50 protein-coding genes and 1 pseudogene (1 of these 51 running past the window's edge) are annotated in these 56,618 nt (G+C 62.9%); 26 read left to right on the top strand and 25 right to left on the bottom strand.

The annotated features are described in order from the left end of the window. From nusA to P3C50_RS15175, 8 genes are all read left to right on the top strand, one after another. Positions 1–482, top strand: the 3' end of a protein-coding gene (gene nusA / locus P3C50_RS15210) for a transcription termination factor NusA (protein WP_197855340.1). Its footprint begins 1,000 nt before the window's first position; only the last 482 of its 1,482 coding nucleotides appear in the window; its start codon lies off the left edge, out of view; the stop codon is at positions 480–482. Positions 483–509: 27 nt separating this feature from the next. Beyond that, positions 510–2,999: a translation initiation factor IF-2 gene (infB, locus tag P3C50_RS15205; RefSeq protein ID WP_275546657.1), complete on the top strand. Its 2,490-nt coding sequence runs from the start codon at positions 510–512 to the stop codon at positions 2,997–2,999. A gap of 124 nt (positions 3,000–3,123) precedes the next feature. Continuing rightward, positions 3,124–3,513 carry a 30S ribosome-binding factor RbfA gene (gene rbfA / locus P3C50_RS15200; RefSeq protein ID WP_024309414.1) on the top strand — a complete coding sequence of 130 codons (390 nt, stop codon included), beginning with the start codon at positions 3,124–3,126 and terminating at the stop codon, positions 3,511–3,513. A 2-nt stretch (positions 3,514–3,515) separates the two neighbouring features. Beyond that, positions 3,516–4,436 carry a tRNA pseudouridine(55) synthase TruB gene (gene truB / locus P3C50_RS15195; protein ID WP_197855338.1) on the top strand — a complete coding sequence of 307 codons (921 nt, stop codon included), beginning with the start codon at positions 3,516–3,518 and terminating at the stop codon, positions 4,434–4,436. A gap of 170 nt (positions 4,437–4,606) precedes the next feature. Beyond that, positions 4,607–4,876 carry a 30S ribosomal protein S15 gene (rpsO, locus tag P3C50_RS15190; protein ID WP_004424394.1) on the top strand — a complete coding sequence of 90 codons (270 nt, stop codon included), beginning with the start codon at positions 4,607–4,609 and terminating at the stop codon, positions 4,874–4,876. Between the two features lie 171 nt (positions 4,877–5,047). Further along, positions 5,048–7,153 carry a polyribonucleotide nucleotidyltransferase gene (gene pnp / locus P3C50_RS15185; RefSeq protein ID WP_275546656.1) on the top strand — a complete coding sequence of 702 codons (2,106 nt, stop codon included), beginning with the start codon at positions 5,048–5,050 and terminating at the stop codon, positions 7,151–7,153. Positions 7,154–7,583: 430 nt separating this feature from the next. Beyond that, complete coding sequence (locus P3C50_RS15180) at positions 7,584–7,937, top strand: BON domain-containing protein (RefSeq protein ID WP_197855336.1); 354 nt, start codon at positions 7,584–7,586, stop codon at positions 7,935–7,937. A 57-nt stretch (positions 7,938–7,994) separates the two neighbouring features. Next, the gene (locus P3C50_RS15175) at positions 7,995–8,192 is read left to right on the top strand and encodes a CsbD family protein (protein WP_090433494.1); all 198 of its coding nucleotides are present in this window, start codon (positions 7,995–7,997) and stop codon (positions 8,190–8,192) included. Between the two features lie 201 nt (positions 8,193–8,393). Here P3C50_RS15175 and P3C50_RS15170 read toward each other — a convergent pair whose 3' ends face one another. The 7 genes and pseudogenes from P3C50_RS15170 to P3C50_RS15140 all read right to left on the bottom strand — a co-directional run bounded on the left by P3C50_RS15170 (position 8,394) and on the right by P3C50_RS15140 (position 17,219). Further along, the gene (locus P3C50_RS15170; RefSeq protein ID WP_275546655.1) at positions 8,394–8,696 is read right to left on the bottom strand and encodes a DUF2845 domain-containing protein; all 303 of its coding nucleotides are present in this window, start codon (positions 8,694–8,696) and stop codon (positions 8,394–8,396) included. 13 nt (positions 8,697–8,709) lie between these two features. Next, on the bottom strand, positions 8,710–9,018 hold the full coding sequence (locus P3C50_RS15165) for a DUF2845 domain-containing protein (protein WP_197855333.1): 309 nt from the start codon (positions 9,016–9,018) through the stop codon (positions 8,710–8,712). Then, a pseudogene (locus P3C50_RS15160) lies at positions 9,015–11,898 on the bottom strand (DUF748 domain-containing protein). Before P3C50_RS15160 ends, P3C50_RS15165 begins: the two are co-directional and overlap by 4 nt. Positions 11,899–12,000: 102 nt before the next feature. After that, positions 12,001–13,017 carry a class I SAM-dependent rRNA methyltransferase gene (locus tag P3C50_RS15155; RefSeq protein ID WP_275546654.1) on the bottom strand — a complete coding sequence of 339 codons (1,017 nt, stop codon included), beginning with the start codon at positions 13,015–13,017 and terminating at the stop codon, positions 12,001–12,003. A gap of 166 nt (positions 13,018–13,183) precedes the next feature. After that, complete coding sequence (locus P3C50_RS15150; RefSeq protein WP_275546653.1) at positions 13,184–14,050, bottom strand: oxygenase MpaB family protein; 867 nt, start codon at positions 14,048–14,050, stop codon at positions 13,184–13,186. A 69-nt stretch (positions 14,051–14,119) separates the two neighbouring features. Further along, positions 14,120–16,057, bottom strand: coding sequence for an acetate--CoA ligase (gene acs / locus P3C50_RS15145; RefSeq protein ID WP_275546652.1), 1,938 nt, complete (start codon positions 16,055–16,057; stop codon positions 14,120–14,122). 64 nt (positions 16,058–16,121) lie between these two features. Then, complete coding sequence (locus P3C50_RS15140; RefSeq protein ID WP_275546651.1) at positions 16,122–17,219, bottom strand: DJ-1/PfpI family protein; 1,098 nt, start codon at positions 17,217–17,219, stop codon at positions 16,122–16,124. Between the two features lie 105 nt (positions 17,220–17,324). On the opposite strand from P3C50_RS15140, the gene P3C50_RS15135 reads away from it, so the two are divergent. Next, complete coding sequence (locus tag P3C50_RS15135) at positions 17,325–18,293, top strand: GlxA family transcriptional regulator (RefSeq protein ID WP_275546650.1); 969 nt, start codon at positions 17,325–17,327, stop codon at positions 18,291–18,293. Positions 18,294–18,321: 28 nt separating this feature from the next. On the opposite strand, the gene pgi is transcribed toward P3C50_RS15135, so the two are convergent. The 10 genes from pgi to dksA all read right to left on the bottom strand — a co-directional run bounded on the left by pgi (position 18,322) and on the right by dksA (position 30,799). Beyond that, positions 18,322–19,986, bottom strand: a complete 1,665-nt coding sequence (gene pgi, locus P3C50_RS15130; protein WP_275546649.1) for a glucose-6-phosphate isomerase — start codon at positions 19,984–19,986, stop codon at positions 18,322–18,324. Between the two features lie 79 nt (positions 19,987–20,065). Then, complete coding sequence (gene panC, locus P3C50_RS15125; protein WP_275546648.1) at positions 20,066–20,923, bottom strand: pantoate--beta-alanine ligase; 858 nt, start codon at positions 20,921–20,923, stop codon at positions 20,066–20,068. Beyond that, positions 20,920–21,720: a 3-methyl-2-oxobutanoate hydroxymethyltransferase gene (gene panB / locus P3C50_RS15120; RefSeq protein ID WP_275546647.1), complete on the bottom strand. Its 801-nt coding sequence runs from the start codon at positions 21,718–21,720 to the stop codon at positions 20,920–20,922. The genes panC and panB overlap by 4 nt, the downstream gene beginning before the upstream one ends. A 271-nt stretch (positions 21,721–21,991) precedes the next feature. Then, positions 21,992–22,480: a 2-amino-4-hydroxy-6-hydroxymethyldihydropteridine diphosphokinase gene (gene folK / locus P3C50_RS15115; RefSeq protein WP_275546646.1), complete on the bottom strand. Its 489-nt coding sequence runs from the start codon at positions 22,478–22,480 to the stop codon at positions 21,992–21,994. After that, the gene (locus tag P3C50_RS15110; protein ID WP_275546645.1) at positions 22,477–23,865 is read right to left on the bottom strand and encodes a polynucleotide adenylyltransferase PcnB; all 1,389 of its coding nucleotides are present in this window, start codon (positions 23,863–23,865) and stop codon (positions 22,477–22,479) included. Before P3C50_RS15110 ends, folK begins: the two co-directional genes overlap by 4 nt. Positions 23,866–24,673: 808 nt before the next feature. Next, positions 24,674–26,104, bottom strand: coding sequence for a sigma-54-dependent transcriptional regulator (locus P3C50_RS15105; protein ID WP_275546644.1), 1,431 nt, complete (start codon positions 26,102–26,104; stop codon positions 24,674–24,676). Positions 26,105–26,157: 53 nt separating this feature from the next. Continuing rightward, positions 26,158–29,112 carry a sensor histidine kinase gene (locus P3C50_RS15100; protein WP_275546643.1) on the bottom strand — a complete coding sequence of 985 codons (2,955 nt, stop codon included), beginning with the start codon at positions 29,110–29,112 and terminating at the stop codon, positions 26,158–26,160. After that, entirely contained in the window at positions 29,096–29,272 is a 177-nt protein-coding gene (locus P3C50_RS15095) for a hypothetical protein (RefSeq protein WP_003244646.1), read from the bottom strand. The genes P3C50_RS15100 and P3C50_RS15095 overlap by 17 nt, the downstream gene beginning before the upstream one ends. Before the next feature lie 145 nt (positions 29,273–29,417). Further along, positions 29,418–30,302, bottom strand: coding sequence for a tRNA glutamyl-Q(34) synthetase GluQRS (gene gluQRS, locus P3C50_RS15090; protein WP_275546642.1), 885 nt, complete (start codon positions 30,300–30,302; stop codon positions 29,418–29,420). 50 nt (positions 30,303–30,352) lie between these two features. Continuing rightward, positions 30,353–30,799, bottom strand: coding sequence for an RNA polymerase-binding protein DksA (gene dksA, locus P3C50_RS15085; RefSeq protein ID WP_197859306.1), 447 nt, complete (start codon positions 30,797–30,799; stop codon positions 30,353–30,355). A gap of 258 nt (positions 30,800–31,057) precedes the next feature. Between dksA and P3C50_RS15080 the strand changes: the two genes are divergently transcribed. Together P3C50_RS15080 and sfsA are read left to right on the top strand one after the other, a co-directional pair. Beyond that, positions 31,058–32,239 carry a pyridoxal phosphate-dependent aminotransferase gene (locus P3C50_RS15080; RefSeq protein ID WP_275546640.1) on the top strand — a complete coding sequence of 394 codons (1,182 nt, stop codon included), beginning with the start codon at positions 31,058–31,060 and terminating at the stop codon, positions 32,237–32,239. Beyond that, positions 32,229–32,936: a DNA/RNA nuclease SfsA gene (gene sfsA, locus P3C50_RS15075; protein ID WP_275546639.1), complete on the top strand. Its 708-nt coding sequence runs from the start codon at positions 32,229–32,231 to the stop codon at positions 32,934–32,936. Before P3C50_RS15080 ends, sfsA begins: the two co-directional genes overlap by 11 nt. A gap of 96 nt (positions 32,937–33,032) precedes the next feature. Here sfsA and P3C50_RS15070 read toward each other — a convergent pair whose 3' ends face one another. Then, positions 33,033–33,362, bottom strand: coding sequence for a Rieske (2Fe-2S) protein (locus tag P3C50_RS15070; protein WP_275546638.1), 330 nt, complete (start codon positions 33,360–33,362; stop codon positions 33,033–33,035). A gap of 165 nt (positions 33,363–33,527) precedes the next feature. Further along, entirely contained in the window at positions 33,528–35,738 is a 2,211-nt protein-coding gene (locus P3C50_RS15065; RefSeq protein WP_275546637.1) for a TonB-dependent hemoglobin/transferrin/lactoferrin family receptor, read from the bottom strand. Positions 35,739–35,928: 190 nt separating this feature from the next. Between P3C50_RS15065 and P3C50_RS15060 the strand changes: the two genes are divergently transcribed. The 6 genes from P3C50_RS15060 (at position 35,929) to P3C50_RS15035 (ending at position 41,121) form a co-directional block, all read left to right on the top strand. Beyond that, positions 35,929–36,993: a hemin-degrading factor gene (locus tag P3C50_RS15060; RefSeq protein WP_275546636.1), complete on the top strand. Its 1,065-nt coding sequence runs from the start codon at positions 35,929–35,931 to the stop codon at positions 36,991–36,993. 55 nt (positions 36,994–37,048) lie between these two features. Then, on the top strand, positions 37,049–37,948 hold the full coding sequence (locus tag P3C50_RS15055; RefSeq protein ID WP_275546635.1) for a heme/hemin ABC transporter substrate-binding protein: 900 nt from the start codon (positions 37,049–37,051) through the stop codon (positions 37,946–37,948). Positions 37,949–37,998: 50 nt separating this feature from the next. Next, a complete protein-coding gene (locus P3C50_RS15050) occupies positions 37,999–38,985 on the top strand; it encodes a FecCD family ABC transporter permease (RefSeq protein ID WP_275546783.1) in 987 nt (328 codons plus the stop codon). Continuing rightward, a complete protein-coding gene (locus P3C50_RS15045) occupies positions 38,985–39,752 on the top strand; it encodes a heme ABC transporter ATP-binding protein (protein ID WP_197859299.1) in 768 nt (255 codons plus the stop codon). Before P3C50_RS15050 ends, P3C50_RS15045 begins: the two co-directional genes overlap by 1 nt. A gap of 15 nt (positions 39,753–39,767) precedes the next feature. Beyond that, positions 39,768–40,652, top strand: a complete 885-nt coding sequence (locus tag P3C50_RS15040) for a ChaN family lipoprotein (protein ID WP_275546634.1) — start codon at positions 39,768–39,770, stop codon at positions 40,650–40,652. A gap of 61 nt (positions 40,653–40,713) precedes the next feature. Beyond that, positions 40,714–41,121 carry a nuclear transport factor 2 family protein gene (locus P3C50_RS15035; protein WP_275546633.1) on the top strand — a complete coding sequence of 136 codons (408 nt, stop codon included), beginning with the start codon at positions 40,714–40,716 and terminating at the stop codon, positions 41,119–41,121. Between the two features lie 465 nt (positions 41,122–41,586). Here P3C50_RS15035 and P3C50_RS15030 read toward each other — a convergent pair whose 3' ends face one another. From P3C50_RS15030 to P3C50_RS15015, 4 genes are all read right to left on the bottom strand, one after another. Continuing rightward, positions 41,587–42,384 (bottom strand): cyclic nucleotide-binding domain-containing protein, encoded by a 798-nt coding sequence (locus P3C50_RS15030; protein ID WP_197859296.1) that lies wholly within the window; start codon positions 42,382–42,384, stop codon positions 41,587–41,589. 105 nt (positions 42,385–42,489) lie between these two features. Then, on the bottom strand, positions 42,490–42,762 hold the full coding sequence (locus tag P3C50_RS15025; protein WP_197859292.1) for a TfoX/Sxy family protein: 273 nt from the start codon (positions 42,760–42,762) through the stop codon (positions 42,490–42,492). A 92-nt stretch (positions 42,763–42,854) separates the two neighbouring features. After that, complete coding sequence (locus tag P3C50_RS15020) at positions 42,855–43,199, bottom strand: pentapeptide repeat-containing protein (protein ID WP_275546632.1); 345 nt, start codon at positions 43,197–43,199, stop codon at positions 42,855–42,857. An 85-nt stretch (positions 43,200–43,284) separates the two neighbouring features. Beyond that, positions 43,285–44,847: a bifunctional aminoglycoside phosphotransferase/ATP-binding protein gene (locus tag P3C50_RS15015; RefSeq protein WP_275546631.1), complete on the bottom strand. Its 1,563-nt coding sequence runs from the start codon at positions 44,845–44,847 to the stop codon at positions 43,285–43,287. A gap of 115 nt (positions 44,848–44,962) precedes the next feature. On the opposite strand from P3C50_RS15015, the gene mrcB reads away from it, so the two are divergent. Genes mrcB through P3C50_RS15000 form a run of 3 tightly spaced genes read left to right on the top strand, consistent with a single transcriptional unit; the run spans position 44,963 to position 48,358 of the window. Further along, complete coding sequence (gene mrcB, locus P3C50_RS15010; RefSeq protein WP_275546630.1) at positions 44,963–47,281, top strand: penicillin-binding protein 1B; 2,319 nt, start codon at positions 44,963–44,965, stop codon at positions 47,279–47,281. Positions 47,282–47,324: 43 nt separating this feature from the next. Then, the gene (locus P3C50_RS15005) at positions 47,325–48,029 is read left to right on the top strand and encodes a tetratricopeptide repeat protein (RefSeq protein ID WP_275546629.1); all 705 of its coding nucleotides are present in this window, start codon (positions 47,325–47,327) and stop codon (positions 48,027–48,029) included. Continuing rightward, complete coding sequence (locus P3C50_RS15000; protein ID WP_275546628.1) at positions 48,029–48,358, top strand: YqcC family protein; 330 nt, start codon at positions 48,029–48,031, stop codon at positions 48,356–48,358. Before P3C50_RS15005 ends, P3C50_RS15000 begins: the two co-directional genes overlap by 1 nt. A gap of 18 nt (positions 48,359–48,376) precedes the next feature. On the opposite strand, the gene P3C50_RS14995 is transcribed toward P3C50_RS15000, so the two are convergent. Next, positions 48,377–48,811 (bottom strand): DUF4124 domain-containing protein, encoded by a 435-nt coding sequence (locus tag P3C50_RS14995; RefSeq protein WP_275546627.1) that lies wholly within the window; start codon positions 48,809–48,811, stop codon positions 48,377–48,379. 401 nt (positions 48,812–49,212) lie between these two features. Between P3C50_RS14995 and P3C50_RS14990 the strand changes: the two genes are divergently transcribed. Beyond that, a complete protein-coding gene (locus tag P3C50_RS14990; protein ID WP_197859281.1) occupies positions 49,213–50,937 on the top strand; it encodes an acetolactate synthase 3 large subunit in 1,725 nt (574 codons plus the stop codon). Between the two features lies 1 nt (position 50,938). After that, positions 50,939–51,430, top strand: a complete 492-nt coding sequence (ilvN, locus tag P3C50_RS14985; protein ID WP_197859279.1) for an acetolactate synthase small subunit — start codon at positions 50,939–50,941, stop codon at positions 51,428–51,430. Positions 51,431–51,487: 57 nt separating this feature from the next. Here ilvN and ilvY read toward each other — a convergent pair whose 3' ends face one another. After that, a complete protein-coding gene (gene ilvY, locus P3C50_RS14980) occupies positions 51,488–52,369 on the bottom strand; it encodes an HTH-type transcriptional activator IlvY (RefSeq protein WP_275546626.1) in 882 nt (293 codons plus the stop codon). 126 nt (positions 52,370–52,495) lie between these two features. Between ilvY and ilvC the strand changes: the two genes are divergently transcribed. From ilvC to msrQ, 4 genes are all read left to right on the top strand, one after another. Continuing rightward, on the top strand, positions 52,496–53,512 hold the full coding sequence (gene ilvC / locus P3C50_RS14975) for a ketol-acid reductoisomerase (RefSeq protein WP_197859273.1): 1,017 nt from the start codon (positions 52,496–52,498) through the stop codon (positions 53,510–53,512). A gap of 147 nt (positions 53,513–53,659) precedes the next feature. Beyond that, positions 53,660–54,475, top strand: coding sequence for a CDP-diacylglycerol--serine O-phosphatidyltransferase (gene pssA, locus P3C50_RS14970; protein WP_275546625.1), 816 nt, complete (start codon positions 53,660–53,662; stop codon positions 54,473–54,475). A gap of 66 nt (positions 54,476–54,541) precedes the next feature. Then, positions 54,542–55,552, top strand: coding sequence for a protein-methionine-sulfoxide reductase catalytic subunit MsrP (gene msrP, locus P3C50_RS14965; protein WP_275546624.1), 1,011 nt, complete (start codon positions 54,542–54,544; stop codon positions 55,550–55,552). After that, positions 55,552–56,178, top strand: a complete 627-nt coding sequence (gene msrQ / locus P3C50_RS14960) for a protein-methionine-sulfoxide reductase heme-binding subunit MsrQ (RefSeq protein ID WP_275546623.1) — start codon at positions 55,552–55,554, stop codon at positions 56,176–56,178. Before msrP ends, msrQ begins: the two co-directional genes overlap by 1 nt. Positions 56,179–56,618: the final 440 nt, after the last annotated feature.

The raw sequence follows: 56,618 nt of genomic DNA, 5'->3' as shown, positions 1-56,618 counted from the left end.
CCGGCTGGACGCTGAACGTGATGACCGAGGCGGACATTCAGGCCAAGCAGCAGGCGGAAACCGGCGACATCATGCAGTCCTTCATCGACGAGCTGGAAGTCGACGAAGAACTGGCTCAAGTCCTGGTCGAAGAGGGTTTCACCAGTCTCGAAGAGATTGCCTACGTACCCATGGAAGAAATGCTCAGCATCGATGGCTTTGACGAGGACATCGTCAATGAGCTGCGTGCACGGGCCAAGGATCGTCTGCTGACCAAGGCGATCGCCAACGAGGAGAAGTTGGCCGATGCCCATCCGGCGGATGATTTGCTGGAACTGGAAGGCATGGACAAGGCGCTGGCTCTTGAGCTCGCGCTGCGCGGCGTGATTACCCGTGAAGACCTGGCCGAGCAGTCGATCGACGACCTGCTCGACATCGACGGCATCGACGAAGAGCGTGCCGGCAAGCTGATCATGGCCGCTCGAGCCCACTGGTTCGAATAAGCGGTTGCGGCCTGAGGAGAAAGATGCATGACGCAAGTCACGGTGAAAGAACTGGCCAAAGTGGTCGACACTCCGGTTGAGCGCCTGCTGCAGCAGATGCGTGAAGCTGGCCTGTCCCACAGCAGTGCCGAACAAGTAGTGACCGATAGTGAGAAACAGGCCCTGCTGGCCCATCTCAAGAGCAGTCACGGCGACAAGGTCGAAGAGCCGCGCAAGATTACCTTGCAGCGCAAGACCACCAGCACCCTCAAGGTTGCTGGCAGCAAGACCATCAGCGTTGAAGTGCGCAAGAAGAAGACCTTCGTCAAGCGCAGCCCGGAAGAGCTCGAGGCCGAGAAGCAGCGTGAGCTGGAAGCTCAGCAGGCAGCTGCCGAGGCCGAGCGTCTGAAGGCCGAGGAAGAAGCCAAGCGCAAGGCCGAGGAAGAGGCCAAGCGTCAGGCTGCGGCCGCCGCTACCGAAGCCCCTGCACCCGCTGCTGCGCCGGTCCCGGCCAGCGAGCCCGTGGTTGCTGCTGCTCCGGTTGTCGACGCCGAGCGCAAGAAAGAGGAAGTGCGCCGTCCCGAGAAGGCGCGCAGCGACGAAGACGAGCGTCGTGATCGCAAGCACGCGCAGCACCGTCCGACCCTCAAGGAAAAGGCACCAGCTCCGCGTGTCGCACCGCGCAGTGTCGACGAAGAGAGCGACGGCTTCCGTCGTGGCGGTCGCGGCAAGGCCAAGATGAAGAAGCGCAACCAGCACGGCTTCCAGGCTCCGGCCGGTCCGGTTGTGCGTGAAGTGTCGATTGGCGAGACCATCACCGTGGGCGAACTGGCCCAGCAGATGTCGGTGAAGGCCGCTGAAGTCATCAAGTTCATGTTCAAGATGGGCTCGCCTGCCACCATCAACCAGGTACTGGATCAGGAAACTGCCCAGCTGGTCGCCGAAGAGCTGGGCCACAAGGTCAAGCTGGTCAGCGACAACGCGCTGGAAGATTCCCTGGCCGAGTCGCTGAAGTTCGAAGGCGAGGCCATGTCCCGTGCGCCGGTGGTGACCGTGATGGGTCACGTCGACCACGGTAAGACCTCGCTGCTCGACTACATCCGTCGGGCCAAGGTGGCTTCCGGTGAAGCGGGTGGCATCACCCAGCACATCGGTGCCTACCACGTGGAAACTGACCGCGGCATGGTCACCTTCCTCGATACCCCCGGTCACGCCGCGTTCACCCAGATGCGTGCCCGTGGTGCCAAGGCCACCGACATCGTCATCCTCGTCGTCGCTGCTGACGACGGCGTGATGCCGCAGACCCAGGAAGCCGTGCAGCACGCGAAAGCCGCTGGCGTGCCGATCGTGGTCGCGGTGAACAAGATGGACAAACCGGAAGCCAACCCGGACAACATCAAGAACGGCCTGGCCGCGCTGGACGTGATTCCGGAAGAGTGGGGCGGTGACGCACCGTTCGTACCGGTTTCTGCCAAAGCCGGTACCGGTATCGACGAGTTGCTCGAAGCCGTGCTGCTGCAGGCCGAGGTTCTCGAACTGAAAGCCACTCCGACCGCGCCTGGTCGTGGTGTCGTGGTCGAGTCGCGTCTGGACAAGGGCCGTGGCCCGGTCGCTACCGTACTGGTTCAGGACGGTACCCTGCGTCAGGGCGACATGGTTCTGGTCGGCGTCAACTACGGCCGCGTGCGTGCCATGCTCGACGAGAACGGCAAGCCGATCAAGGAAGCCGGTCCGTCGATTCCGGTCGAGATCCTCGGCCTGGACGGAACGCCGGATGCCGGTGACGAGATGATGGTGGTGGCCGACGAGAAGAAGGCCCGCGAAGTTGCGCTGTTCCGTCAGGGCAAGTTCCGCGAGGTCAAGCTGGCTCGCGCCCACGCGGGCAAGCTGGAAAACATCTTCGAAAGCATGGGCCAGGAAGAGAAGAAGACCCTCAACATCGTCCTCAAGGCCGACGTTCGTGGTTCTCTGGAAGCCCTGCAGGGCTCGCTCAGCACCCTGGGCAACGACGAAGTGCAGGTGCGTGTGGTCGGTGGCGGCGTCGGTGGTATTACCGAGTCCGATGCCAACCTGGCTCTGGCTTCCAATGCCGTGCTGTTCGGCTTCAACGTCCGTGCTGACGCTGGTGCGCGCAAGATCGTTGAGTCCGAAGGCCTCGACATGCGCTACTACAACGTCATCTACGACATCATCGAAGACGTCAAGAAAGCGCTCACCGGTATGCTCGGCAGCGATGTTCGCGAGAATATCCTGGGCACCGCGGAAGTGCGTGACGTGTTCCGTTCACCGAAGTTCGGCGCCGTCGCTGGCTGCATGGTCATCGAGGGCACCGTCTACCGCAACCGTCCGATCCGCGTACTGCGCGAGGACGTGGTGATCTTCGAAGGCGAGCTGGAATCGCTGCGTCGCTTCAAGGACGACGTCGCCGAAGTGCGTAACGGCATGGAGTGCGGTATCGGCGTGAAGAGCTACAACGACGTCAAGGTCGGCGACAAGATCGAAGTGTTCGAGAAGGTCCAGGTGGCGCGCAGCCTGTAAACACAGCTGCAAGCCTCAAGCGGCAAGCTTCAAGAGGTGGCCTGGCCCACCTGTTGAGCTTGCCGTTTGGCTTTTTGGTATTTTTTAGCTTGAAGCTTAGCGCTTGAAGCTTGAGGCAGCTTTTATGGCCAAAGATTACAGCCGTACTCAGCGTATCGGTGATCAGATGCAGCGCGAGCTGGCAGTGTTGATCCAGCGCGAGATCAAGGACCCGCGCCTGGGTCTGGTAACCATCACCGCCGTCGACGTGAGTCGCGACCTGTCCCATGCCAAGGTGTTCATCACCGTGATGGGCAAGGACGACGACGCCGAGCAGATCAAACTCAACCTGGAGATTCTCGGTGAGGCAGCCGGCTATCTGCGCATGCTGCTGGGCAAGTCGATGAAAGTGCGCACCATCCCGCAACTGCACTTCCAGTACGACGCCAGCATTCGTCGCGGTGCCGAGTTGTCGGCACTGATCGAGCGTGCGGTGGCGGAAGATCGCAAGCACCAGGACGGCAGCGAGGAATAAGCGTGGCGCAGGTCAAACGTATTCGCCGCAAGGTCGACGGCATCATCCTCCTGGACAAGCCGCGTGGCTTCACCTCCAACGCGGCGCTACAGAAGGTACGCTGGCTGCTCAATGCCGAGAAGGCCGGGCATACCGGTAGCCTCGATCCGCTGGCAACCGGCGTGCTGCCGCTGTGCTTCGGTGAGGCGACCAAGTTTTCCCAGTACCTGCTCGATGCCGACAAGGGTTACGAGACGGTGGCCCAGCTCGGCGTGACCACCACCACCGGCGATGCTGAAGGTGATGTGCTCGAACGCCGCGCGGTGACCGTTGGTCGCACTGAAATCGAGGCCCTGTTGCCGCGTTTTCGCGGGGAAATCAAACAGATACCCCCGATGTACTCCGCCCTGAAGAAGGACGGGCAGCCGCTGTACAAGCTGGCCCGTGCAGGTGAAGTAGTGGAGCGCGAGGCGCGTTCTGTTACTATTGCGCGCCTGGAATTGCTGGCTGTGGAAGGTGAGCAGGCGCGTCTGGCGGTGGATTGCAGCAAAGGCACCTACATTCGCACCCTGGTCGAAGACCTCGGCCAATTGCTCGGTTGCGGCGCCCATGTCGCCGAACTGCGTCGGACCAAGGCCGGCCCGTTCGATCTGGCGCGCACCGTGACGCTTGAAGAGCTGGAAGCGGTGCATGCCGAGGGCGGCAGCGCAGCGCTCGATCGCTTCCTACAGCCGGTCGACAGCGGGCTGCTGGACTGGCCGCTGCTGCAGTTCTCCGAGCACAGCGCGTTCTACTGGCTGCAAGGGCAACCAGTGCGGGCACCGGAAGCGCCGAAGTTTGGCATGGTGCGGGTACAGGATCACAATGGTCGCTTCATCGGTATCGGTGAAGTGAGCGACGATGGGCGTATCGCCCCGCGGCGACTGATTTATACCGGCGCGTAGCGCCGACAGTTTCGGCCGAAATGGCTGAAAGCCTGATGCTGACGATGTCGTCATCAGGTGTTGCGAGGGTGGCTGTTAGTAGGCACGGTCATTCCTCTTTTTAAAACACGGGAAGCGATTCCCGGCCTATTGAGACTGCCTCGGCAGTTTCCAGATGAGAGGAAGCCAACATGGCACTCAGCGTTGAAGAAAAAGCCCAGATCGTTAACGACTACAAGCAAGCTGAAGGCGATACCGGTAGCCCGGAAGTGCAGGTTGCCCTGCTGACCGCCAACATCAACAAGCTGCAAGGTCACTTCAAGGCCAACGGTAAGGATCACCACAGCCGTCGTGGTCTGATCCGTATGGTTAACCAGCGTCGTAAGCTGCTGGACTACCTGAAGGGTAAAGACACCAGTCGTTACAGCGCCCTGATCGGTCGCCTGGGCCTGCGTCGTTAATAGACGCGAGCTGCACAAGTTGGAAGCTGGGAGTTCGGCGCCGCGAGTGGGGAGTGATCCTCACCTCGTGGCGTCGGGCTTCCAGCTTTCGGCTTTTCGAGGGATGCACCGGGTCCGACTCCCGCGCTTCTTTCCAATTTCCCCCAAGGCAACAAAGAGAAGGAAAACACCGTGAACCCGGTAATCAAGAAATTCCAGTTCGGTCAGTCGACCGTTACCCTCGAGACTGGCCGTATCGCCCGTCAAGCCTCCGGCGCAGTGCTGGTCACCGTTGACGACGACGTCAGCGTGCTGGTTGCCGTCACCGGCGCCAAGACCGCGGACCCGAGCAAGGGCTTCTTCCCGCTCTCCGTGCACTATCAGGAAAAGACCTACGCAGCCGGCAAGATCCCTGGCGGTTTCTTCAAGCGTGAAGCGCGTCCTTCCGAGAAAGAAACCCTGACCTCGCGTCTGATCGATCGTCCGATCCGCCCGCTGTTCCCGGAAGGCTTTCAGAACGAAGTGCAGGTCATCTGCACTGTAGTTTCCACCAGCAAGAAGACCGATCCGGACATCGCTGCGATGATCGGTACCTCGGCTGCCCTGGCTATCTCCGGTATTCCGTTCAACGGCCCGATCGGTGCCGCGCGCGTCGCCTTCCACCCGGAAACCGGCTACCTGCTGAACCCGAATTACGAGCAGCTGAAAGCCTCTAGCCTGGACATGGTGGTTGCGGGTACCAAAGACGCCGTACTGATGGTCGAATCGGAAGCCAAAGAGCTGACCGAAGACCAGATGCTCGGCGCCGTGCTGTTCGCCCATGAAGAGTTCCAGGCTGTCATTCAGGCTGTCGCCGAGCTGGCTGCCGAAGCTGGCAAACCGACCTGGGACTGGCAGCCGAAGCCGGAAAACACCGCGCTGCTGAACGCCATCCGTGGTGAGTTCGGTGATGCGATTTCCCAGGCCTACACCATCACCATCAAGCAGGATCGCTACGCGCGTCTGGGCGAGCTGCGTGATCAGGTCGTGGCCAAGTTCTCCGGCGAAGAGGATCAGCCTACTGCCGGCGAAGTGAAGGAAGCCTTTGGCGAAATCGAATACCGCACCGTGCGCGAGAACATCGTCAACGGCAAGCCGCGTATCGATGGTCGTGACACCCGTACCGTACGTGGCCTGAACATCGAAGTCGGTGTGCTGGACAAGACCCACGGTTCGGCGCTGTTCACCCGTGGCGAAACTCAGGCGCTGGTCGTGGCCACGCTCGGCACCGCTCGCGACGCACAACTGCTGGATACCCTCGAAGGCGAGAAGAAAGACCCCTTCATGCTGCACTACAACTTCCCGCCGTACTCGGTCGGTGAGTGTGGTCGCATGGGCGCTACCGGTCGCCGCGAAATTGGCCACGGCCGCCTGGCCCGTCGTGGCGTCGCTGCCATGCTGCCGAGCGCTGACGAATTCCCGTACACCATCCGCGTGGTATCGGAAATCACCGAGTCCAACGGTTCGTCCTCCATGGCTTCGGTCTGCGGCGCTTCCCTCGCGCTGATGGACGCCGGTGTGCCGATGAAGGCGCCGGTAGCCGGTATCGCCATGGGTCTGGTGCTGGAAGGCGAGAAGTTCGCCGTTCTGACCGACATCCTCGGTGATGAAGACCACCTGGGCGACATGGACTTCAAGGTAGCCGGTACCGCCAAGGGCGTCACCGCGCTGCAGATGGACATCAAGATCCAGGGCATCACCGAAGAGATCATGGAGCAGGCGCTGGAGCAGGCGCTGGAAGCGCGCCTGAACATCCTCGGCCAGATGAACCAGGTCATCGCGCAGTCGCGCAGCGAGCTGTCGGCCAACGCGCCGACCATGCTGGCGATGAAGATCGACCAGGACAAGATCCGCGACGTCATCGGTAAGGGTGGCGCCACCATCCGCGCCATCTGCGAAGAGACCAAGGCCTCGATCGACATCGAAGACGACGGCTCGATCAAGATCTTCGGCGAAACCAAGGAAGCGGCCGATGCTGCCAAGCAGCGCGTGCTGGCCATCACTGCAGAAGCCGAGATCGGCAAGATCTACGTGGGTAAGGTCGAGCGTATCGTCGACTTCGGTGCCTTCGTCAACATCCTGCCGGGCAAGGACGGTCTGGTGCACATCTCCATGTTGAGCGATCAGCGTGTGGAGAAGGTCACCGACGTGCTGCAGGAAGGCCAGGAAGTGAAGGTACTGGTACTGGACGTGGACAACCGCGGCCGTATCAAGCTGTCGATCAAGGATGTAGCTGCTGCTGAGGCCTCTGGCGTCTAAGCACGGCTCGTCTGTTCGAACGAGAAGGGCTCCTGCGGGAGCCCTTTTTTATGTCCGCCTGTCAGGCTCGGCCATCAACCTTCGCGCTCTGCCTTCATTCAGGTCCATTACGAGCCGGGAGTGTCAGGGCTTCGCCCGCCGCGTTGACTGCAGGCGGCCGCTTCACTCTCGCAAAGCGCGGCATCCGCGAATTTTCCGATTCGATCTGACATCACATACGGCTGTACTGTGTAAACCATGCAAATTGCCCGAGTGTTTTTTTCAGACTCGGCGAAATGCAATCAAACGGCTTTCCTTGCTTGTAAATAAGTTGTTGTTTTTAAAGGATTTATTGGTTTTTAAAAAACTGGCACAGCGCTTGCGATAGTACTGGTGAACCTGCAACCAGGAGTTGGTTTGCAGATTGTCTGCAATGTACAGGAGTCGAATCATGAAACAGCCAATCAACCGTTTTGCCGCTACCACCCTGACCGCTGCCGTGCTGAGCATGTCTCTGGCCTCCGCAGCTTTCGCCGCAGAGCCGACCATGCTGGCGGCCAATGACACCGTGGATAAAGCCGAGCAGGCGGTATCCGACACCTGGATCACCAGCAAAGTGAAGTCCACCTTCATCGCTGATTCTGACCTCAGCGCCCTGGACATCAAGGTCGAGACCAACCAAGGCGTGGTTTCCCTGTCCGGCGTGGTGTCCACCGATGCCGAGCGTGACCTGGCTATCGCCAAGACCAAGGAAATCGAGGGTGTGCGTGACGTGTCCGCCGATGCCCTGAAAACCGCTGACTGATAGCCGAGCCGGCCGGGCTGTAGCCCGGCCTAACCTTCTGTCACTGGGAGAATGACCATGAATAGCGACATCATCAAAGGCAAATGGAAGCAGCTCAACGGTCGTATCAAGGAACGTTGGGGCAACCTGACCGATGACGACCTGGACGTCGCCGAGGGCCACAGCGACTATCTGGCCGGCAAGCTGCAAGAACGTTATGGCTGGACCAAGGAAAAGGCCCAGCAAGAGCTGCGCGACTTCAGCGACAAGCTCTAAGCACGGATAGCCTGGTACGGATGCCGCACGAGTACGGATAGCTTCAGATACGGATGTCACATCAGCACGGATGCTGCCGACATGGACGCCTCAGCACGGATAGCGACAGGCACGGATGCTCGAAGGCCCCGCCGGTATGACCGGCGGGGCCTTGATTTTTTATGCGTGCTGAACCGGTTGGGCCGGCACTGCGGCAATACCTTAGCGACCGCGTTTGCTGCGTATCTCGCTCAGGCGACCGCCCTCGAAACGTAAGAAGTGGTACATGCCATTCTTCGGTCCGTAGATCCACTCTTCGACAGTCACCTCGTTGCGAAAACCATAGCTGTCGAGCACTTCCTTGTAGCCAAGAAAATCTCGGCTGGCAGGTTCGCCACACTTGCTCAGCACCTCGGCGCTGGGCGCTGTCTTGCTGACCAGCGCGCTGCCGCAGCGGTAGGTCGAGGACGCCTCGGCCAGCAGGGGCAGGCAGAGCAGCGTCAACAGATAGGCCAATTTGCACATGACAGCTTCCTGCTCAACGTTCGCGACGACGTTCGATGGCGACCAGGCGATTGCCTTCGAAGCGCAGGATGCTGAGCATGCCGTTGCTTGGGCCGTAGACCCATTCCTCGATCATGTATTCGCGACGGTCATAGGAGCCCAGGGTGTAGCCGACCGGATCGCGATGTACCGGCGCGCCACATTTGCGTTCGACCTCGAACGGGCGGTCGCCCAGGCTGACTAGGGCACTGCCGCAGCGCAGCGTATCGGCCTGCGCAGTGGCGCTGAGCAGGCCAGCGGCCAGGGTGGCGAGCGTAAGGAAGGATAAGCGGCGCATGATCATTGGCTGTCCAGGTGCAGTATGGTGAGCACGCGGCCATCGGCTTCCGGCTCGCCCAGGTTGGCATCGATCAGGTAGACGCGCTCATCGTACAGCCCGCCCTGTTCCACCAGATAATCCTTGATCGTTGCAGCGCGTTGCTGAGCCAGCTGGCGCAGCAGCAGCTTGCTCTGCGCCCAGGAATCCAGCACTGCCTTACGCATGTTCTGCTGGCGCTGCTCGCTGTCCAGTTCGGCCCATTCGGCCGGCGGCTGTTGCTTGAGGCGGGTGCGATAGATGCCTTCCAGCAGCGCGGCCTGCTCATCTTCGTCGACCGTCAGCTCATCGGGGCTGGCGGGCACCTTGTCGCCGCGACGTTGCAGCACCTTGTACCACCCTTCGCGGAATTCGCGCTGCAGCCGCTGTTCGGCCAGCAGCGGGCCATCAGCGCTCTGCGCGGCCTGGCCTTCCACCTCCAGACGCAGATTGGGGCGTTCCTCGAGCGCCTTGGCCAGGGTGTCCAGTGCCTGGCGCGCGTCGCCCTCCAGCTGTGCCGAGCCGGCGTTGAACGGTACGGTGCTGAGGTCGACATCGCTGCCGCCGACCAATCCGGCGATGAACTTGAATGGCGCCTGGGCTGCGCGCAGCACCAGATTGCGCAGGGTTTGCCAGACGATGGGCATGACGCTGAACTCTGGGTTGTTCAGATCGCCCTGCACGGGCAGTTCGATGGCGATGCGGCCCTGGGTGTCCTTGAGCAGGGCCACCGCCAGGCGAACCGGCAGGTCGACGGCATCCGGGCTGTCGACACGCTCGCCCAGTTGCAGGTTTTCCACCAGCACCTTGTTCTCGGCATTGAGCTGGCCCTTCTCGATGCGATAGTGCAGGTCGAGGTTGAGGCGGCCCTTGCGGATGCGATAACCGGCGAACTTGCCGGAGTAAGGGGTGATGGTGGTCAGCTCGACGTTCTTGAAGCGCGTGGCGATATCCAGGCTGTTGAGCGGATCGAACGGCGTCAGCTTGCCCTTGATGCTCATGGGCGCATAGCGGTCGACCTTGCCCTGAATATCGACGCTGGCCGCCTGCGGCTTCTGGTTGTCGAGCACGCCGATACGGCCGTTCATCTGCTGGATGGCAGTGGCGAAGTTGGGCGTCAGGCTGAAGTCGGCGAAGTTGGCCGAGCCGTCATTGATGGTCACGCCGCCGATGCGGATGGCCAGCGGCTTGCCGGCATCCGCCTTGTCCTCGTTCGGGGTCGCCGGCTGCGGCACGACCAGTTCGCTGACGTTGGTGGTCAGATTCTCGTTGATCACGAAGCGCGCGTAAGGTTGATCCAGCTCGACACGCTCGATGGCCAGGCTTTCACCGTGGCGATAATCGATGCCGCCGACCCGGACCTGTTTCCAGCGCAGCAGATCGCGCTCGCGCAAGGTATCCAGGGTGTGCAACTGGTCGACCCTGGCGTCACCGGTGACGCTGAGTGCCAGCGGCTCGGTACTCTCAAGCTGCACCTCGAGGTCGCTGCCGAGCAGGCCACTGCGCAGTTCCAGACGAATGAAGGGGCTCAGGTAGGGCCTGCGCCAGGCGCAGGTCGATATCCTGGGTGGCGACCTTGAGCCGGGCGGTGGTCGGGCTCAATTGCACCTGGCCGGCTGCCTGCAACTTGCCCTGTTTGCCCAGGCCGCTGTCGAGCCTGAGGTCGAAGGGCTTGTCGCCGAGGCTGTCGAAATTCTTCAGGTCGAGGTTCAGTGGGCCGACATCTACCGCCACTTCCTGCTGCGGTACGCGGTCGGCCAGGTGAGCCTTGTAGTCGCGCAGTTGCACGTCCTGCAACAGCACCTGCCAGGGCTCGCTCTCGCCGGATTGCTCGGCGGGTTCGGCAGTTTCGCTCTTGGCGCTTTCTGGTTTGGCAAACAGCTTCTGCCAGTCCAGTTGACCGTCGGCTTCGCGTGCTGCCCAAGCCTCCAGGCCCTGGCTGCGCACCTGGCCGACCACCACTTGCTGCTTGGCCAGGTCGAGGCTGCTGTCATCGATATCCAGGCGCTGCAGGCGCACCAGTGGTTTGCCTTGTGGGTCGTCGATGGCGAAGGGCGCCAGCTGCACCTTGATCTTGCTCAGTTGCAGCTCCGTGCTGCTGGACAGGTCGAGCCGGTAGTCGCTGCTGAGGTCGACCAGGCCCTCCTTGAGCACCAGCGGCAGTGCGTCGCGCACGTACGGCCAGAAGGTGCTCAGGCGACCATCGCTGATGCTCAGACTGCCGCTGGAGGTGATGGGCGTCAGGCTGACCTGACCGCGCCAGTCGATCCGTGCGCCGTGCGGGCCACTGGCGGTCATGGTCATCTGCGCGTTGTCGCCGGCCAGGGTGCTGAGGTTGTGCAGCTCCAGATCAAGTGAGTCGTAAGCGAACTCCACCGGCTCGCTTGGGCGTAGATCCTGGAAGCGCAGGGCTTTCTCCCGCAGGCGAATGCTGTCGATGCGCAGCGGGAAGGGCTCGCTGCTTTCGGCCTTGGGTTCTGCCTGGCTTTCCGGCAGGCGGAACAGCTGGGTGAGATTGAGCGTCCCGTCCTTGGCGAAGAGGATTTCGGTTCGCGCACCATCCAGTTCGATATCGCTCAGGTGCAGGGCACCGCTCCACAGGCTGTCGCTCTGCAGGTTGGCGTACAGGCGCTGGAAGCTCAGTTGCTCCTGGCCGCTTTCACCGATCCGCAGGCCCCAGAGGCTGAGTTCGAGGGTGAAGGGGTTGAGCTGCAGGCGTTGCAGCGAGGCCGGTAGCGTGGCGTACTGCGCCAACTGCTGGTTGGCGATGCGCAGGGCGATGCCCGGCAGAATCAGAAAGCCGATCAGGCTATAGAGGAAAACGGCGATCAACAGTGCGCTCAGCGCGCGCTTCAGTCCTTTGGGCATGGCTTGGCGTCATCTATCCAGACGAGGAGACGCCTTGGAGTATGGCACGGCGTTTCGGTTCCGGTCGTCATCGCCGCAGTCAGATTGCGCCCAAGTCCCGGTTCAGAGGTGCAGGACCAGGGTTTTCAGTGGCGGCCTGGCGTCCGTGGAAGGGAAGTCCGATGCCGGGGCGATGACCTGACAATCCTGTACGGGGCGGCCCAGTTTTTCTGCGCAGCGTAGTACCTGCAAGCGCCAGTCGCTCATCTCCACTTTCGCCAGGTTGTTGCAGCACACCAGCGTGCCGCCTTCGGCAGTGGCCAATAGTGCCGGTTTGAGCAGGCTCTGGTAGTCGCGCAGTAGGTCGACCGTGCCGAAGGCGCTCTTGGCCCAGGCCGGTGGGTCGAGAAAGACCAAATCGAACTGGCGCGGCTGCAGGCGCGGGTAGCTCGGCAGCTTCTGCCCGCGGCGGCTGCTGATCGGCAGATCGGCCAACTGGCGGATGGCCGGGAAATAGTCGGACTGGATGAACTGCATGGCCGGCAGTTCAGGATTCAGCGCACCATTCTCGCGGCCTACAGCCAGGTTGCCCTGGGCGAAGTCCAGGTTGATCACCTCGCTTGCGTCGCCGGCTGCGGCGCACAGGCCGACCCCGCAGGTGTAGGCGAACAGGTTGAGCACGGACTTGCCGGCACTGTTGGCCTTGACCCAGCCGCGGGCGTTGCGCAGGTCGAGAAACAGCAGCGGGTCCTGCCCGGCATGGCGGCCGCGCACGCGGTAGTTCAGCCCCCATTCATGGCCGATCATGTCGGCCAGGGCGGCCTCGCTGGCCTGGAACAGGGTCGGGTCGCGGTCGATACGCGAGTTGCTCCTGGAACGGTCGTTGTAGACCGGCAGCAGGGCCTGGCCAAGATGGGCCTCGACGCTGTCTGCGATGGTTTGCAGTTCGTCGGATTGCAGCGGCTGATGAAAGCTTTGCACCAGCAGTTGCGGGCCATAGCGGTCGACGGTCAGACCCGGCGCACCTTCCTGACTACCATGGAACAGCCGGTAACAGTCGGTGCCTTGTGCGTGCAGTTCGACCAGTAGCTGCTGGCGGGCGTCGAGGGCGGCGCGCAGCGCCTGGTCAAGAGAAGGCATGCGCGGCGTCTCGGAGAAAGGAGACCGGCAGTTTATCAAGAAAACGAGCGGCTACCGCAGGTCTGACGTAGCCGGATGCAATCCGGGTGGGTCGAGGAATAGTTGTCCCGGATTGCATCCGAGGCTACGTTTTTTTCGCCTGCGGCCGCGCGCGTTGGCCTCGCATCTAAGGCGTCAGACGCCGTCTGGCACGCTGGGCGGCGCTGTTGCGCACGGCCCAGCGCAGCAGATTAGCGGTGCGCTGCACGCTGGTGCGGATCAGTGGGCGGCGCCAGGCGGCCTGGTGTTCGCCGAGCAGCTCGCTGGCCCAGTCCGGCAGCAGGTCGACGCCTGCCTGCATCATCAGACCACCGAAGGGCTTGGCGAGAATGCTGGGCATCGGTGCGCTATGCAGCAGCCGCACCACTTCGCGGGTGCGTTCATCGCACAGCAGTTGCGGACGCATGCGCTGCAGATAGTCGGCCACGGCCTGAGCCGACTTAGGCACGCCCTGCGCGCCGAGGCGTTCGGCGATCAGCGCCACTTCGCGGTAGTAGCGATCCTGCTCGGCGACCGGCAACTGCGGGTCGACATAGCGCAGGTAGCCGGCGAGAAACTGGCTGACTTCGGAAACATGCACCCAGGTCAGCAGCTCGGGATCGCTGGCGCTATAAGGTCGGCCATCCGGCGCGTGGCCGACTACCTGCAGGTGGATGCGGCGCACCTTGTCGATCAGCTGTTCGGCATCGTGCAGGCCACCATAGGTGGTGCCGGCGATGAACAGGCTGGTGCGGCGCAGACGGCCGAGCATGTCCTGGCGAAAGGTGGAGTGATCCCACACGCCGGCCAAAGCCAGCGGGTGAAGCATCTGCAGGAGCAGGGCGGAGATGCCGCCGACCATCATCGCGGTGAAGTCGGCGTGTACTTCCCAGACCATCGACTCGGGGCCGAACAGGCCGGCATCTCCTCGTGGCTGGTCGAGGTCGAGCACGCCCAGCGATGCGCCGGTGAGGCTGTGTACCTGTTTTTCGATTTGGCGACGTAGGCTTTCCATGACGCGCAGTTTCGGCGCTCGGCAGGCACAAGACAAGGTGCGCCGGCCCTTTCGGGCCGGGCGCGAGGCTCAGCGGTTCAGGCGCTGCTCGGTCAGGCTGTCGACCACGCTGGGGTCGGCCAGAGTGGAGGTGTCGCCCATGTTTTCCAGCTCGTTGCAGGCGATCTTGCGCAGGATACGCCGCATGATCTTGCCCGAGCGGGTCTTGGGTAGGCCTGGCGCCCACTGGATCAGCTCCGGCTTGGCGAAGCTGCCGATTTCCTTGCCAACCAGGGTCAGCAAGTCCTTCTTCAGCTCGTCGGAAGGCTCCTGGCCGTTCATCAGGGTGACGTAGGCGTAGATGCCCTGGCCCTTCACGTCGTGCGGGTAGCCGACCACGGCGGCTTCAGCCACGGCGTCGTGCAGCACCAGCGCGCTCTCCACCTCGGCGGTGCCGATGCGGTGCCCGGAGACGTTGATCACGTCATCCACGCGGCCGGTGATCCAGTAATAGCCATCCTCGTCACGGCGCGCGCCGTCGCCGGTGAAGTAGTAGCCGGGATAGGGCTTGAAGTAGGTGTCGACCATGCGCTGATGGTCGCCATAGACGCTGCGGATCTGGCTCGGCCAGCTGGCCTTGATCGCCAGCACACCTGCGCCCGCACCAATGATCTCCTTGCCCTGTTCATCCAGTAGCACCGGCTGCACGCCAAAGAACGGGCGGGTGGCCGAACCCGGTTTCAGATCGGTAGCACCGGGCAGCGGGCTGATCAGGATCGAGCCCGTCTCGGTCTGCCACCAGGTGTCGACGATGGGGCAGCGCGCATCGCCGACCACATGGAAATACCATTCCCAGGCCTCGGGGTTGATCGGCTCGCCCACCGTGCCAAGCAGGCGCAGGCTGCTGCGCGAAGTGCCCTTGACCGCCGCCGAGCCCTCACGCATCAGTGCGCGCAGGGCGGTCGGCGCGGTGTAGAAGGTGTTGACCTGGTGCTTGTCGATCACCTGCCAGAAGCGCGAGGCGTCCGGGTAGTTCGGCACGCCCTCGAACATCAGGGTGGTGGCGGCATTGGCCAGCGGACCGTAGACGATGTAGCTGTGCCCGGTAACCCAGCCGACATCGGCGGTGCACCAGTAGATGTCGCCCTCGTGGTAGTCGAACACGTACTTGTGGGTCATCGCCGCGCCGAGCAGGTAACCGCCAGTGGTGTGCAGCACGCCCTTGGGTTTGCCGGTCGAGCCCGAGGTATAGAGGATGAACAGCGGATCTTCGGCGTCCATCGGCTCGGCCGGGCAGTCGGCATCGACTTCCTTGAGCGCCTGGTGGTACCAGATGTCTCGGCCTTCCACCCAGGCCACGTCACCCTGGGTGCGCTCGACCACCACCACGGTAGAAACGTCCGGGCAGCTTTGCAGGGCCTTGTCGACGTTCGCTTTCAGCGGGATGTACTTGCCGCCGCGCACACCCTCATCGGCGGTGATCACGGTGCGGCAGTCGGCATCGAGAATGCGGTCGCGCAAGGCATCGGGGGAGAAGCCGCCGAATACCACCGAATGCACGGCGCCGATGCGTGCGCAGGCGAGCATGGCGTAGGCCGCCTCGGGGACCATCGGCATGTAGATGCATACCCTGTCGCCTTTCTTCACCCCACGGCTTTTCAGTACGTTGGCCAGGCGGCTGACGTTATGGTGCAGCTTGTTATAGGTGATGTGGGCCGACTCGGCCGGGTTGTCGCCTTCCCAGATGATCGCGATCTGTTCGCCGCGTTGTTCCAGATGGCGATCAATGCAGTTGTAGGCGACGTTGAGCTGGCCGCCCTTGAACCATTCGGCGTGGCCCTGCTTCAGGTCACTGGCGTGCACCTGATCCCAGGGCTTGAACCAGTCGAGGAAAGCCTTGGCCTGCTCGGCCCAGAAGGTATCGGGCTGCTCGACAGACTGCTGGTACAGACGCAGGTAGGCGTCGTTATCCAGGTGTGCGCGCTGGCGCACGGCATCTTGCACGGGATGGCGAGTGATCTCGAACATGGCGGGGTCCTTGTAATTTTTTGTCCGCAACGGTCACAAGGTTGCACCCAGGCAGGCGCCTGGTTCAAGGCTTAAACATTTCGACATGCTGCCGGGCCTGTTCGTTCTGCTCATACTCGAGCTGCGCGGCGACCAGACGCTGGGTCGCCGCTCCGTAACGACTGGCGATTGCTGCGAGCGCCTCGTCGAAAGTCTGCGCGGCGCTCACGGCACGTCCCGGCAGCTCTGGCAATTCGCTAGAGTCGCTTCGCTGCGGTATTAACTCCAGCCCGCTGGCGCTGAATACTGGCTGAGGGGCCACGCCCAGCACCTGGGTGCGGAAGGTGCGCGCCCAGGCATCCACACGCAGTGCCAGGCTGACTTCATCTATCCCGGGCAACAGGGTGACGGCGAAGGTTTCGTGCCTCCAGCGCGCGATATAGTTGCCCGCTGCCGTCAGGTAGCCCTGGCTGCCAAGGGTGAACGCCTCGCTGTCATGACGTGTGGACCAGTCGTCGACCCCGAGCTCCCGGCCCAGTGCGCGCGCTTTGGCCGTGCCGGCAATGGCTTCGACCAGCGCGAGTGAGGCTGGCAGGGCTGCGCTGACCCCAGCGGTGGTCATCAGTTGGCCGTCTACCACATAGCGCTGATTTTCCTGCCACAGGGTGTTCGGAAAGTCGCCCAGGCGCTGGTCACGCGAGTACCAATGCCCTGTGGCGCGGCGTCCGTGCAGCAGGCCGGCATGAGCCAGCGGCAGCACGCCGTCGCAGATGCCGATAACGCTCGCGCCCAGCGCCGCTTGCTGTCTGATGAAGTCCAGCAAGCGGGGCTCCTGGCTATCGTGTACGGCAGGCACGATCAGGTAATCGGCGCCCTGGGGGAAGTTGCGCTGAAACTCGGCGATGCTGGCTTCGGCGCGCACACTGAGTGCCGGCATCAATTGCACCGCGCCCGGCTCGGTGGCCACCGCCAGCACCCTGGCCGCGCCGGATCGACGTAGAACCCCGAGGGGCACCACAAAGTCCGTCAGCTCCGTCATCTGGTTCTGTGCGACCACGACCACCACCGGCTGCTCGCGCTCAAAACGCGGCTGGTAGGTGGCCAGTCGTGCTTCAGTGGCGCTCACGTAACCGGCGAAATAGAGCAAGCCCAGCAAGCCTGCCAGTGGCCATTTTCTGTACATGACGTCATTCCTCTGTTTGGGAAATGAGATCAGTCTGGCGTGTGCGTGCCCGGCGCATATGTCATAAACGAGTGAAAACCTGCCATCGGTTACGGGAGGGATGCGATGCCGCACAGGATCTTGCTGTTGGTGTTTCCCGAGTTTCAGTTGCTCGATGCCACCGGGCCGGCGGACGTATTTGCCGCTGTGGATGAACACTTGCCGGTAGAGGGGCGCCCGGCCTATCGGTTAGAGGCGATCTCGCCGCAGGGCGGTCTGGTCGCCTCCAGTAGCGGGCTGTCGATAGAGACCCAGCCGTTGCCCGAGCCGCAGGAAGTGACCGACAGCATGTTGCTGGTTGCCGGCGGATACGGTGTTCAACGCGCCTTGCAGCAGGGGCATGTCGCTCGGTGGCTGATGCGAGCCGGGTCACAGGCGACGCGCTGTGCCTCGGTGTGCACAGGCGCATTTCTGCTGGCGCAGAGCGGTCTGATGACGGGGCGCAAGATGGTCACCCATTGGCGCTATGCCGAGCTGTTGCAGCGGTTATACCCAGACGTGGAGGTCTTGCATGACAGTCTGTTCGTCCATGACGGGGCCTTCTACAGCTCGGCTGGGGTGACTGCGGGTATGGACCTTTGTCTGAGCCTGGTGGAGCAAGACCACGGGCGTGACGTTTCGCTTCAGGTGGCCAAGGGCCTGGTGATGTACCTGAGGCGGCCCGGCGGGCAGCGTCAGTTCAGCGCCGAGTTGCTGGCCCAGCAGGCGCCCGAAGATGGCGTGATGCAACGCTTGCTGACGGAGCTGCGCAAGTCACTGGCTAACCCTTGGGACGTCGAGAGCATGGCGGCCTGCATGAACATGTCGTCGCGTACGCTGCATCGTCATTGCCTGGCCGAACTTGGAGTGACGCCGGCTCGGCTGCTGCTGCACCTGCGTCTGGAGTGTGCATGCCAGTTGCTGGAGGCTGGGCAGGCGTCGCTCAAGCGCGTGGCGCAGAGTAGCGGCTTCGGCAACGAGTACAATCTGAGACAGGCATTTTCCCGGGCGCTGGGGGTGACGCCCGGGGAGTATCGTCAGCGCTTTTGCCGCTAGGCGCACGGATGCGCCCGCCGCTGAACGATCAACCGCGATGCTGGGAGCGGAAGTGCTCGATCAGGCCCTGAGTGGAGGCATCGCTGGCCGTCTCGTCGCTGGTGCCGGTCAGGCGCTGGTAGACCTCCTTGCCCATCTCCTTGCCCAGCTCGACGCCCCACTGGTCGAAGGCGTTGATACCCCAGATGGCGCTCTGCACGAATACCTTGTGCTCGTACAACGCTACCAGCGCGCCGAGGTTGAATGGGGCGATGCGGTTCATTACTAGAATATTGCTCGGTCGGTTGCCGGGAATGACCTTGTGCGGCGCCAGGCGTTGCACATCGTCCTCATTCATGCCCTTGGCACGCAGTTCGGCTTCGGCCTCTTCGCGGGTCTTGCCCTGCATCAGCGCCTGGGCCTGTGACAGGCAGTTGGCGAACAGCCACTGATGATGGTCCGAGAGCGGGTTGTAACTGTTGACCGGGACGATGAAGTCCGCCGGCACCAGCAGGCGGCCCTGGTGCAGCAGCTGGTGGTAGGCGTGCTGACCGTTGCAGCCGACGCCGCCCCAGATGATCGGCCCTGTGGCGATGTCCAGCGGGGTGCCGTCCTGGCGCACGCTCTTGCCGTTGGACTCCATGTCCAGCTGCTGCAGGTGCTTGGTGAAGTTACGCAGATAGTGGTCGTAGGGCAGGATGGCGTGGCTCTGCGCGCCCCAGAAATTGGTGTACCAGATGCCCAGCAGGGCCATCAGCACTGGCATGTTCTCGGCCAGTGGCGCCTGGGTGAAGTGCTGGTCCATGGCATAGGCACCGGCCAGCAGTTCCTTGAAGTTGGACACGCCGATGGCCAGGGCGATAGGCAGACCGATGGCCGACCACAATGAATAGCGCCCACCGACCCAATCCCACATGGGGAAGATATTCTCTTCGCCGATCCCGAACTCGATGGCGGCCTTGCGGTTGCTGGTCACGGCGATGAAGTGGCGGTGCAGTTGCTCTTCCGGGCCGCCCATGGCCAGGTACCAGTCGCGTGCGGCCAGGGTGTTCTTCAGCGTTTCCAGGGTGCCGAAAGACTTGCTGGAGACGATGAACAACGTGGTCTCCGGATCGAGGCGGGCAGTCAGCTCACGGAATTCGCTGCCATCGATATTGGCCAGGTAATGGCAGCGCACGCCGCGCTGGGTGAACGGGCGCAACGCCTCGGAGACCAGCTGCGGGCCGAGGAAGGAGCCGCCGATGCCGATGTTCACCACTTCCTTGATCGGCTTCTCGCTGTAGCCACGCCACAGACCGCTGTGAATGCGGCTGACCAGCTCGGTGACCTGGTTCAGGACGCGGTGTACGTCGGGGATAATGTCATCACCATCAACCACTAGACGCCGGCCAATCGGGCTGCGCAGGGCGGTATGCAGCGCAGCGCGACCCTCCGAAGCATTGACATGCTCGCCGTTGTACAGGGCGGCGATGGACTGCTGCAGGCCAGCCTGTTCGGCCAGCTGGATCAGCAGCTCCAGGCTGCGTTCGTCGATCAGATTCTTCGAGTAATCCAGCAGCAGCCCGCAGCTATCGAGGGAAAAGCGCTGGAAGCGCCGTGCGTCCGCGGCGAAGGCATCGCGCATGCTGAAACCGGCCATTTCCGCGCGGTGCTGCTGCAGGGCCTGCCAGGCCGGCAGGGTGGTAACGTCTTGAGGCTGCTGGTAGTAGGCCATCGGAGCTCCTGATCCGCAAAAGCAACGGCCCGGATCGAACCGGGCCTCCATGAGTGTAACCGTCTGCCTTTGGAGGCAGCTACTGACTCGGCAGTTCAACCACAAGATTGTCGATCAGGCGGGTGCCGCCCAGCTGTGCCGCGGTGAGAATCACCAGATGGAGATCGTCGATCTGTGCCGGACGCAGCGTCACCGCGTTGCGGATCTCCAGGTAATCGGGAACGAAGCCCGCTGCGCGTTGTTGCTCCTGAGCAGCATCGATGAGGCGCGTGTAGTCACGGGCGCCACGGCGCAGTTCATCGGCGATCGCTTGCAGGCCTCGATACAGCGCTGGCGCTGCGCTGCGTTGCCCGGCGCTGAGGTAGCCGTTGCGCGAGGACAGGGCCAGGCCGTCTTCGGCGCGCTGGGTCGGTGCGCCGATGATCTGGATCGGCATGTTCAGGTCCTGCACCAGCGCGCGGATCACCGCCAGTTGCTGGTAATCCTTCTCGCCGAACACGGCCAGATCGGGCTGGACCATATTGAACAGCTTGGTCACCACGGTCGCCACACCCTCGAAATGCCCCGGACGGCTGGCACCACAGAGCCCCTCGGAGACGCCCGGAACGCTGACGCGAGCCTGGTCGCCCATGCCGTGCGGGTAGATCTCGGCGACATCAGGGTGAAACAGCAGGTGGCAGCCGGCGGCCAGCAGTTTTTCCTGGTCGGCGGCAAGCGTGCGCGGGTACTTGTCCAGATCCTCGCCAGCGCCGAACTGCAGAGGGTTGACGAAGATGCTGGCGACCACGAAATCGGCGCGCTGGGCGGCGATCTGCACCAGCGACACGTGGCCGGCGTGCAGGTTGCCCATGGTCGGCACGAAGCCGATCTGCTTGCCCTCGGCCCGAGCCTGGGCCACGGCAGCACGCAGCTCGCGCAGGGTCTTGACCGTGTTCATGCGGAGAAACCGTGTTCGGCCGCGGGGAAGCTGCCGTCTTTCACGGCCTTGACGTAGGCGCTCAGCGCCTCCTGAATGCTGCTCTGACCTTCCATGAAGTTACGCACGAACTTGGCGACGCGGCCGGAGAGCGACAGGCCGAGCATGTCGTGCAGGACCAGTACCTGGCCGTCGGTGCCAGGGCCGGCGCCAATGCCGATAACCGGAATCTTCACCGCCTGAGCGATCTCGGTCGCCAGCTCGCTGGGAACGCATTCGAGCAGCAGCATGGCGGCACCGGCCTGTTCCAGGGCCATGGCGTCGGCGCGCATCTGGCGCGCCTGGGCTTCCTGGCGGCCCTGAACCTTGTAGCCCCCAAGGATGTTCACCGCCTGCGGAGTGAGCCCGAGGTGCGCACACACCGGTACGCCCCGCTCGGCCAGCAGGCGGATCGGTTCGGCCAGCCAGCCGGCGCCTTCGAGCTTGACCACGTGAGCGCCGGCCTGCATCAGCCTGGCGCTGTTGAGCAGGGTCTGTTCGCTGGTGGCGTAGGCCATGAACGGCAGGTCGGCGATGATCAACGCGCCGCTGTTACCGCGTTTGACGCTGGCGGTGTGATAGGCCATCTCGTCGACGGTGACCGGCAGGGTGCTGTCGTGGCCCTGCAACACCATGCCCAGGGAGTCGCCGACCAGCAGCACTTCAGCGCCGGCCTGACAGCAGGCCTGGGCGAAAGTGGCGTCATAAGCGGTCAGCATGGCGATCTTCTCGCCGTTCTGCTTCAGGCTTTGCAGGGTGGTCAGGGTAACGTCAGGCATTTCAAAGGTCCTCGCTCAGGCTCGGTATACCGCTTCTATCTGGCTGCAATCCGGCCTGGATTGGCATCAAAGGTGCGCCCGTCGCTGGGCAACGGGACGCCTATAGTCCTGATGGGGGGGCGCGAAGTCAATTGCGGGTGTTACCGTCATGTTACTGGCGTTACCGCCAATGCCGACGGCAGAAGGCCGCGCTAGAGCTGGCGCGGCCTTGCGGCGGGTAGCAGGCGAGGGTAACCGACGGCTCGGGCGAAGCTGACACAGCCATCGGTGGTTACTGCGGCAGGCGTTCCAGGCCGCTGAAGGGGCAGGCTTGCAGCAGAGCATTGAGGCTGCGGCCGTCCGGCAACTGCAGCTCGGCGGCCAGTTCGGCCAGCGGATAGAGCACGAAGGGGCGGGCGTGCATGTGGTAGTGCGGCACGGTCAGGCGCTCGTCGTCGAGCAGGCGCTCACCGAACAGCAGGATATCCAGATCCAGTGTGCGCGGGCCCCAGCGCTCGGCCTTGCGCACGCGGCCCTGCTCCTGCTCGATGCACTGCAGGGCGTCGAGCAGTTGCCAGGGCTCCAGCTCGGTATCCAGCGCTGCCACGGCGTTGACATAGCGCGGCTGGTCCGCCGGGCCGAGCGGATCGCTGATGTAGAACGAGGATTGTGCCTGCAAGCGGCTGTGCGGCAATTGCGCGATGGCGTTCAGGGCCGCGCGCAGTTGCTGCAGGGGTTCGGCCAAGTTGCTGCCGAGGCCGATGTAGACCCGCTCCATCATTCGCCGCCGCTTTCGCTGCGTTTGCGGCGATTGTTGTTGCGGCGACGTTTGCGCGGCGCATTGCCGGTGCTCTCGCCCTTGCCGGCGAGGTCGCGAATCATCTGCCGGCGCTCGCTGTCGGCGGCATCCTGATAGTCCGTCCACCATTCGCCCAGGCCGCCGGTGTCCTCGCCTGCCAGTTCGCGCAGCAGGAGGAAGTCGTAGCCGGCGCGAAAGCGCGGGTTCTCCAACAACAGGTCGGCACGTTTGCCGCTGCGTCGCGGCAGGCGCTCCTGCATGTCCCAGATCTCGCGAATCGGAATGGTGAAGCGCTTGGGTACGGCGATGCGCTGGCATTGCTCGGCGATCAGCTCGTGGGCGCCTTCCTGCATCGCCGGAATCGGCGGCATGCCCTTGCTCTGCAGCTGCAGTACGCGCGCCGGCAGCGCAGGCCAGAGCAGGGCGGCGAAGAGGAACGCCGGCGTGACCGACTTGCCGTCGTGGATGCGGTCGTCGGTATTGATCAGGGCTTGGCGGATCAGCTTCTCGGTGTACTCGGGGTTGCGCTTGAGCGCCTCGCCGCTGGCCGGGAACAGTTGGGCGAACAGGTCATGTTCGAGCAGCAGGTCGAAGGTGTACTCTGCGTAACCGGCGAGGAACAGCTTGAGCACTTCATCGAACAGGCGCGCCGAGGGAATGTCGCGCAGCATAGGTGCCAGGCGGCGAATCGGTGCGGCGCTGTGTTTCTCGATCTCGAAATCCAGCTTGGCGGCGAAGCGCACCGCACGCAGCATGCGTACCGGATCTTCCAGGTAACGCTGTTCCGGGTCGCCGATCAGGCGTACCAGGTGGTTGCGCACGTCGTGCATGCCTCGGGCGTAGTCGAGGATGTGTTCCTGGGTCGGGTCGTAGTACAGCGCGTTGATGGTGAAGTCGCGGCGCTGGGCGTCGTCTTCCAGGGTGCCGTAGACGTTGTCGCGCAGGATGCGGCCGCTCTCGTGGCGGGCGGCCTGGTTGCTGTTTTCCTCTTCCTCGCCTTGCGGGTGGTTGGCGCGGAAGGTCGCCACTTCGATGATCTCACGGCCGAAGTGCACATGAGCCAGCTTGAAGCGGCGGCCGATCACCCGTGCGTTACGGAACTCGGCCCGTACCTGCTCGGGCGTGGCGCTGGTGGCCACGTCGAAATCCTTGGGGTCGATGTCCAGCAGCAGGTCGCGTACGCAGCCGCCGACCAGATAGGCCTGGTAGCCGGCCTTCTGCAGGCGTTCGACCACGCTGATGGCGTGACGGCTGATCTCGTTGCGATTGAGCGGATGCTGACGACTGCTCAGCACTTCGGGAGTGCTGCGTGGGCGTGGGGCACGGCGCAGAGGTGAGTTGAAAGACTTGAACAGCTTTTTCAGCATGGGATGCACTGTTTGGAGTAGTGGCCGGTCTGCTCCATATGCTGTCGAGGTGCTGCCTGGAGGGCATCGCGGCGTTGAGGGCAGCAGCCATGGGTTCGCTCTCGAGCCCTGAAGGCTACGCTGGCGCCTGCTTCGGCAACCTGTTTCGACGGCATACGGAATGATGACCGCATAATTGCTGCGGATTCTAGCATCGTGTAGGGAGAAGGTGTGTAGAGGGGCGGCAGGCGGGGATTCTGGGACCGGAAGCTACTGGGGGAGCCGAAGCTCCCCCCCAAGTTGGTGCGTGCTCTGTTTTTATTGTTATTGAGGGCCTGTTGTTTTTGTTGTTCGGCCCTTCCCGGCTCGCCGTGGCTTACCGGGTGCTCCCTAGAAGGGGGAGCCAATAGCAAACGGATTTCTTTGGACGCTGATGCTGCCATTATCAACCAGTTCCGGCGCTGCCTTAGGGCAGTTTTATTGTTCTCAGCCTGGTCGCTGGGGCGAACCCCGTGCGGCAACTCCTCTCCAAAAGAATCAGTTAGCTGCGCCTCCGTACCTTGTTGTTCTTGTTGTTCTGGAGTCGTTACGTCTTGTTCTTATTGTGTAGGGCATTGCTTGTTATTGTTGTTGTGCCAGAGATAAAGCAGATGCCGTGCCAGTTTTCAAGATTCCTTGTAAATCAAAGGCTTGCGGCAATCTTGGAGTTCGGTGGGGTAGAAAAAAGCCGGGTTTTCGTTACCGTTATCCCCGGCCTTTGTTACGAGATATTGAAACGGTAACAACCTGTGGAACCCATGTGTGGGCAGGTTGTCACCGTGCCGTGATGTCAAGGGCCGGTGGTCACGCCGGATTTGCGTCGCGGAATGCCCAGGCGCTGACGGCGTTCCCACAGGCATTTGCGGCTGATACCCAGTTTGCGAGCCAGCTCGGTTTCGGTCATGTGGTCCTGGTGCTCGAGGACAAAGTGCTGGAAATAGTCTTCCAGCGACAGGTCTTCGGTAGGCTCGTGACTGTTGCCAGCGTTCTGCCCGGCGGCCGCTGGCAGGCCGAAATCCTCGTCATCCAGATCGTCCAGCTCGATATCGATGCCCAGCAGATCGGCGGAAATTTCCGCGCCCTCGCAGAGAATCACCGCACGCTCGATGGCGTTTTCCAGTTCGCGCACGTTACCTGGCCAGGAGTAATGACGGATCGCCTGCTCGGCATCATGGGCGAAACGCAGCGGTTCGCGGCTCATACGCGTGTATTGGCGTACCAGGAAGGCCTGGGCGATTTCGATGACGTCGCTGCCGCGTTCGCGCAATGCAGGCAGTTTCAGTGCGATGACGTGCAGGCGGTAATAAAGGTCTTCGCGGAACTGACCGGTCTTGGCCAGCGTCTTGAGGTCGCGGTGGGTGGCGGCGATCAGGCGCACATCCACCTTCTGCGATTGCACCGAGCCGACCCGGCGAATTTCGCCTTCCTGCAGTACACGCAGCAGTCGCGCCTGAGCTTCCAGCGGCAGTTCGCCGATTTCGTCGAGGAACAGCGTACCGCCGTCGGCCGCTTCCACCAGGCCGGCGCGCCCGGCGCTGGCGCCGGTGAAGGCGCCTTTCTCGTGGCCGAACAGCTCGGACTCGATCAGCGTTTCCGGAATGGCGGCGCAGTTCACCGAGATCAGCGGCGCCTTGGCGCGCCTGGAGAGGTTGTGCAGGGCGCGCGCGACCAGCTCCTTGCCGGTGCCTGACTCGCCCTGCACCAGTACGTTGGAATCGGTGGGGGCGACCTTGCGAATCTTGCTGTAGAGCTCCTGCATGGCAGCGCAGGAACCGATGATGCCGATCTCGCCGTTGGCGTTGTCCGCTGTCTTCTCGGCATTGCCGCTGCGCGCGCTGTTGGCGGCTGGCGCTGGGGCATTGCTGGCTTGCTGGCGGTCGCGCAGGATGCGGGCGACCGCCTGCAGCATCTCGTCGTGGTCGAAGGGCTTGGCGATGTAATCGACCGCGCCCATTTTCATCGAGTCCACCGCCGAGCGCAGGCTGGCGTAGCTGGTCATGATCAGCACCGGAGTGCCTTCGGCCAGCTTGATCAGTTCGGTGCCCGGCGCGCCAGGCAGGCGCAGGTCGCTGACGATCAGGTCGAAGGTGGGAATGCTGTAGCGCTCCTGGGCTTCCTGTACCGAGCCGGCTTCGCTGACTTGGTACTGATTGCGTTCGAGCAGGCGGCGCAAGGCAGAGCGGATAATGGTTTCGTCTTCGACGATAAGAATATGTGGCATTAATTCGATCTCTCGACGGTCACGGTGGCGCCGTTGGCACCCTATATCGCTGTTTACATCGCTACGGACGTCGCCTCGACATGCCTGGGCAGGGTGACCCGAATGCGAGTGCCCAGTTGGCGCTCGGGGTCGGCCGGGCTGTCGATTGTTATTTGTCCATAATGCTCTTCCACGATCGAATAGACCAGCGCGAGGCCCAGGCCTGTCCCCTCGCCGGGGTCCTTGGTGGTGAAGAAGGGTTCGAACAGCTGGTCGATGATCGCCTTGGGAATGCCGCTGCCTTCGTCCTCGACGATCAGGTCGACGGTATGCTCGCTAGCCTCGCTGCGCACGCGAATGGCGCCGCCGGGTGGCGAGGCGTCACGCGCGTTGGACAGCAGGTTGATCAGCACCTGGGCCAGGCGCTGCGGGTCGCCGCAGGCCCAGTGCTGCGGATCGCACAGGTTATAGAACTGGATCTCGAAGTTGCGCTTGTTCAGCGACAGCAGGCCAATGGCGTCCTGCGCCACGTCGGCCAGGCACACGGGTTCGTCGCTGCGCTGGTGGCTGCCGGAGTGGGCGAAGCTCATCAGCGACTGGACGATGCGTGATACACGCTTGGTCTGTTCGAGAATCTGACCGCTGATTTCGGTCAGTTCGCCATCGTTTTCGCGCTCCTCGCGCAGGTTCTGCGCCAGGCAGGCGATACCGGTGATCGGGTTGCCGATCTCGTGGGCGACCCCGGCGGCGAGACGGCCGATACTGGCCAGGCGCTCGGAGTGCACCAGCTTGTCTTCGAGCATCTGGGTTTCGGTCTGATCCTCGACCAGCAGCACCAGACCGCTGTTACCGGGCGCCAGTGGTTCGTCGATGGCTGCCTTGTGCAGGTTCAGCCAGCGAATCTGCCCGTCGAGCGCCAGATGCTGTTTGTGCAGGTGCTGGTCGGGGCGTTCGATGAAGTCCTGCAGCAGGCTCTGCCAGGGTTCGGCAAGGGTGCTCAGGCGCGAACCGACGATGCGTTGCGCGGGTATGTCGGTGAGTTCTTCCATGGCCCGGTTCCACATCAGGATTTCCTGGTCCTTGGCCAGCGAGCACACGCCCATGGGCAGTTCCTGCAAGGTCTGGCGGTGATAGCGGCGCAGGGCGTCGAGCTCGGCGGCCAGGCCGGTGAGGCGCGACTGGTAATCCTCCAGGCGGCTTTCGATGAAGTGGATGTCCTCGGTGACATAGCCTTCGGCGCCGGACTTGTAGGGCAGGAAGGTTTCGACGATGTCCTGCGCCACGCTCGGCCCCATCAGGCCGGACAGGTTGGCCTCGATACGGTCGCGCAGGCGGCGCAGGGCATAAGGGCGGCTCTCGTCGAAGGGCAGGTGCAGGTCGCGCAGGGCCTGTTCCACTTCGCGCTGCGCGGTCTTGGCGCCGAGCGGCTTGGCCAGTTGTGCGGCAAAGTCCTGCGGGGAAACGGCGACCAGCTCGCGCCGCTGCGGGCGGCGCACGTTGTCCACCGCGCAGGCCTCGGCGGCGCTCTTTTCCTCGGGGCTGGCCTCGGTGAACAGTGAGACCAGGGTGAACATCAGCACGTTGGCCGCCAGTGAGGCGATGGCCGCCAGGTGCCAGCTGGCGTCATCGAGCACATAGATGACGTTGAACAGCGGCAGGTAGAAGCCTTCCAGATTGCCCAGCAGTGGCAGCAGCATGGTCAGTGCCCAGACGCTGATGCCGGCCAGCAGGCCGGCGAGGAAACCGCGGCGATTGGCCGTCTGCCAATACAGCACTGACAGTACGCCGGGCAGGAACTGCAAGGTGGCGACGAAGGCGACGATACCCAGGTTGGCCAGATCCTGCTGGGCGCCGAGCAGCAGATAGAACCCGTAGCCGGCCATGATGATAGCCACGATCAGCGCGCGCCGCGTCCACTTCAGCCAGCGGTAGATGTTGCCTTCGGCTGGCGGTTGGTAGAGCGGCAGCACCAGGTGGTTCAGCGCCATGCCGGACAGCGCCAGGGTCGAGACGATGATCAGGCCGCTGGATGCCGACAGACCGCCGACATAGGCGAGCAGGGCCAGGGTTTCGCTGTTGACCGCGATACCCAAGCCCAGGGTGAAGTACTCGGGGTTGGTAGTGGCGCCGAGCTTGAGGCCGGCCCAGAGAATCAGTGGCACGGCCAGGCTCATCAGCAGCAGGAACAGTGGTAGGCCCCAGCTGGCGCTGACCATGGCGCGCGGGTTGAGGTTCTCGGTGAAGGTCATGTGGTACATGTGTGGCATGACGATGGCCGAGGCGAAGAACACCAGCAGCAGGGTGCGCCACGGGCCTTCCTGCAGCGGCGTATGCAGCGTGGCCAGTGCCGCCTGGTTCTGCACCAGCCATAGCTCCAGCTCACGCGGGCCGCCGAACACCTGATACAGCGCGTACCAGCCGATCACGCCGAGGGCCACCAGCTTGACCAGCGACTCGAAGGCGATGGCGAACACCAGGCCCTCGTGCTTCTCGCGCGTGGCGATATGGCGCGCGCCGAACAGGATGGTGAACAGGATGATCAGCCCGCAGTAGCTCAGCGCGACCTTTTCCTGCAGCGGCTCGCGGCTGAGGATGCCGATGGAGTCGGACACTGCCTGGATCTGCAGGGCCAGCAGCGGCAGCACGCCAATCAGCATGAACAGGGTGGTCAGGGCGCCGGCCCAGGTGCTGCGAAAGCGGAAGGCGAACAGATCGGCCAGCGATGACAGCTGGTAGGTGCGGGTGATGCGCAGGATTGGATAGAGCAGCACCGGTGCCAGCAGAAAGGCCCCGGAAACTCCGAGGTAGCTGGCAAGAAAGCCGTAACCGTACTGGTAGGCCAGGCCGACCGTGCCGTAGAAGGCCCACGCGCTGGCATAGACGCCCAACGACAGGGTGTAGGTCAGCGGGTGGCGGATGATCCAGCGGGGGATAAGGCCCTTTTCACTGACCCAGGCGACCCCGAACAGCATCAGCAGATAGCCGGCGCTGATCAGGATCAGTTCGCTCAGGCTAAAGCTCGTCAGCATCGCGTTGGCTCTGAAGAATGAAGGTGACGACGATCAGGATCAGCCACAGCAGATAAGGCCGGTACCAGGCGCCATTGGGGTCGATCCACCAGTCCATGATGGCCGGTGAGAACAGGTAGATCCCCACTACCAGGATCAGAACCAGTCGGTAGATATACATGTGACATCTCGTCGAAAGATGCCGCGATGGTAAAGGAAGCCGCGCGCTTCAAGCCACAAACTTGAAGCCAGCGCATCTAGCGCGTAGCCCGGATGAAATCAGCAGATGTCTGCACCCTCGTTCCCGGATTGCATCCGGGCTACGCCTATTTCAATTGCGCTTCGGCCAGGGTGCGGCTGCGGGGAATGCGCGTGGCGTCCCAGTTGGCGATACCCCAGGCCAGCAGTTCGGCAGGCGCCGCGCCTTGCAGTTCGGCGGGGGGGTGCTGGCCCAGCGCACGAAGGGCGCGCAGCAGCAGAGGCCCGGCCTGGTCGGCGGGTAGCGGCGGCGAACGGTAGCTCTTGCCCAGCTTGTGGCCGTCCGGCTGGATGATCAGCGGCACGTGCAGGTAGCGTGGCTGCGCCAGCCCGAGCAGCTCCTGCAGGTAAAGCTGGCGAGGGGTGGAGTCGAGCAGGTCGGCGCCACGCACCACGTCGGTCACGCCCTGCCAGGCATCGTCCAGCACCACGGCGAGTTGATAGGCGAACAATCCATCACGCCGTCGGATCACGAAGTCGCCGACTTCAAGGCCCAAATGCTGACGAAATTCCCCCTGCACGCGGTCGACGAAGTGGTAGTCCAGCTCCGGCACGCGCAGGCGGATGGCCGCGTCGTGATCGGGATGGCAGGCGTTGCGGCAAAAGCCCGGATAGATGCCGGCGTAGCCTTCGAGCTGCTTGCGTGAACAGATGCAGGCGTAGGCCAGCCCCTGGCTGAACAGGCGGGCAATCACTGCGGCGTATTCGGCGTTGCGCTCGCTCTGGCGCACCAGCTCACCGTCCCACTCGAAGCCGTAGCATTCCAGGGTGCGCAGGATCGCATCCTGTGCACCGGGCACTTCCCGCGGTGGGTCGAGATCTTCCATGCGCAGCAGCCAGCGACCGCCAACGGCGCGGGCGTCGAGATAGGAGGCGAGGGCGGCGACCAGCGAGCCAAAATGCAGGTAGCCGCTGGGCGTAGGGGCGAAGCGCCCGATATAGGCTGTGTTCATGCAGCGAAGGCCAGAAACAGAGCGGGGCGCCTAAGCGCCCCGTCGTCAGATCAGGAACCGATCTGCTTTTCCTTGATTTCCGCCAGCGTCTTGCAGTCGATGCAAAGGGTCGCGGTCGGGCGGGCTTCGAGGCGGCGAATGCCGATCTCGACGCCGCAGGAGTCGCACCAGCCGTAGTCTTCGTCTTCGATAAGCTGCAGGGTCTCGTCGATCTTCTTGATCAGCTTGCGCTCACGATCACGGGCACGCAGCTCCAGGCTGAACTCTTCTTCCTGGCTGGCGCGGTCCGCCGGATCGGGGAAGTTGGCCGCTTCGTCCTGCATGTGGTGCACGGTGCGGTCGACTTCCTGCATCAGCTCCAGCTTCCACTTATTGAGGATGCTGGTGAAGTGAGCGCGCATCGGCTCGCTCATGTATTCCTCGCCTTTCTTCTCTTGATAAGGCTCGAAACCACGAATCAGCTGGCTGGTGCTTTGGGCTTTTTCTTTTGTGGGCATGGATGACGCCTCTCACTCTTTCGAATCCATCGCGCAGGTTATTCCATTGCCAGGCGTTTGTCCGGCCCTGCGACTGCAAGCCGGCGAACTTACCAGATCGAATCGGGGCGCGCTACTCCCGGTTGTCTCCGCCTTGTTCGGGGTGTGAACGAAATCTGCATGGGCCTGGCTGGCAAGCGTAGCGGCGCTTTGGCGCCCTTGCCGTGGCCGCAAGCGGCCCTGCTAGAATCCGCGCCTCGCAATTGTGAAGACAGACCCATGGCTCAGCTCTACAGCGGGCGCAGTCGCGCCATCGAACCCTTCCATGTGATGGCCTTGCTGGCACGAGCCAACGAGCTGCAGGCGGCCGGCCACGATGTGATTCACCTGGAGATTGGCGAGCCGGACTTCACCACCGCCGAGCCGATCATCCGTGCCGGCCAGGCCGCGCTGGCCGGCGGGCACACGCGCTACACCGCGGCACGGGGCCTGCCGCAGCTGCGCGAGGCGATTGCCGGCTTCTACGCCGAGCGTTACCGCCTGAATATCGATCCGCAGCGCATCCTGGTCACGCCGGGTGGCTCCGGTGCACTGCTGCTGGCCGCCAGCCTGCTGGTCGACCCGGGCAAGCACTGGTTGCTCGCCGACCCGGGCTATCCGTGCAACCGGCACTTCCTGCGCCTGGTCGAAGGCGCGGCGCAGCTGGTGCCGGTCGGTCCGGACGTGCGTTACCAACTGACCCCGCAACTGGTGGAGCGGCATTGGGACGCGGGCAGCGTCGGCGCACTGGTGGCCTCGCCAGCCAACCCGACTGGAACGCTGCTGCACAAGGATGAGCTGGCGGCGCTGTCGACCTGCCTCAAGCAGCGTGGCGGCCATCTGGTGGTGGACGAGATCTACCACGGCCTGACCTACGGCTGCGATGCTCCGAGCGTGCTGGAAGTGGATGACGATGCCTTCGTCCTCAATAGTTTCTCGAAATATTTCGGCATGACCGGCTGGCGCCTGGGCTGGCTGGTAGCACCCGATGCTGCCGTGCCGGAGCTGGAAAAGCTGGCGCAGAACCTCTACATCAGCGCCCCGAGCATGGCCCAGCATGCCGCGCTGGCCTGCTTCGAACCGGCCACGCTGGCGATCCTCGAAGAGCGCCGCCACGAATTTCAGCGTCGCCGTGACTATCTGTTGCCGGCGCTGCGCGAGCTGGGCTTCGGTATCGCCGCTACGCCTGAAGGCGCCTTCTATCTATATGCAGACATCAGCGCCTTTGGCGGCGACGCCTTCGCTTTCTGCCGTCACTTCATCGAAACCGAGCATGTGGCCTTCACCCCGGGCCTGGATTTCGGCCGTTACCAGGCCGGGCACCATGTGCGTTTCGCCTACACGCAGAATGTCGAACGCCTGCAGCAGGCGGTCGAGCGTATCGCCCGCGGCCTGAAGAGCTGGCAGCCCGATGCGCTTTGATCCGCCGCTGGAACAGGGTCGTCTGCTGCGCCGCTACAAGCGTTTTCTCGCCGATATCGAGACGGCCAGCGGTGAGCTGCTGACCATCCACTGCGCCAACACCGGTTCGATGCTCAATTGCATGAGTGAAGGTTGCCGGGTGTGGTTCAGCCGCAGCAACGATCCCAAGCGCAAGCTGCCGGGCAGCTGGGAAATCAGCGAAACGCCACAGGGGCGCCTGGCCTGCATCAACACCGCACGGGCCAATGCGCTGGTGGAAGAGGCGCTGCGTGCCGGGCTGATCACCGAGCTGGCCGGCTTTACCGCGCTCAAGCGCGAGGTGGCTTACGGCGTGGAGAACAGCCGCGCCGATTTTCGCCTGGATTACCCGGACGGGCCGGCCTATGTTGAGGTCAAGAGCGTGACGCTGGGCTTCGAGGGCAGTGACGTCGCGGCCTTTCCCGATGCGGTGACGCAGCGCGGCGCCAAGCATCTGCGCGAGCTGGCGGCGCTGGCGCGGGCCGGCGTGCGCACGGTGCAGCTGTATTGCGTGAACCTCTCGGACATTCGCGCCGTGCGCGCGGCGGAGGAGATCGATCCGGCTTACGCCGCCGGCCTGCGCGATGCCAAGGCCGCGGGCGTGGAGGTGCTGGCTTATGGCGCCGAGCTCAGCCCCGAGGGCGTCGCCCTGACGCGCCGGCTGGAAGTCCTGACGTAGGGTGCGCTGTTTCGGTAGCGCGGTGGGCGAGATCGCGATGTAGCCCGGATGCAATCCGGGAATTCAGTTTTCGCCCAATCCCGGATTGCATCCGGGCTACCTGGCCGCAGCGCCTTCGATCCAGATACCCTCGGCATCTTCCCGACACACCAGCAGTTGCAGCGCCTGCCCCTCGCAAGGCCCCGCCACGCATTCGCCACTTTCGATGAGAAACAGCGCGCCGTGGGTGGCGCAGCGGATCAGGCTGCCGCTGTCATCGAGAAAGGCATCCTTCTGCCATTCCAGGGCTATGCCGCGATGTGGGCAGCGGTTGAGGTAGGCATGCACCCGGCCGTCCCTGCGCACAGCGAGCAGGTCAAGTTGGTCGATGGTAAAGCCCCGGCTCTGGCCTTCAACCAGCTCCTGTGAGGCACACAAGCGGATCATCGCGGTTTCCCGTTAGCGTGAAGTCGCCGGGTGACGACCTCTGATGACCTCTCCCGTTGGGGGGAGAAGGTGGCGCATAGCGCCGCAACAGGTGTGGATTATCCCGCAGGAAGGAGGAGGGCGCATCCATGCGCCAAGTGGAACTCGGGATCTGCGTAAGCGTTTCTAGAACTGCCAGGATGCCGACACGCGGAAGCTGCGACCTGGCTCGCTGTAATAGTCGACCGGTTGCGGCGTGGTGCGGCCGCCAGCGCTGGGCACGTTGAGGGCGTTCCAGTACTTCTTGTCGAACAGGTTGAACAGGCCGGCCTGCAGCCTGACGCCGTCCAGTGCTGCCGGTTGCCAGTAACCGGTGAGATCGACCACGCCGTAGCCGGGGGCCTGGAAGTCGCCGTCGTTCTCGACCTTGTCGCGGCGGCGTGCGGCGGTCAGCATCAGGTCCGCGCCGTAGTGCTGCTGGGTGTAGCTGAGGCCGAGGGTGCCGGTCAGCGGGGCGACCGAGTTCAGGTGCTGCTTGGTCTCGCGATCCTTGCCCACGGCCCAGGCGACCGAGGTCCAGGCCTGCCAGGAGGGCGCGAACTGCCAGTGTGCGGTGCCTTCTGCGCCATAGATGCGCACCTTGTCGCGGTTTTCCATGACCTCGAAGAAGGTCGGGAACTCGCCCGGCTCGAAGCCGTAATCCTCTTCATTGGCCGCAATACTGTCGATGAAGTTCTTGTAGCGGTTGTCGAACAGACTGATGGAGCCACCCAGCCGGCTGTCGCCCAGGCGTGCGCCGACCTCGTAGCCGGTGCTCTCCTCGGGCTTGAGGTTGGGGTTGCCGACCCGCGCGTAGCCCATGCCGGAGTTGGTGAAGGTGCTGTACAGCTCGTTGACATCCGGTGCCTTGAAGCCCTGCGCCCACTGCGCGTAGAGGTTAGCCAGCTCGTGCGCCTGCCAGGTCAGCAGCAGGCTGCCGGACCAGTTGGAGTCCTTGTTCTCGGTGAGCATCACGCTGTCGCCGGCCAGCACGTAACCGCTGGTGCCGCTCTTGGGCTTGTATTCGTAACGGTCGTAACGCACGCCCGGTGTCAGGGTCAGGGTGTCGCTGAGGGCGATGTCGTCTTTCAGGTAGAGGCCATACAGGTTGCCCGGTGTTTTCGGCATCTCGGCCTGGTTGGTATGCAGGTTGATGCAGGAGAAGTAGATGCCAGCCGGCGTGCTGTCCGGGCGCGGCGGGAAGGGCGGCACCAGTACGCTCGGGCAGGCATCGTAGCCGCCGCTGTACTGCTCGGCCTCGACGCGGCTCCACTCCGCCCCCAGGGTCAGGTTGTGCTGGTCCAACTGCTTGCCCAGGCTGCTGGTGACGCCGTACTGGGTCTTCTCGATCTCGTTGTCGCGGCCAAAGGGGCCGGCCAGGGTCCCGGCGCGGATGGCATCCACCTCATCCTCGCGGCGCAGCTTCTGCCAGTAGACGACGGTGTCCGCCCAGTCCAGCAGGCCATCCGTGTTTTCGGCACGGTATTGGTGGTCGAAGGACAGACGTTTGCGCTCGTTGTTCTCGCGGGTGTCGTAGTGCCGAGGGTAGTTGACGGTGCCCTGGTTGATGCGGCTGTCCATGTCCTCGGTGCGCTCGAACAGTTCGGCGGTTACACCGACGCGGTGCCCGCCGTCGAGCTTTTGCTGAACCTTGAGCAGCAGGCTGTGCTGATCGGTATCGCTGGGGTTGGCCTCGGTACGCTGGGTGCCCAGCACATCGCGGTTGCCCTGGGTGTCGAGCTCGTGACCCTTGCGTCCGCCAGCCTGGAGCAACCAGGAAGTGTCGTTGACGCGACCGGCCAGCGCGGCATTGAGCCCCCAGCTACGATCGGCGCTGTCGTAGTCATTCTTGATCAGGCCGGCGAACTCGTCCTTGTCGCCCAGCAGGTCGTCCGGGTTCAGCGTGCGCAGCTGCAGCGCGCCACCCAGGGCGCCGGAGCCGACCTGGCTGGAGTTGGCACCGCGCACCACGTCGATCGAGGACAGGCTCTGGAAATCGATGCTGTCCAGGCCGCCATTCACTTCTCGCACTGCGTCGTTCAGCCAGGGCATGCGAATGCCGTCGATGGTGGTCAGCACGCGATCGCGGTCCAGGCCGCGGATGTTGATGCTGTTGTTGCTGCGGTTGAAGTTCACCCCGGGTTCCGCGCGTCGCGACAGGTCGTCGAAGCTGCGGATCTGACGGCGTTCCAGCGTTTGTGCATCGGTCTGGGTGGTGGTTGGCAGCGGCTGTTTGGCCGCAGCAGCGGTGACTTCGACATCTGGCAACTCGGTCGGCGTATCGGCCAGGGCTAGGGAAGGGCACAGCAACAGCAGCGCGAGCCAGGGACGGCGAGCGTAGGGCGGACGGACGAGCATGGTGGTACTCCATTGCATGCTTGGCAGTTCTGCGACTGCCTGGTTGGCGACGGCGCAAGACGTTAACCAGATTATTTATCTGATGCAAATAATTCTCAGGTAGATTATCTTTCTCGAAAATTGCACTGCTGTGTCGGCACGCGCTCGCGTCGTCGCCGGAGTGGATAACCCGTGAGAGAGGAACGTCCCGATGAGTACCGCAAACACCCTGGCCGCACCGGCTGCCAATCTGTACCAGGCCTGGCAAGCGCTACGTGATGAGCAACCCCGACTGCGCGCCCGCGAAGCAGCAGCGCAGCTGGGCGTCAGCGAGGCTGAACTGACTGCCAGCCGTCTTGGCATCGATACCCGGCGCCTTCGCCCGGACTGGGCCGCGCTGCTGCCGGCGCTCGGCGAGCTGGGGCATGTGATGGTGCTGACCCGCAACGAGCACTGCGTGCATGAGCGCAAGGGGCTGTACCGCGAGGTGAGCGTTTCCGCCTCCGGGCAGATGGGCCTGGTGGTATCCGCCGATATCGACCTGCGTCTGTTTCTCGGTGGCTGGGCCAGCGTATTCGCTGTCGCCGAGGAGACCGCCAAGGGTACCCAGCGCAGCATCCAGGTGTTCGACCAGCAGGGTGTTGCCGTGCACAAGGTGTACCTGACCGAGCGTAGTGAGCTGGACGCCTGGCAACCGCTGATCGAGCGCTTCGCCGGCGAGCAGAGCGCCGAGCTGCAATTGCTGCCACCGCCTGCCGCACCAGCGCGCAAGGCCGATGCCGATATCGACACTCAGGCGCTGCGTGAGGGTTGGGCGACGCTGCAGGACACCCACCATTTCTTCGCCCTGCTGAAAAAACATCAGGTGGCCCGCACCCAGGCGCTGCGCCTGGCGGGCGAACAATGGGCGCAGCCGCTGGCAATCTCCGAACTGACGGTGCTGATGGAGCAGGCGGCTGCCCGTGAAGTGCCGATCATGGTGTTCGTCGGCAACCGCCACTGCATCCAGATTCACACCGGTACGGTGAACAACCTGCGCTGGATGGACAGTTGGTTCAACGTGCTCGACCCCGACTTCAACCTACACCTGCAGACCCGTGGCGTGGTCGAGCTATGGCGTGTACGCAAACCCAGTGTCGACGGCGTGATCACCAGCCTGGAGGCCTTCGACGCAGACGGTGAACTGGTGGTCCAGCTGTTCGGCGCGCGCAAGCCCGGTATGGCCGAGCGTGACGACTGGCGCGAGCTGGCCGAGTCGCTGCCGGTGCTGGCCTGATCCGTGCCGGTTCCCCGTAGGGGCCGGTCGATGTCACGTTCGAGGAGTCGAGACCATGCGTCTTGCGAATATCCTGGGCGGCCTGGCGGCCGTCCTGCTGTTTCCCAATCTGGCGCTGGCTGACGAGCCATTGCCGCAGCGCTGGGTATGCTCCGGCGGAGCCCTGAGCGAGTGGGTGGTGTTGCTGGGCGGTGAAAACAAGCTGGTGGGTGTCGATACCACCAGTCGGCATCCGGCGTCATTGAGCAAACTGCCCAGCGTCGGTTATCAGCGTCAACTGGCGGCTGAGGGCATTCTCGCCCTGCGCCCTGATCTGCTGCTTGGCAGCGAGGAAATGGGCCCGCCGCCGGTACTCGAGCAACTGGCGGCGGCTGGCGTGCGCATCGAGCGTCTCAGCGCGCAGGCCGAGCTGGACACCCTGCAGACCAACCTGCAGCGTCTGGGGCACCTGCTCGGTGATGAAGCGTCGGCGCAACGCGCCTTTGCCGATTACCAGGCGCGTCTGCAGACCCAGCAGCAGTGGGTCGAACAGGCCCAGCGCAGCCAGGAGGCACCCGGTGTACTGTTGTTGCTCGGGCATGCCGGTGGCAGCCCGCTGGTGGGCGGCACCGATACGGCGGCCGACTGGCTGATCAGCCGCGCCGGTGGGCGCAACCTGGCCAGCCACACTGGCTATAAGGCGTTGTCCAGCGAAGCGCTGCTGGCGCTTGACCCTCAGGTCATGGTGGTGGCTGATCGCGCCCTGGAAGGCGATGCCGCGAGGCAGGCCCTGCTGCAGCAGAACCCGGCCCTGGCCGCTACCCGCGCGGCGCGCGAGGGACGTTTGCTGGCGCTCGACCCGACCCTGCTGGTTGGCGGCCTTGGGCCGCGCGTACCGGATGGGCTGGCGATGCTCGCCGCAGGCTTTTATCCTGCCAGCCAACCCCTGACTGCTGAAGCCAAACGCGAGCCATGACCTCACCTTTTTCGACGCGCCCTTTGTTCATTGCACTGGGCTTGTTGCTCGTGCTCGCATTGTGGCTTTCGCTGGCGCTCGGGCCGGTCAGCCTGCCTCTGGGGGATACCCTGAGTGCTACGCTGCGTCTGCTGGGCCTGCCGGTTACTGAGGATGCATCGGTGCAGCAGGCGGAACTGATCCTGGCGCAAATTCGCATGCCGCGTACCTTGCTTGGCCTGGCGGTTGGCATGGTGCTGGCGCTGTGCGGTGTGGCGATGCAGGGCCTGTTTCGCAACCCGTTGGCCGACCCCGGCCTGGTCGGAGTCTCTAGCGGCGCGGCACTGGGCGCCGCGGTGGCCATCGTCGGTGGCGCCGCCCTAGGCGGTTTACCAGAAGCCTTCGCGCCCTATTTGTTGTCGGTCTGCGCCTTCGTTGGCGGCTTGCTGGTGACAGCGCTGGTCTATCGCCTGGGCCGGCGTGACGGGCAGACCAATGTGGCGACCATGCTGCTGGCCGGGATTGCCTTGACTGCACTGGCTGGTGCGGCCATCGGCCTGTTCACCTACCTGGCGGACGATGCGACCCTGCGTACCCTGACGTTCTGGAACCTGGGCAGCCTTAATGGCGCCAGCTATGCGCGGCTCTGGCCGCTATTGCTGGCCACGCTGGCTGTGGCACTGTGGTTACCGCGGCGGGCACGGGCGTTGAATGCCCTGCTGCTGGGCGAGTCGGAGGCCCGCCACCTCGGTTTCGATGTCGAGCGGCTCAAGCGCGAGCTGGTGTTCTGCACCGCGCTGGGCGTCGGCGCAGCGGTGGCCGCCGCCGGTCTGATCGGCTTCATCGGTCTGGTGGTGCCGCACCTGATGCGTCTGCTGGTCGGCCCCGATCATCGCCTGTTGTTGCCGGCATCCGCGCTCGCCGGGGCGAGCCTGTTGCTGCTGGCCGATCTGGTCGCGCGTCTGGCGCTGGCGCCGGCCGAGTTGCCGATCGGTATCGTCACGGCGCTGATCGGCGCGCCGTTCTTCCTCTATCTGCTGGTGCGGGGGCGAAGCTGATGCTGCGGGTCGAACAGCTGGAAATTCGCCGCGGGCAGCAGGTGGTGCTCAGTGGCATCGATCTGCAACTGCGCCCGGGCGAAGTACTGGGCGTGCTGGGCCCGAACGGTGCGGGCAAGAGCACTCTGTTGGCAGCGATGACCGGCGAGCTGCCGGCCAGTGCCGGGCAGGTGACGCTGGATCAGCGTGCGCTCGATGACTGGTCCGGGCCGCAGCGGGCACGGCGCCTGGCCGTACTGCCGCAGAGTTCGAGCCTGAATTTCGCCTTCCGCGTTGAAGAGGTGGTCGCCATGGGGCGTCTGCCGCATGACAGCGGGCGCGTGCGCGATGCGCAGATCATCAAGGAGGCGTTACATGCGGCCGACGCCGCTCACCTGACGGGGCGCAGCTACCTGGCCCTGTCTGGCGGCGAGCGTCAGCGCGTGCACCTGGCGCGGGTGCTGGCGCAGTTGTGGCCAGGTGGTGAGGGGCAGATTCTGCTGCTCGACGAGCCGACCTCGATGCTCGATCCGCTGCATCAGCACACCTGCCTGCAGGCGGTTCGCCGTCTGGCCGAATCCGGTGCGGCCGTGCTGGTGATACTCCACGATCTGAATCTGGCTGCACGCTATTGTGATCGCCTGTTGTTGCTGGAAGAGGGCAGGGCGCATGCGCTGGGCACGCCTGCCGAGGTATTGCGCGCAGAGCCTCTGCAGGCCGTGTTCGGTCTGGAAGTCCTGGTGCAGACTCATCCCGAACGCGGTCATCCACTGATCGTCGCACGCTGAATGCTGGAGCCCTCGATGCGAGTCGTACTGCTGAGCTGTCTGATGCTGCTGGCTGCCTGTCAGAGCCGAGATGCCTTGCCACCACCGGCACCGCTCGCCCCGATGGGGCGTGAGCATGCCGATCTGGGTCGTATCGTCGATTTGGCAAGCGGGCAGTCGATCAGCCCCGAGCAACTGCTGGAGCGCCTGGCGCGAGCCGAGCGGGTATTGGTCGGCGAGCAGCACGACAATCCCGATCATCATGCCTTGCAGCTCTGGCTGTCACGCGAGCTGGCCAGGGCGCGGCCGCAGGGGAGCGTGTTGATGGAGATGCTCAATCCGGATCAGCAAGGCAAGGTCGAGCTGGCTCAGGTGGCGGCACGTGCGGGCCGGACGCCTGGCGATCCATTCGACGCCCTGGGCTGGCAGCCGGGCTGGGACTGGTTGCTTTACGGGCCGCTGGTGCTGCATCAACTGCGGCAGCCATACCCCTTGCTTGCGGCCAACCTGGACCGTGCCGAGATCATGCAGATCTATCGCCAGCGCCCGGCGCTGGAAGGCGAGCGTTCCAGCGCCGCCGACGTACAGGCGCGCCTGCTGGACGATATCCGCGAATCGCACTGCGGCCTGCTACCGGACAGCCAGTTGCCGGCGATGCTCGCCGTACAGCAACAGCGCGACCGACGCATGGCCGAGGTGTTACTGGCGGCCCCGCAACCAGCCATGTTGCTGGCCGGCGCCTTTCACGTGCGCAAGGATCTTGGCGTACCGCTGCATCTGGCCGATCTGGGGGCGCAGACGGGCAATAGTGTGCTGATATTGGCCGAGGTCGGCCGTGAGGTAGACGCGTCCATGGCGGACTACGTCTGGTTCACCGCTGCGCAACCTGTGCAGGATCACTGCGCCAAACTGCGACCCTAGCCGCCTTTCGCGCTTGGGCTGCGCGGTATCCTCGGCGCTTTGCCGCTCTGGAACCAGCCCTATGTCCACAGATGTTCGCGACCTGCTGCAACGCTATTTCAACGCCCTCAATGATCGGGATATCCGCGCTTGCCTGTCGCTGGTCAGCGACGAGCTGATTGTGGAGCCCAATCAAGGCTTCGCCGAGCACGGGCGCGACGCCTTCGCCGCCTTCCTTGAGCGGCAACAGCACTGTTATCGCGAAACGCTCGAACCACTGGCGATCCTGGCCGAGCCACATGGGCAGCACGCGGCCTGCGAGTACCGCGTCACCGGCGAGTATCTGGCGACCGACGAGGGGCTGCCGGAGGCCTATGGGCAGCGTTATGAAATGCGCGTTGGGGCTTTCTTCGAAATACAGCAGGGGCTGATCTCACGTATCAGCCTGCATTTCAATCTACCGGACTGGCTGGCGCAGATAGACGACTGAAGCGGCGGCGCGCCCTTCAAACAGGCAAAAAAAACCCGGCAAGAGCCGGGTTAATAACCGTGATTAGCCTGATGAGGAGATAATCTGAAGAGTCCGACTGAAAGGGTCTCTTTAGCTTATCGGCCGATCTCGCGATCAGTTGATGTAATAATAACAATTCTCATTTCATGGTCAACACCTTTTTGAGAATTTTTCTCATGGAGTTGCCGGGCGTTTGGACAGGCAAAAAAAACCCGGCAAGAGCCGGGTTAATAACCGTGATTAGCCTGATGAGGAGATAATCTGAAGAGTCCGACTGAAAGGGTCTCTTTAGCTTATCGGCTGATCTCGCGACCAGTTGATGTAATAATAACTATTCTCATTTTCATGTCAACGGGCATTGAGCACTTTTCTCAAAAATATTGCCGGCCTCAGAAATGCAAAACCCCGGCATTTGCCGGGGTTCGTTGACGCTGGAGAAGTGACTCAGGATTCCCCTGGCAGGCGCAGTTGAGTGACTTCCTTGTTCAGCAGGTCGATGCGTCGCGCCATGCTCTCGATCAGGCTGTGCGCGATACGCGGGTTGCTTTGCATCAGGCTGAGGAATTGCTCCTTGGGAATCACCATCACCGTACAGGGTTCGCTGGCGACTACCGTGGCGCTGCGCTTCTCGCGGGTGAAGACGGCCATGGCACCGAAGATCTCGTCCTTCTGCACGTCGCCGACCTTCTGGCCGTCTACGTAAGCCTCGGCGTGACCTTCGATGATGATGAACACGTGGTCGGCTTCGTCACCCTGATGGATCAGCTCCTCGCCGGCAGCGAAATGCTGGAAACCGGTCGCCGGACGAATCTCGGGTTGTTTCAGGCGTGCCAGCGCATCAGAAAGCAGGGCGGTGTGGCCGATCAGGTACTGAATGAACTGTTCCTGGCGCTGCTCGCTGGCATAGATGTGCTGGAACACCTCACTGCGCGAGTAGGGAACCAGGCTGATGGGTTCTTCGCTGCTGTAACGGCAGGAGGGCAGGTCGATGCCCTGGCGCAGACCGACCAGATCGCCTTCCTGCAAATAGAAAAGTGGGCGCTCGTCGACCAGTGCATGCAGCAGGCCGTTCTCGATGACGAACAGCTGGTTGCCAGGCAGTACCTGAGCCAGATCGTCGACGCGCTCCAGACGCAGCGGCTCGCCCGCGGGTTGCAGCCCTTCCAGCAACTGAGTGGGGATGCTCTGCAGGCGGTTGATCAACTGATCGGCGTAGGCCGGTTGCTCCCCGAGTAAATACATAACCGTAATTCCTTGAACTGGCTGGGCTGGCTGACCGCACGAAGGTCCCTGAAACAATAGGCTGCGCGGCTCGCCGAGTAAATCACCTTGCGCTGGTGTTGTGAGCTAGCTCTTGTTGTGACCCTGGGCTGCGTCCAACTGGCCGTTCAATTCAGCCTTGTGCGCCGGAGGCAGCTCACTCCAGTGCACGTTGAGCAGCGCCCCCTCGATGGCGTAGAGCAGAACCTTGGAAGCGCGAAAACCGCGTGCCTTGACCGCCCGGTAGGCGCCGACAGCGCCGTAGCGACGTAGGTCGTTGGCGCTGTGTATGCCAACGGCGTGCAGCCATTGCGCCGAGGTCTTGCCCAGGTTCTTCAGATGTTGCAGTTCGTCGTTCATCGGGCCTCCTTGCGTGCGGGTGACGGGGTCACGGTGGCGCGCCTGCCGAAAAGTGTAGCGGCCAATTGCCTGGTGTCTCAGTTGGTTCAGCGCTACTTGGTGCGATAGCGCAGGCGGGTGCCGAAATTCACCGACATGAGGATCTCGTCCGCGGTCAGCTCGACAGGAAAATAGGCACCGGAAATCTGTGCATGAGCCAGACTGGCGCCTTCTATCCGGGCATTACGGAAGTCCAGACCGCGCAGATCGGCTCCACGAAAATAGGCGTCGGTGAAATTGACGGCGTCGGTGTCCATGGTGCGCAGGTCGAGCCCGCGGAAGTCCCCGCCGGAAAGATCGACCTCGACCCCCTTCGGCCTCTGCTCGTTGAAGCCTTTCACATCGTCATTGTGCAGGAGGTCGTAGAGCGGATGATCAAGCTGACGTGGCTGACTCATGGCAGATACCGGTGATGGTTTCACCGGCAGTATAGAAGCCCTGCCGGGGTTTGCCCGGCAGGGGAGCCGACTGCTTGCGGGGCTCTCAGATGCCCGGCAGGCGCTGACGAATGCGCTCCACCAGGCTGTCCAGGCTGGCGCTGTCATGTGTATCGACGCGCTTGCTGTGGATCTGTTCGTCGGCGTCGAGCGGGTCGCGGTTGGCCTGCTGATTCTGGATCACCTCCAGCGTCGCATCCGATGGGTCCCTGCCTTCGCTCTGGCGCTGCTCCAGCCAACTGGCGATGACCGCTTCCGGCGCATGGCAGTCGAGGATCAGCAGGGGCGCGCCGGTCTCTTCAGCGACTTCGCTGGCCGCCTGGCGTTGCGCGACCTTGAGGTAGGTCGCGTCGATCACCACCGGGAAGCCGGCCTGGAGGACCTCGCGGGCCAGTTGATGCAGGCGCTGATAGGTCGCCTGGCTGGCGTCGGCACTGTAGATACCGGCACTCAGCTGATCCTTGGTCGCTGCGCTCTGCTCGCCGAAAAGGCGCTTGCGTTCGATGTCGGAACGCAGGCGAATGGTGCCCAGTGCTTCCACCAGGCGCAGGGCGACGTGGCTCTTGCCGACTGCCGAGACGCCATGGGTGATGGCCAAAAAAGGCGTCGGAATGGCGCTGTAGCTCTCTGCCAGTGCGGCATAGCCGCGGTACTGGCGCAGAATCACTGCGCGCTGCACCGAGTCCTGCTCCTGACCCAGGCGGAACAGTGCGACCTTGCCACGAACCATGGCGCGGTAGGCCTTGTAGAAATTCAGCAGCTGCAGGGCTGCATAATCGCCGGTGCGCTCCAGCCAGCCACTGATGAAACGGCGTGCCAGGCACTTCAGGCCGCGGTCCTCGAGGTCCATGGCCAGGAAGGCGATGTCCGCGGTGACGTCGGTCAGGCGGAAAGGCTCATTGAACTCGATGCAGTCGAACAGCACCACCTTGCCGTCGATCTGCGCGGCATTACCCAGATGGATATCGCCGTGGCATTCACGAATGAAGCCTTGCGCCTTGCGCGCGGTCAGCAGCGGCTGCAGGCGTTCGTAGCTGGACTGGGCCCAGGCTTCGAGGGCGTCGAGTTGTAGCAGGTCCGCCTGCTCGCTGAGCATGGGGCGGATCTGGTCGAAGTTCTGCTGCACCGGAACCATCACCGCCTCTGCACTACCCAGCGAGTGTTCCTGCGGCACCTTCGGTGCGTTCAGGTGGAAGGTGGCGATCTGTTCGGCCAGTGCATCGATATGGGCGTCGTTCAGCTCGCCGCGGGCCTGGATGGCGCTGAGCAGTTGCTCCTGTGGAAACTGGCGCATTTTCAGGGCGTATTCGATGGGCGGTGTGCTGCCGTCGAGGCTGGGAGCGTCTTCATTGCCACCGATGGGCAGCACCTGCAGATACAGATCCTCGGTCAGGCGCTGGTTGAGGCGCAGCTCTTCTTCGCAGAAATGCCGGCGCGCGTCGAGGTCGGTAAAATCGAGGAAGCCAAAATTGACCGGCTTTTTGATCTTGTAGACGTAGGGGCCAGTGAGCAAAACCCAGGAAATGTGGGTCTCAATCACCTGAAACCCCTCCACGGGATGCGGATACAGGGCCGGGTTCTGCAATGCGGCAATCAGGGCTTGGCTCACGTTCGGTCCTTGTTCTAGACGCTGTTCGAGCTGGGCATTATGGCCGCTGTGAGCTGCTCTGCAAACCATCCGGGCGGCGCTGCTGGCCCCTTTGTAAAGTGCGTATAATCCCGCCATGACTCGAAAACGTTCCCCCCGCTCAAAGAAAAAATCCCGTTCGGCCGGTATGCGCCCATGGCTCGCCTGGGGCCTCAAGCTCGGCCTTGTCGGCCTGGTGATCCTTGCCGGTTTCGCCGTTTACCTCGATGCCGTGGTGCAGGAGAAATTCTCCGGCAAGCGCTGGACGGTGCCGGCGAAGGTCTATGCCAGGCCGCTCGAACTGTTCGTTGGCCAGAAACTGGCCAAGGATGACTTCCTGCGCGAGCTGGACGCCCTGGGCTACCGCCGCGAGAGTGTCGCCAACGGGCCGGGCGCGGTATCGGTGGCCGGCAATAACATCGAGTTACACAGTCGCGGCTTCCAGTTCTACGAGGGCGCGGAGCCGTCGCAGAAGGTGCGGGTGCGCTTCTCTGGCGATTATGTCGCCGGGCTGAATCAGGCCGATGGCAGCAACCTGGCGGTGGCGCGGCTCGAACCGCTGCTGATCGGCGGGCTTTACCCGGCGCACCAGGAGGATCGCATCCTGATCAAGCTGGATCAGGTGCCGGCCTATCTGATCGACGCGCTGGTGGCGGTCGAGGACCGCGACTATTTCGACCACTTCGGCGTGTCGCCCAAGGGCATCGCCCGGGCGTTGTGGATCAACGCCACGTCGGGACGCCTGGTACAGGGCGGCAGCACCCTGACCCAGCAGTTGGTGAAGAACTTCTACCTGACCAACGAGCGCACTTTGGCGCGTAAAGCCACCGAGGCGATGATGGCGGTGCTGCTGGAGCTGCACTACGACAAGCGCGAGATCCTCGAGGCCTACATGAACGAGGTGTTCCTCGGCCAGGATGGTCAGCGCGCGGTGCATGGTTTCGGCCTGGCCAGTCAGTACTTCTTCAGTCAGCCGGTTGCCGAGCTGAAACTCGAGCAGGTCGCGCTGCTGGTAGGCATGGTCAAAGGGCCGACCTATTTCAACCCGCGGCGCAACCCCGAGCGCGCGTTGACGCGCCGTAATCTGGTGATCGATCTGCTCGCCGAGCACGGCTCGATCACCCCCGAAGAGGCGGCAGCGGCCAAGCAGAAGCCGCTGGGCGTGACCTCGCGTGGCAGCATGGCCGACAGCTCGTTCCCGGCATTCCTCGATCTGGTCAAGCGTCAGCTGCGCGAGGATTACCGCGAGCAGGATCTGACCGAGGAGGGCCTGCGCATCTTCACCAGCTTCGACCCGATCCTGCAGCTCAAGGCCGAAGAGGCGTTGGCCGAGACGCTCAAGCGCCTGGCTGGACGCAAGGGCGTGGACGAAGTGCAGGCAGGCATGGTGGTGACCAACCCCGAGACGGGTGAAATCCAGGCCATGATCGGCAGCCGCCAGCCGCGTTTCGCCGGTTTCAACCGGGCGCTGGACGCGGTGCGGCCGATTGGCTCGCTGATCAAACCGGCGATTTATCTGTCGGCACTGGAGCGCCCGAGCCAGTACACCCTGACCAGCTGGCTGGAGGACGAGCCCTTCTCCATCAAGGGCCAGGACGGCCAGGTCTGGACGCCGCAGAACTACGATCGCAAGGCCCATGGCACGATTTACCTGTACCAGGGGCTGGCGCAGTCCTACAACCTGTCCACCGCCAAGCTCGGTCTGGAAGTCGGCGTACCCAATGTGCTCAAGACTCTCGAGCGACTGGGCGTCGAGCGCAAGTGGCCGGCCTATCCGTCGATGCTGCTCGGCGCCGGTGCACTGACGCCGATGGAGGTAGCGGGCATGTACCAGACCCTGGCCAATGGCGGTTTCAACACGCCGTTGCGCGGTATTCGCAGCGTGCTCACCGCCGATGGCGAGCCACTCGGGCGCTATCCGTTCCAGATTCAGCAGCGCTTCGATCCGGGCGCCATCTACCTGGTGCAGAACGCCATGCAGCGCACCATGCGCGAAGGCACGGGGCGTTCGGTTTACAGTCAACTGCCCAGCTCGCTGAATCTGGCCGGCAAGACCGGCACCAGTAACGACTCGCGCGACAGCTGGTTCGCCGGCTTCAGCCAGGATCTGCTGTCGGTGGTGTGGCTGGGGCGCGACGATAACGGTCCGACCCCGCTGACGGGTGCAACCGGCGCGTTGCAGGTCTGGACCGGTTTCATGCGCAAGGCCGACCCGCTGCCGCTGGACATGCCGATGCCGGACAACGTCACCCAGGCCTGGGTCGATCGGCAGACGGGGCTGGGCTCGGCATCGGGCTGCCCGAATGCGGTGCAGATGCCTTATATTCGCGGCAGCGAACCTGCCGCGGGCTCCGCTTGCGGTATCCAGGCTCCGGTCGATTCGGTGATGGACTGGGTGCGGGGCTGGTTGGAATAACGGCCGAGTCGAGTGACCCGGTGTTACCTGAAGAGGATTGGATGTGAACAAGAAGTGGCTTGCCACGATGCTGGCAACGGCGGTCCTGAGTGGTTGCAGTACGGTGCCGCAAGGCTCGATTCCGGTGGTCGATGCTGGCGCTCCGCTGTCTTCGGGCGGCTCTGGCCAACCGACCAGCCAGGGCCCGGCAGCTACGCCGCAGCGTATCGAGGAAGATTCCGGAGTGGTGGTGATGGTGCCGCAGGGCGCGGTCTCGACGCCGTTGCAAACCGACTCGCAGCCGATCACCTCCAGTGGCGGCCTGACCTTCGATCAGCCTGTGAGCAGCCAGCCCTCGACACCGAGTCAGGGCGATTTCGGTTCCTCGGCGCCGAGTCAGCCCAGCGGCATTCCCAGCGGCGGAGGCCTGGCGGCCGACGAGCAACTCGATGGGCCGGTTCTCGCGTTGTTGACCACCGCGCAACAGCAGCAGGGTGGTGGCGATCTCAATGGTGCAGCCTCCAGTCTCGAACGTGCCCAGCGCATCGCGCCGCGTGAGCCGCAGGTGCTTTACCGTCTTGCCGAAGTGCGGCTGGCCCAGGGCGATGCCGCTCAGGCCGAGCAGTTCGCCCGTCGTGGTCTGACCTATGCCAATGGCCGTCCGGCGCTGCAAGCCAGCCTGTGGGACCTGATCGCTCAGGCGCGTGAGCGTCAGGGAGATTCCGCTGGCGCGGCTCAGGCCCGCGAGCGCGCCCGGGTCAATCTCTGATGGATGCGCGTGTGGAGGCATTGGCCGAGCACCTGCTACTGATCGAGCGCGAGCTGCGTGTGCGGGGATGGTGGCAGGAGCAGGCGCCGAGCGTCGAGGCCCTGGCCAGTGTGGAACCGTTCTGCGTCGATACGCTGACGTTCGAACAATGGCTGCAGTGGATTTTCCTGCCGCGGATGAAGATGCTGCTGGAAAGCGGTGCCGCCTTGCCCTCGGTATCGGGCATTCAGGCGATGGCGGAGATGGTCTATCAGCAGCAGCCGGGCGTTGCGCGCCGGCTGCTCGAGCTGCTTGGCGAGTTCGATCGCCTGCTTACGCGCACGCCTTGAGAGCGTGCGCGAATTGCCTCACTGGCAGTTGTCTACGATGGACTTCTTCAGCTCGGTGATGCGCTCCTGACGTTCATCTTCGCCGATCCTGCGCACCTCTCCACCTTCCTCGATCCTGACCCGAGGATTGTTCTCCAGCTGAGCCAGGTTGGTACGCGCAGCGTCGCAGTACTGCTTGCGCTCGGCCTCCTGCTTCGCCACGTCCTCCTTGACCTTCTTGTCGATAGCCGCCTGCTCGGGGTCGAGTTGCTCCTCGACGCTGGGCGCAGGTGCGCTTGGCTCCGAGCGGGGTGGCGGCGTCGCGGTATTGATGGTGGTGGCCGGTTGGCCTTGCGGGGGTTGCGCGCCGAAGTGGGTCACGCCTTTATCATCCACCCACTTGTAAATCTGGTTGGCCATGGCGGTCGTGCTCAACGCGAGCATCAGGGTGCCAGTGAGGATCATGTGGCGCATGCTGTTTCCTTTATCGAGAGCTGCAGTGCTGTTGGTTACTATAACCAAAAGCCGGCAATCTTCATCCTGCGCTGCGTCACAGCGCCAAGTCGAAGAATAGGTTACACGCCGCTTGACTTGCCCTCGCCGAACCCGAACAATCCAGCCTTCCCCCGTAGTGGAGTCCGCCGCAAGCGTCCTTCAGCTCGGGGAAAAGAGGCGCTACCCGCGCCGAACCGTGACACCCGCTACGCGTTACCTCGCGCTGGGAGGGCCAGCCCCGCAAGACCATGGGCTGCTCCGTTACTCGTCAAGCTGATGTTTTGAATCCACGATCACCGTCGTGCGTGTCCGCTGACAGTAAGAACCTACTTAGGGCTACCCGTTGCGGGTGGCATACTGGCGTTCAAGAGGTGAACAACGTGGAGCTTTTATCCGGCGCTGAAATGGTCGTCCGCTTCCTGCGTGACGAAGGCGTTAAGCACATCTACGGGTACCCTGGTGGTGCTCTCCTGCATATTTACGATGCCCTGTTCAAAGAACCGGAAGTGACCCACATTCTGGTGCGTCATGAACAGGCAGCGACCCATATGGCTGACGGCTACGCCCGCGCCACCGGCAAGGCGGGTGTGGTGCTGGTGACCTCAGGCCCAGGCGCGACCAATGCCATCACCGGCATTGCCACTGCCTACATGGATTCCATTCCGATGGTGGTGATCTCCGGCCAGGTGCCGAGCGCCATGGTCGGTACCGATGCCTTCCAGGAAACCGACATGGTCGGTATTTCCCGTCCGATCGTGAAGCACAGCTTCATCATCAAGCACCCGTCGGAAATCCCCGAAGTGCTGAAGAAGGCCTTCTATCTCGCCGAGTCCGGCCGTCCGGGCCCGGTCGTGGTCGATATCCCGAAGGATATGGGCGATCCGACCCAGAAGTTCGAATACGTCTATCCGAAGAAGGTCAAGCTGCGCTCCTACAGCCCGGCGGTGCGTGGCCACTCCGGCCAGATCCGCAAGGCTGCCGAGATGCTCCTGGCTGCCAAGCGTCCGGTGATGTACGCCGGCGGTGGCGTGATCATGGGCGGCGCCTCCGCGGCCCTGACCGAGCTGGCGCAGATGCTCAACCTGCCAGTGACCAATACCCTGATGGGGCTTGGTGGCTACCCGGGTACCGACCGCCAGTTCGTCGGCATGCTCGGTATGCACGGTAGCTACACCGCCAACCTGGCCATGCACCATGCCGACGTGATCCTGGCTGTCGGTGCGCGCTTCGATGACCGTGTGATCAACGGCGCGGCCAAGTTCTGCCCGAACGCCAAGATCATTCATATCGACATCGATCCGGCTTCGATTTCCAAGACCATCAAGGCCGACATCCCGATCGTTGGACCGGTGGACAGCGTGCTGACCGAGATGGTCGCCATTCTCAAGGAAATCGGTGAAACCCCGAACAAGGACACCGTCGCCAGCTGGTGGAAGCAGATCGACGAGTGGCGTGGCAATGGTCGCCTGTTCCCGTACAACGAGGGCGACGGTTCGATCATCAAGCCGCAGACCGTGATCGAAACCCTGTGCGACGTGACCAGGGGAGACGCTTACGTCACCTCCGATGTTGGTCAGCACCAGATGTTCGCCGCGCAGTATTACCGCTTCAACAAACCCAATCGCTGGATCAACTCCGGCGGCCTGGGCACCATGGGCTTCGGTTTCCCGGCTGCGATGGGCATCAAGCTGAACTTCCCGGATGCCGATGTGGCGTGCGTCACCGGTGAGGGCAGCATCCAGATGAACATCCAGGAGCTGTCGACCTGCCTGCAGTACGACCTGCCGGTGAAGATCGTCAACCTGAACAACGGTGCGCTCGGCATGGTCCGCCAGTGGCAGGACATGCAGTACAGCAGCCGTTATTCGCACTCCTACATGGAATCGCTGCCGGACTTCGTCAAACTGGCCGAGGCCTATGGCCATGTCGGCATGCGCATCACCTCGCTGAAGGACCTCAAGCCCAAGCTGGAGGAAGCCTTCGCCCTGAAGAATCGCCTGGTGTTCCTCGACATCGCGGTGGATTCCAGCGAGCACGTCTATCCGATGCAGATCAGAGACGGTGCGATGCGTGACATGTGGCTGAGCAAGACGGAGCGTACCTGAGATGCGACACATCATTTCCCTGCTGCTGGAAAACGAACCGGGTGCGCTGTCCCGTGTGGTCGGCCTGTTCTCCCAGCGAAACTACAACATCGAGAGCCTCACCGTTGCGCCAACCGAGGACCCGACGCTGTCGCGCCTGACCCTCACCACCGTTGGCCACGACGAGGTGATCGAGCAGATCACCAAGAACCTCAACAAGCTGGTCGAGGTGGTCAAGCTGGTCAACCTGTCGGAAAGCGCCCATATCGAGCGCGAGCTGATGCTGGTGAAGATCAAGGCCACCGGCGCCCAGCGCGCTGAGGTCAAGCGCACCACCGACATCTTCCGCGGCCAGATCGTGGATGTGACCAGCAGCGTCTATACCGTGCAGCTGACCGGCACCAGTGACAAGCTCGACAGTTTCATCCAGGCCATCGGCACCGCGTCGATCCTGGAAACCGTACGCAGTGGCGTCACCGGCGTCGCCCGCGGCGACAAGGTACTGAGTATCTGATCGATCGCTGTGGTAACGCAGAGCCCCGCCTGGTGTGGGGCTTTTTATTGCCTGAATTCAGCGCTGGCGATTCCAGAAGGCGGCGATCAGCGGGTCCTTGAGGCGTTTTTCCAGCGCGAACAGGCCAATATCGTAGGCAGTGAGGGGTGGCTGGATGTCATAGATACGAATGCGCGCCGCCAGCGGGCTGTTGTCCAGCACGATCTGCGGCACCACGCCGATGCCAAAGCCCAGGCTCACCATGCTGACAATCGCCTCGTTGCCGCTTACCTGGGCATAGATGTGCGGCTTGATGTTGTGGCTTTTCAACCAGCGATCGGTGCGCGTCCGTGCCAGACCTTCTTCCGAGAGGATCATCGGCACATCCTTCCAGTTCTCGGCAGTCGGATGCTTAAGCTGTTCCTCATTCAATAGCTGCGGGGCTTGCGGGCCGATAAAGCGCAGTTCCGAACGGGTGATCGACTGAAACTCCACGCCTGCCGGCAAGTTGTCCGGCCGCGCACCGATGGCCAGATCCTCCATGCCCTGCTGCACGCGCTCGACGGCTGTGGCCGGGTCACCAGTGTGCAGCTTCATTTCGATGCGCGGGTAGTCCTGGCGGAAGCTGCTGAGGATGTCATAGAGGAAGCTGTAACTCGCCGTGACCGAGCAGTACAGCGACAGCTCACCATGCAGATTCAGCTGGTCCTGCATGAAGGTCTGGCGAATCGCCTGCCAGCCGTTCATGACCTCGCTTGCATACTCGCGAAACTGCTGGCCTTCGCGGGTCAGGCGCACCGAGCGGTTGTCGCGCACGAACAGGGCGGCGCCCAGTTCGTCCTCGAGTTGCTTGATGCTGCGGCTGAGCGCGGAAGGGCTGACATGCTGCTCGCGGCTGGTTCGGCCGAAGTGCAGGTTGTCTGCCAGGGAAAGAAAAAGCCTCAGGGAATGGCTGTCCATTTGCGTTTCATATATCGGCATGCTGTGTTGCAAATATATCATTTTACGCAATGAGGTGGATCACTTAAGGTGGCTTCGTCGCGGTGCCTGGCACCCCATCCCTTTCGATTCAGAAGAGCCAAGAACATGAAAGTTTATTACGACAAAGATTGCGACCTTTCCATCATCCAGGGCAAGAAAGTCGCCATCATCGGTTACGGCTCCCAGGGCCACGCTCAGGCCTGCAACCTGAAAGATTCGGGCGTGGACGTCACCGTCGGCCTGCGTAAAGGCTCCGCGACCGTTGCCAAGGCTGAAGCGCATGGCCTGAAGGTTGCCGACGTGGCTTCTGCCGTCGCAGCTGCCGATCTGGTCATGATCCTGACCCCGGACGAGTTCCAGGGCCAGCTGTACAAGAACGAGATCGAGCCGAACATCAAGAAGGGCGCTACCCTGGCCTTCTCCCACGGTTTCGCCATTCACTACAACCAGGTCGTTCCGCGTGCCGACCTCGACGTGATCATGATCGCGCCGAAGGCCCCTGGCCACACCGTGCGCACCGAGTTCGTCAAGGGCGGCGGCATCCCTGACCTGATCGCCGTTTACCAGGACGCTTCGGGTAACGCCAAGAACGTCGCTCTGTCCTACGCCTCGGGCGTTGGCGGTGGCCGCACCGGCATCATCGAAACCACCTTCAAGGACGAGACCGAAACCGACCTGTTCGGCGAGCAGGCCGTTCTCTGCGGCGGCACCGTCGAGCTGGTCAAAGCCGGTTTCGAAACCCTGGTCGAAGCTGGCTACGCGCCGGAAATGGCCTACTTCGAGTGCCTGCACGAGCTGAAGCTGATCGTTGACCTCATGTACGAAGGCGGCATCGCCAACATGAACTACTCGATCTCCAACAACGCCGAATACGGCGAGTACGTGACCGGCCCGGAAGTGATCAACGCCGAATCCCGTCAGGCCATGCGTAACGCTCTGAAGCGCATCCAGGACGGCGAATACGCCAAGATGTTCATCAGCGAAGGCGCTACCGGCTACCCGTCGATGACCGCCAAGCGTCGCAACAACGCTGCCCACGGTATCGAAGTCATCGGTGAGCAACTGCGTGCGATGATGCCGTGGATCGCTGCCAACAAGATCGTCGACAAGACCAAGAACTAAGGTCTACGACGTGCGAAAGAACGCGGCTTTATGCCGCGTTTTTTCGTTCTGGGGCGAGGCTTCTGGTATAAAGCCAGCTCATCGTGAGGCGAACTGAGTTCAGTTGCCCCGGTCGAAATTTGTCAAACCCGTTGCAAGGTGCTGTTCATGAGTGAAGGTCCCGAGGATCAAAAGCCGGCTGGCGACAATCTGGAAAGCCTGCTGCCGATCGACGAGCACGTAGAGGAAGTGCAGGACGAGGAAGGGCGCAAGGTACGTCATCGTGGTATCTACCTGCTGCCCAACCTGTTCACCACGGCCAACCTGTTCGCCGGTTTCTACTCCATCATCAACGCGATGAACGGTAACTTCTACGTTGCAGCCGCCGCCGTGTTCGTGGCCATGGTGCTCGATAGCCTCGATGGTCGCGTCGCGCGTCTGACCAATACGCAAAGTGCGTTTGGCGCCGAGTACGATTCGCTCTCCGATATGGTTGCCTTTGGTGTAGCGCCGGCTCTGCTCGCCTTCGAGTGGGCACTGGGCAGCATGGGCAAGGTGGGCTGGATGGTCGCCTTCATCTATGTCGCGGGTGCAGCGTTGCGTCTGGCCCGGTTCAATACGCAGATTGGCAGTGTCGACAAGCGCTATTTCATCGGCCTTGCCAGTCCGGCTGCGGCGGGTGTGGTTGCCGGTACGGTCTGGGCATTCAGCGATTTCGGCATCAAGGGCTCGAACATGGCTTTTGCCGTGGCGCTGCTGGTGGCTGCCGCAGGTTGCCTGATGGTCAGCAACATCAAGTACTACAGCTTCAAGGATCTGGACCTGAAAGGGCGTGTGCCGTTCGTGGCGATTCTGGTCGTGGTGCTGGTGTTTGCTGTGGTGTTCAGCGATCCGCCGCGTATCCTGCTGCTGATTTTCCTGGCCTATGCGGCTTCTGGTCCGATTCAGTACCTGCTGCAATTGCGCCGTCGCAAATCTGCCTGACCTTGTAATTTCTCCTGTGCTCCGTGGTCTACAGTTCGTTTCTCGAACTGTAGTCGCGGAGTCGCCATGCTCATCCGAGTTCCCCCCTCTTCTCGGGCTCTTGAGTCCGAAGTCACCCCAGAATCGGTTTACCTTTCTCGTCGCAAGCTGATGCAGGGCTCGCTGGCATTGGCGGCCATGGCTGCGATGCCAGGTTGGGCCAGCGCCGAGGTCCAAGGTGTCTACAGCGATGTCGAGCCCGCCAAAGCGCCTGGCTGGTTCGAAGAGAAGCTGGCGGCCACGCGCTGGCAAGCGATTAGGGCCGAAGGTGAGGCCATCACGCCGTTCAGGGATGCAACGCACTACAACAACTTCTATGAGTTCGGCACAGGGAAGGGCGACCCGGCAGCCAATGCCGGCAAGTTGCAGGTCGAGCCCTGGACGGTGATGGTCGATGGTGAGGTGAGCAGGCCGGGGCGCTACTCCATCGAGGATTTGATCAAGCCCCAAGCATTCGAAGAGCGCATCTACAGGCTGCGCTGTGTCGAAGCCTGGTCCATGGTCATCCCCTGGCTGGGATTCCCACTGGCTGATTTGCTCAAGCAAGTCGAACCCACTTCGTCAGCGCGCTATGTGCGCTTCGAGACGCTGGTCGATCGTGAGCGCATGCCGGGACAGCGCTCGGGGTTCTCTCTGATCGATTGGCCTTATGTCGAAGGTTTGCGCCTGGATGAGGCCATGCATCCATTGGCCTTCATGGCCGTCGGCATGTACGGGCGTGTTCTGCCAAATCAGAACGGAGCACCTCTGCGCCTGGTGGTGCCATGGAAGTACGGCTTCAAAAGCATCAAGTCCATCGTGCGGATCAGTCTGGTAGACGAAGCGCCCAAGACTACCTGGGAGCGTATTGCGCCGAGCGAGTACGGTTTCTATGCCAACGTTAATCCGCAGGTGGACCATCCGCGCTGGTCGCAGGCGACCGAGCGACGTCTGCCCAGCGGCTTGTTCAGCCCGAACGTGATCGATACGCGGATGTTCAACGGTTATGAGGAGGTTGCTGACCTCTACGCGGGTATGGATCTGGCGAGGTACTACTGATGCGCTACAGGTTATGGCGCGTCGGCGTGTTCCTGGCCGCATCGGTGCCACCGCTGTATTGGTTGTACTGCGCCGTCTTCAATCTCCTGGGGCCTGATCCGGGCAAGGTGCTGGTCGATAACCTGGGTCTTGGCGCCCTGATCCTTCTCCTGATCACCCTAACCATGACGCCGCTGCAGCAACTGACTCGTTGGGGCGGCTGGATAGCCGTGCGGCGTCAGTTGGGGCTGTGGTGCTTTGCCTACGCCGGCCTGCATCTATCTGGGTACGTACTGTTTATCGCCGGACTCCGGCTGGACCTGGTGCTGCGCGACCTTTCCGAGCGCCCCTACATCATCGTGGGGGCGCTGGCTTTTGTTGGGTTGCTGGCCTTGGCAGCTACCTCGAACCGCTTCAGCATCAGAAGGCTGGGGCGAAAATGGAAAGCTCTGCACCGCCTGGTCTACGTTATCCTGATGCTGGCCTTGCTGCATATGCTCTGGGTGGTACGTGCCGATCTGGGCGAGTGGCTCGCTTATGCGCTCATAGGCGGGGCGCTATTGCTGGCGCGTCTCTCTGTAGTAGCGAGCGGGTTGCAGCGCGCCGGAAGCCTTTGGCGAGAAAATTCGAAGAAAGTTGAAATATAAGCTTGACGCGCATTCTGCTGGATGTAGAATGCGCGCCACTTCAGCGATGAAGCGCTTCAAAAACTTCTTGTTAATCAATGAGTTAAGTTGAATGAAGGGCTTGCAAAGCTGGATCTGGCGTGTAGAATGCGACGCCGGTCGGCAGGGTGGTGGTTGAGCTCTGTTGGTGGTTCGGTCAAGTGGATCGAAAGCGGTAGAAAAGAGGTGTTGACAGCGGTTTTGAACGCTGTAGAATGCGCCTCCCGCTGGAGGGAAGAAGTTCTGATCGAAAGCGCAAGTGGTTGAGTAGAAAGAAGTTTCTCCGGAAACAAAATCGAAAAACAGCTTGACAGATAGAAAGGCTGCTGTAGAATGCGCGGCCTCGGTTGAGACGAAAAGCTTAACCAACTGTTCTTTAACAACTGAATCAAGCAATTCGTGTGGGTGCTTGTGAGGTAAGA

It is taken from the genome of Pseudomonas sp. Marseille-Q0931, from assembly GCF_940789645.1.
In the GTDB taxonomy this organism is placed as follows: Bacteria; Pseudomonadota; Gammaproteobacteria; order Pseudomonadales; family Pseudomonadaceae; genus Aquipseudomonas.
The sequence above is the reverse complement of the archived record's forward strand: the minus strand, read 5'-3'. Positions and strand labels throughout refer to the sequence as shown.

What these genes read in the sequence shown, in the direction of transcription:
- acs (WP_275546652.1), bottom strand. Translation starts at nt 16,057, where the DNA reads ATGTTCGAGATCACTCGCCATCCCGTGCAAGATGCCGTGCGCCAGCGC.
- P3C50_RS14995 (WP_275546627.1), bottom strand. Translation starts at nt 48,811, where the DNA reads ATGCGCCACATGATCCTCACTGGCACCCTGATGCTCGCGTTGAGCACG.
- P3C50_RS15040 (WP_275546634.1), top strand. Translation starts at nt 39,768, where the DNA reads ATGCGAGTCGTACTGCTGAGCTGTCTGATGCTGCTGGCTGCCTGTCAG.
- gluQRS (WP_275546642.1), bottom strand. Translation starts at nt 30,302, where the DNA reads ATGAACACAGCCTATATCGGGCGCTTCGCCCCTACGCCCAGCGGCTAC.
- rpsO (WP_004424394.1), top strand. Translation starts at nt 4,607, where the DNA reads ATGGCACTCAGCGTTGAAGAAAAAGCCCAGATCGTTAACGACTACAAG.
- P3C50_RS15000 (WP_275546628.1), top strand. Translation starts at nt 48,029, where the DNA reads ATGGATGCGCGTGTGGAGGCATTGGCCGAGCACCTGCTACTGATCGAG.
- P3C50_RS15080 (WP_275546640.1), top strand. Translation starts at nt 31,058, where the DNA reads ATGGCTCAGCTCTACAGCGGGCGCAGTCGCGCCATCGAACCCTTCCAT.
- ilvC (WP_197859273.1), top strand. Translation starts at nt 52,496, where the DNA reads ATGAAAGTTTATTACGACAAAGATTGCGACCTTTCCATCATCCAGGGC.
- msrP (WP_275546624.1), top strand. Translation starts at nt 54,542, where the DNA reads ATGCTCATCCGAGTTCCCCCCTCTTCTCGGGCTCTTGAGTCCGAAGTC.
- P3C50_RS15070 (WP_275546638.1), bottom strand. Translation starts at nt 33,362, where the DNA reads ATGATCCGCTTGTGTGCCTCACAGGAGCTGGTTGAAGGCCAGAGCCGG.
- dksA (WP_197859306.1), bottom strand. Translation starts at nt 30,799, where the DNA reads ATGCCCACAAAAGAAAAAGCCCAAAGCACCAGCCAGCTGATTCGTGGT.
- P3C50_RS15030 (WP_197859296.1), bottom strand. Translation starts at nt 42,384, where the DNA reads ATGTATTTACTCGGGGAGCAACCGGCCTACGCCGATCAGTTGATCAAC.
- P3C50_RS15135 (WP_275546650.1), top strand. Translation starts at nt 17,325, where the DNA reads ATGCCGCACAGGATCTTGCTGTTGGTGTTTCCCGAGTTTCAGTTGCTC.
- P3C50_RS15140 (WP_275546651.1), bottom strand. Translation starts at nt 17,219, where the DNA reads ATGTACAGAAAATGGCCACTGGCAGGCTTGCTGGGCTTGCTCTATTTC.
- sfsA (WP_275546639.1), top strand. Translation starts at nt 32,229, where the DNA reads ATGCGCTTTGATCCGCCGCTGGAACAGGGTCGTCTGCTGCGCCGCTAC.
- P3C50_RS15180 (WP_197855336.1), top strand. Translation starts at nt 7,584, where the DNA reads ATGAAACAGCCAATCAACCGTTTTGCCGCTACCACCCTGACCGCTGCC.
- P3C50_RS15035 (WP_275546633.1), top strand. Translation starts at nt 40,714, where the DNA reads ATGTCCACAGATGTTCGCGACCTGCTGCAACGCTATTTCAACGCCCTC.
- P3C50_RS15175 (WP_090433494.1), top strand. Translation starts at nt 7,995, where the DNA reads ATGAATAGCGACATCATCAAAGGCAAATGGAAGCAGCTCAACGGTCGT.
- P3C50_RS15100 (WP_275546643.1), bottom strand. Translation starts at nt 29,112, where the DNA reads ATGCTGACGAGCTTTAGCCTGAGCGAACTGATCCTGATCAGCGCCGGC.
- P3C50_RS15060 (WP_275546636.1), top strand. Translation starts at nt 35,929, where the DNA reads ATGAGTACCGCAAACACCCTGGCCGCACCGGCTGCCAATCTGTACCAG.
- ilvY (WP_275546626.1), bottom strand. Translation starts at nt 52,369, where the DNA reads ATGGACAGCCATTCCCTGAGGCTTTTTCTTTCCCTGGCAGACAACCTG.
- panC (WP_275546648.1), bottom strand. Translation starts at nt 20,923, where the DNA reads ATGAACACGGTCAAGACCCTGCGCGAGCTGCGTGCTGCCGTGGCCCAG.
- P3C50_RS15055 (WP_275546635.1), top strand. Translation starts at nt 37,049, where the DNA reads ATGCGTCTTGCGAATATCCTGGGCGGCCTGGCGGCCGTCCTGCTGTTT.
- P3C50_RS15110 (WP_275546645.1), bottom strand. Translation starts at nt 23,865, where the DNA reads ATGCTGAAAAAGCTGTTCAAGTCTTTCAACTCACCTCTGCGCCGTGCC.
- panB (WP_275546647.1), bottom strand. Translation starts at nt 21,720, where the DNA reads ATGCCTGACGTTACCCTGACCACCCTGCAAAGCCTGAAGCAGAACGGC.
- mrcB (WP_275546630.1), top strand. Translation starts at nt 44,963, where the DNA reads ATGACTCGAAAACGTTCCCCCCGCTCAAAGAAAAAATCCCGTTCGGCC.
- P3C50_RS15020 (WP_275546632.1), bottom strand. Translation starts at nt 43,199, where the DNA reads ATGAGTCAGCCACGTCAGCTTGATCATCCGCTCTACGACCTCCTGCAC.
- ilvN (WP_197859279.1), top strand. Translation starts at nt 50,939, where the DNA reads ATGCGACACATCATTTCCCTGCTGCTGGAAAACGAACCGGGTGCGCTG.
- pgi (WP_275546649.1), bottom strand. Translation starts at nt 19,986, where the DNA reads ATGGCCTACTACCAGCAGCCTCAAGACGTTACCACCCTGCCGGCCTGG.
- P3C50_RS15165 (WP_197855333.1), bottom strand. Translation starts at nt 9,018, where the DNA reads ATGATCATGCGCCGCTTATCCTTCCTTACGCTCGCCACCCTGGCCGCT.
- msrQ (WP_275546623.1), top strand. Translation starts at nt 55,552, where the DNA reads ATGCGCTACAGGTTATGGCGCGTCGGCGTGTTCCTGGCCGCATCGGTG.
- folK (WP_275546646.1), bottom strand. Translation starts at nt 22,480, where the DNA reads ATGATGGAGCGGGTCTACATCGGCCTCGGCAGCAACTTGGCCGAACCC.
- infB (WP_275546657.1), top strand. Translation starts at nt 510, where the DNA reads ATGACGCAAGTCACGGTGAAAGAACTGGCCAAAGTGGTCGACACTCCG.
- P3C50_RS15065 (WP_275546637.1), bottom strand. Translation starts at nt 35,738, where the DNA reads ATGCTCGTCCGTCCGCCCTACGCTCGCCGTCCCTGGCTCGCGCTGCTG.
- P3C50_RS15095 (WP_003244646.1), bottom strand. Translation starts at nt 29,272, where the DNA reads ATGTATATCTACCGACTGGTTCTGATCCTGGTAGTGGGGATCTACCTG.
- P3C50_RS15025 (WP_197859292.1), bottom strand. Translation starts at nt 42,762, where the DNA reads ATGAACGACGAACTGCAACATCTGAAGAACCTGGGCAAGACCTCGGCG.
- P3C50_RS15045 (WP_197859299.1), top strand. Translation starts at nt 38,985, where the DNA reads ATGCTGCGGGTCGAACAGCTGGAAATTCGCCGCGGGCAGCAGGTGGTG.
- P3C50_RS15170 (WP_275546655.1), bottom strand. Translation starts at nt 8,696, where the DNA reads ATGTGCAAATTGGCCTATCTGTTGACGCTGCTCTGCCTGCCCCTGCTG.
- pssA (WP_275546625.1), top strand. Translation starts at nt 53,660, where the DNA reads ATGAGTGAAGGTCCCGAGGATCAAAAGCCGGCTGGCGACAATCTGGAA.
- P3C50_RS15105 (WP_275546644.1), bottom strand. Translation starts at nt 26,104, where the DNA reads ATGCCACATATTCTTATCGTCGAAGACGAAACCATTATCCGCTCTGCC.
- P3C50_RS15155 (WP_275546654.1), bottom strand. Translation starts at nt 13,017, where the DNA reads ATGCCTTCTCTTGACCAGGCGCTGCGCGCCGCCCTCGACGCCCGCCAG.
- P3C50_RS15150 (WP_275546653.1), bottom strand. Translation starts at nt 14,050, where the DNA reads ATGGAAAGCCTACGTCGCCAAATCGAAAAACAGGTACACAGCCTCACC.
- rbfA (WP_024309414.1), top strand. Translation starts at nt 3,124, where the DNA reads ATGGCCAAAGATTACAGCCGTACTCAGCGTATCGGTGATCAGATGCAG.